The organism is Microbacterium sp. P2_F9, assembly GCF_056403635.1.
In genome coordinates, this window is sequence record NZ_JBFUFC010000011.1 from 1 (window position 1) to 40,976 (window position 40,976).

The following is a 40,976-nucleotide window of genomic DNA, read 5'->3' on the forward strand; positions in this document are numbered from 1 at the left end:
GGGGGGGAAGCACCACCCGCGACGTGAGGTACACCCTCGACGCGTCCCACGACGACGCCATCGACGCCGCCTACTTCGCGAAGTACGGCAGCGGATCCCCCAGCAGATCCATCACCAGCGCGCTCGCGAAGCAGACGACTTTGCGGGTCGACCCGCGCTGAGCGGCATCCGACACCACGGTAGCCTCGGGGGCGTCAGTCGACGGCGACTCGAGGAACGGACGGCACGCCATGGCACACGTGAAGTGGGGCATCCTCGCGACCGGAAATATCGCCCGCCGGTTCGCCGAGACCCTCACCCAGTCCGACACCGGAACGGCCGTCGCCGTCGCAAGCCGCGATCTCGCCAAAGCCGAGGCGTTCGCAGCCGAGTTCGGCATCCCCGTCGCGCACGGCTCGTACGACGACCTGCTCGCTGATCCGCAGGTTGAGGCCGTGTATGTGAGCACGCCGCACCCGCAGCACGCGGAATGGGTCATTCGGGCGGCTCGCGCGGGCAAGCACATCCTCTGCGAGAAGCCCGCCGCGTTGACCTTCGCGCAGGCAGAGGCCGCCATCGAGGCAGCGCGCGCGAACGACGTCTTCTTCATGGAGGCGTTCATGTACCGCTGTCACCCGCAGACAGCGAAGCTCCTCGACATCGTGCGATCCGGCGAGATCGGCGAGATCCGGCTCATCCGCGCCCAGTTCAGCTTCCAGGTCGACCCAGATCCGTCGAGTCGACTGTTCTCGAATGCGCTGGGCGGCGGCGGCATCCTGGACGTCGGGTCCTACTGCATGTCGATGGCCCGACTGATCGCCGGTGCGGCGCGGGGACTGCCGTTCGCCGAGCCGCTCTCGGTCAAGGCCGTCGCCAGGCTCGACCCCTCCCAGGGCACCGACCTCTATTCCGCGGCGACTCTGGAGTTCGAAGGCGGAGTGCTGGCCGAGCTCACCACCGGCGTGCTCTTGAACCAGCCGAACACCGTCACCGTGTTCGGCTCGCAAGGCTCCGTCACCGTCACCAGCCCCTGGTTCGCCGGCGGGCCGGGAGCTCGCATCCTCGTCACCCTCGACTCCGGCGATCAGCGCGAGATCGACACCGAGACCGCGATCGACGCGTACCACTTCGAAGTCGACACGGTGGCCCGCCACATCGCCGACCGCGCGGCGCCGTCACCCGCCATGAGCCCCCAGGACACCCTCGGCAACATGCGGGCCCTCGACGCGTGGCGCAAGGAAGCCGGGGTCGTGTACGAGGCGGAGCGGTTCGAGACCGTCGTTCACCCGCTGTGGGCGGAGACGCTGTCCCGCCGGGAGCCCGCACCGATGCGGTATGCGTCGTTTCCCGGGGTCGAACGCCCGCTCGCACGGCTCGTGATGGGCGGGATGTCTGCCCCTGCGGTCGGCGGCCAGATCGTGCTCGACGAGTATTACGAGCTGGGCGGCAACGTGCTCGACTCGGCGTTCATCTACGGCGGGGCGGATGAGGCGATCGGCCACTGGCTTCGCACTCGTGGAGTCCGCGATGACGTGGCACTCATCGTCAAGGGCGCCCACACGCCCCACTGCACGCCCGAAGCGCTCACCGAACAGCTCGGGATCAGCCTGGATCGCCTCGGCACCGACCACGGCGAGATCTACATCATGCATCGYGACAACCCCGCGGTCCCCGTCGGCGAATTCATCGACGTCCTCAACACCCACCGGCAAGCGGGCCGCATCGGCGCGTTCGGCGCCTCGAACTGGAGCATCGCGCGCCTGTCCGAAGCCAACGCGTATGCCGACGCGCACGGCCTCGAGGGATTCTCCGTGCTCAACAACCAACTCAGCCTCGCGGCTGTCGTCGAGCCGGTGTGGGAAGGATGCATCAGCGCCGGCGATGGGGCCTCGCGTCGCTGGCTGGCCGAGCATGAGTTCCCGCTGCTCGCGTGGTCGAGCCAGGCACGCGGGTTCTTCACACCGCGTGCCGCCCCGGATCGGCTCGAGGATGCCGAGCTCGTCCGCTGCTGGTACTCCGACGCGAACTTCGAGCGCAAGCGTCGCGCCGCCGAGCTTGCGAAGGCCAAGGGCTGCGAAGAGATCAACATCGCCCTCGCCTGGGTGCTGAACCAGCCATTCCCGGCGTGGACACTGATCGGCCCGGCCACCACCGGCGAACTGCACAGCAGCCTTCGCGCCCTCGACGTCTCGCTCACTCCGGACGAGATCGCGTGGCTCAACCTCGAGTCGGTCGCCGGTCAGGACTGACTGTTCCATTAGGCGGTCCGCGCATGGACTGACGCCGTCAGACTCTGGAGTGGATCAGGCAGGCCTCAGCTGATCGCCTCCACCGCCGCCTGGATCGCGGCGAGCGCCGCGTCCGGGCGCGAGACCATCGAGACGTGGGATGCCTCGACTTCGGTGGTCGTCGCGTTGGCACGCTCGGCCATGCGACGCTGCGTCGCGATCGGGATGACCCGGTCTTCGGTTCCGAGCACCGCCCAGCTGGGGATCGTTCTCCACGCGGGCGCCGCCGACGGTGTGACATTGGCGACGAACGACGCCGGTCGCTGGGTCGCGACGATCGTCCACCGATCCGCTTCCGGCAGGTCCTGCGCAAAGGAGGTGTGGACCGCGTCCGGCTTCAGGAACGCTTCGGCCGCTCCCTCCGGCGCACCCGGATAGCCGGCGACATCGAACACGGTCGTGGGATCGGCGACCGCAAGAGCCGAGCCCGAGCCCTCGAGGATGGCGACGACCGTCTCCCCCTCGTCCGGGATGAAGGCGTCGACGTAGACGAGCGCTTGGACGTCGCCCGCCTGGGCACCGGCGTTGGTGATCACCGCGCCGCCGTACGAGTGCCCGACGAGCACGACCGGACCGCTGGTGCGCTGCGCGAGGAACGACGCGAGGTACGCGGCATCCGTCGTCAGCCCGCGGAGCTCGTTCGGGGGCGCCAAGACCGTGAATCCCTGCGCCTGCAGCGGTACGCTCACGGCATTCCAGCTGGACGCATCCGCCCACGCACCGTGGACGAGGACAATGGTCGGCTTGCTTTCTGGCATTCGACTTCCCTTCAAATGGCATCGCCGAATGGCGACTCGATGTGGTGGGGTCGCGTCCTGTGGAGCGCCAGACGCTGACACACACGCTAGAGCGTGGACGGATGCCGCCACCGGGTGATGCGGGCACCTCTGGCCGCTGCGCTATGGAGGAGGTAGAACGGGTTCATGGCAACCCCGCTGGTGTTGGGGCCGATGCTGCGCTACGTCGATGAGACGACCGCCAGCATCTGGGTGGAGACGCGGGCAGACGGTGTGGTCAGCGTCCACGCTGAGGGACGATCGTGGCAGGCCCGCACCTTCACTGTGCACGGCCACCATTTCGCCCTCGTCGAAGTCGACCAACTGCAGCCCGGGAGCGTCTCGCCGTATTCGATCGAGATCGACGGGGTTTCCGTCTGGCCGGACCCGGACTCCGAGTTCCCAGCATCGGTGATCGCCACGCGCACGCCCGGACGGCGGCCGCGGATCGCCTACGGGTCGTGCCGCACCAGCGTCCCCCACGATCGGGAAGGCAATCGCACCCATGGCGTCGACTCGTTGCGTGCCTTTGCCCTCGCGGTGGCTGACGGCCGCCAGACCCGACCGGACCTGCTGCTCTTCCTCGGCGACCAGGTGTACGCCGACTCAACCTCGAAGGAGATGCAGGCATTCATCCGAAGTCGGCGCGACATCCACCAGGAACCGGGCAAGGAGCTCAAAGACTTCGAGGAATACGCCCACCTCTATCAACTGGCGTGGTCGGACGAAGCCAATCGGTGGCTGCTGTCGTGCGTGCCGACCGCGATGATCTTCGACGATCACGACATCCGCGATGACTGGAACGCCTCGCTCGACTGGAGAAGGAAGATGGAGGCCACCTCGTGGTGGCACGAGCGCATCGTCGCCGGCTTGGCGTCGTACTGGGTGTACCAGCACCTCGGCAACCTGTCTCCCCAGGAGCGGGCCGCAGACGAGTTGTGGCGGCAGGCGGCCGGGCGTGACGGGGCTGCTTCATGCGACCTCAGTGGCGCGCTCGACGAGTTCGCCGACCGCTGCAACAAAGACCCGAACAGCTACCGCTGGAGTTACTGCCGAGACTTCGATGGAACGCGTCTGATCGTCGTGGACTCCCGCGTGGCGAGAGATCTCACGCCGTCGGCTCGGGGGCTGCTGAACGCTCAGGAGCTCACTTGGTTCGACGAGCACATGCGGGGCGGATTCCGCCACGTTCTGATCGCGACCTCGCTCCCGCTCCTCCTGCCGCTGGGTCTGCACCACGTCGAGGCATGGGACGAGGCCATCTCGCAGGGCGCGTGGGGCCGACCGGCAGCGTGGGTCGGGGAACGGCTGCGGCAGGCCGTCGACCTGGAACACTGGGCGGCGTTCCAGAACAGCTTCCAGAGCGTTGCCGGGATCGCGACGGAGCTGGCCGACGGCGACCGCGGCCCGTCGCCGTTGACGGTGACCTTCCTGTCCGGTGACGTGCACTTCTCCTACCTTGCCGAGGTTGAGCGCCACGATGGCAGCCGCATCGTGCAGGCCGTCTGCTCACCCATGCGAAACCCCCTGCCTCGCTTCATGCGCTGGTTCTCGGTGGTGATGTCGTATGGCGCGGCAACGCCATTGGGGGCGGCCGCCGCGCAATCTGCAAAGGTTCCCGACCCACCGTTCCGCTGGAAGACAGTCAAGGGTCCCTGGTTCGACAACAATCTGGCGCTGCTGCAGGACGGGCCGGATGGACTCACCATGACGTGGCACACGGGTGTGGTCGAGCACGGAGACGAGCTGCACCCCCGTCTCGAGGAGGTGGCATCCATCACGGTGCCCGCGAAGAGAGACGCCAACCTGTCGTCCTGAGCGGCTGCTCGTAACCAACGCACGAGCGGGTCGCTTAGCGGGGCCACCCGACGTCGGACGGGTCGGGCATGGCCCCAAGACTCAGAAGGGTGCGACGGGTTCGGCGCCGGCGATCGGGTCGACGGTGAAGACGGGGACTTTCCGTTCCGGGTAGACGACGTATCGTCGCCCGGTCGGGGAGGTCCATTCGATGGCGCCGCCGCTGTCGGGGATCTGGCGGATCGCCCAGTTACCGTGGTGGCGGACGGTGTGGTGGCCCTGGCAGAGCGGGCAGTGGTTCTCGAGGCAGGTGTGGCCGCCGTCTTGCCAGGCGACATCGGGAGGCGGGCATCCCGCAGCCTGGTGCCATGCACCGGTCGGCCCGCCATTTCACGAGCCTGCGCAACGGGGCCGGGGGTGGGTATTGGTCGCGGCCGACGGAGAGCACCATCCCGGTCTCCGGGTGGGTGAGCACCCGCATCCAGGACGCGTCCCCACCGCACAACTCCCGGGCGACCGAGACCGGGATCGGCCCGATCCCCTCCACCACGGGCAGATCGGAGGCCAGTGCGGCCTCATCGCTGAGGAGGGCCAGCACCGGGGCGGTGACCACCGCCGTGGCCCGGATGCCGCGCGACTCGGGGGGCAGGGCATCGGTGAACCCGTCGATGAGGAGGTCGCAGATCACGTCGGTGCGGATCTGATCGAGGGTGCGGGTCTCGCCGTCGCGGCCAAAGATGGTTTTGGCGATCGCGGTGGCCCGCTCTTTGATCGCATGCAACTCCACGATGGGCGCATGCACCAGCAGATCGCCCATCCCATCGACGCAGGGTTCAAGCGCGACGTGTCGGCTCTCTGCGGCGGCGGCCCAGCGTTCCTCGATCGTCGGGGCTTGCGCCTTCTCGATCAGGGCGCGCAGTCCACGCCGGAACGTGCCGACCGGCTCCGCCTCGGCCAGCACCAGCGCCCTCGCTGCTACGGCGTCGCGGAGCTCGGGCATCAGTTCATCCACGGCGTCGGCCAGGATCTCGGCGTGCTTGAGCGTGATCCGCCCGCCCGCCAATGACTCCAGGACGGCCGGGTACCGGTGCACGAACGCGGCCGCGAGCGTGATCATCCGGCCGGCCGCGTACTCCGTCACCCGCAGCGCCGTCGCCAGCTCCAGCCGGATCCCGCGCTCGACGACCTCGCCGACACCCAACCCGGCACGCTCGGCCACGGCAAGGAGTTCCCGGCGCATCACGTCTACCCGCCGCAACTTCTGCGCGGCGAACACCGCCTCCATCGTCGCGATCTCGAGCACCCCGTCCAGCGCATCCGGGGCCGCTGCTCCATCGACGTCGCCCGGCCACGCATCCTGACCCTCAGGCTCGGGGTAAAGCTCCGGATCGAACATGAACTTAGAGTAGAACATACCTCCGACACTGGACCGGCCCGCCCGCGAGGGCTCGGAGCGTTTCGCGTGCTCCGCTCGCTCAACGATTGATCATCAGATGGCGGATGGAGACTCTGTCCCACCGGATCCGTCACGCAGCGCGCCGGCGCGTCGAGCGGAGTGGATGACGAGTGACAGCCCGCCGAAGACCGTCGCGCCGCCGAAGATCATCGCGCTCACGCCGACGCCCCAGGATGATTCGACCGTGGTCGCGAACGACAGGATCGCGGCTTGGGCGAGCACGAGAAGCACCAGGGCGCTGCCGACATTCACCACGCGGATGCTTCGCACGAGAGGCTGCTTCGAGCGCCGCATCCGAATCGCAGCTGTGATCGCGAACCCGAGCTCTACGAACGCGATCAGCGCGAGGATCTCCGCGACGAGGGGCTCGAACGCCACTGACACCGTGGTCCCCAGCAGAAGCGGCAGACAGAGTCCGACATAGAGTGCTGCCGATGCCGTGAGGACGATCCCGATCTTCGTGGCCGCCCGATACTGCTCGACCGCCGACGGGGCAGGCAGGTGCTCCGACGACCGCGCTCGCCGATAGCTGTGCACGGCGAGCGCCTTCGCGAGACCCACGCCCAGGGAGAAGAGGACGTTGGCGAGCAGGAAGAGATTCGGCTCGACCAGGAACAGCACGAGCTTGGCTGCCGCGAACAGCAGGTTGAACAAGGCGGAGATGCCGGCGTAGAAGAACGATCGCTCGTCCATCGTCGCCAGCCACCACGGCGTCCGCTTGCCGCTGCCTGCCGGCGTGATCGTGGGCCCGGTCATAGCCTCATCTTGGCCGGTCGAGCCCAGACGGCCAACAAACCCTGAGCGCTGCCGTGTCAGCTGTCGAGCGCAGCCAGGATCTCCGCCGTGGTCGCCACCTGCGCCATCATCGGGAAGATGCGCTGGATGCTGTTCTCGTGCGTCTCCGCGCGAAGGTCTGTCACGGCATCCGATGCGATCACAAGCTCGTATCCGAGGTCGTGCGCCTCGCGGGCCGTCGACTCGACGCCGATGCTCGTCGCGACGCCGGTCAGCACGAGACGCGTGATGCCACGGTCGCGCAGCAGCGTGTCGAGGCCGGTCCCGGAGAAGACGCTCCACGCGGGCCGGGTGACCCGGAGGTCGTCGGGCTGCACGGCGAGCACCTCGAGCGGCTCGCGGAAGCCGTCCGGCTCCGGCCGCGACGGCTGCCCGTCGGCACCAGGACGGCTCAGCGCGAACGTCGCGATCACGACGGGAAGCCCGTGACCGCGGAACGCCGCCGTCAGCTCGCTCGCACGCTCCGCGACGGCGTCGACGGGGCTGAAGAACGGGTTGCCCGCGGTCCCGTGCTGGAGGTCGACGACGACCAGCGCGGTATCGGTGAGCGGTGTGGTCAACGTCATGTTGTGCTCCTGGCTTGTGGGTGGTGGCACGATCAGCGACCGGGAAGGGGGACGCGTCCGGTCGCGACCGCGGCGACGCTGCCACCATCGACCAGCAGATCGGTGCCGGTGATGAAGCTCGCCTGCGGTCCGACGAGGAAGGTGACGGCATCCGCGATGTCGCTGGGGGTGCCGATGCGGCCGGTGCCGGAGTTGTCGACCATGGCGCGCATGAACGCACCCGACGGGCTGCCCAACTCCAGGCGTCCCATCGCGGTGGAGATCACACCGGGGCTGATGCTGTTGATCCGGGCTCCGCGAGCGCCCCAGGCGGCGGCGGCATCCTGCACCTGGATCCGATTCGCCTGCTTGGCGAGTCCGTAGGCGATGCCCGCGTGGCCGAGTGCCTCGGGAGCGAAGAACGGCAGGTCCAGCAGGCCCTCGGGCGTGGCGGTGCGGATGAGGTGCGCCTGCTCCGAGGTGAACGGCGGGGTGATGTGACCCGACGAACTCGAGATCACGACGCCGGCGGCACCGGGCGCGACGACAGCGGCGAACGCCTCCAGCACAAGGGCAACCCCGAGCAGGTCGACCTTGAGCACAGCCTCGATCGGGGCCTGCGTCGGCGACACGCCAGCGGTGTGCACGACCTGGGTGATCGAGCCCAGTGCATCGGCCTGCCGGGCCAGCGCCTCCACGGAAGCGCGGGATGAGACATCCACCTGCGCAGTGACCACGTCGAAGCCGTCCGTCGTCATGGACTCCGCAAGCCGATCCAGCAGGTCGGTGTTGAAGTCGGCCAGCAGCGTGGTCCGCCCGGGGGCGAGTCTGCGGGCGATGGTCTCGCCCATCCCACCCGCGCCGATGACAACCAGAACATCCGACATGATGCCTCCCTTGGCAAAATCTTGACAAGACCATTTCGAGACGAGATGGCTCGTATATCGATACTACGCTGGAGAGATGGATGCCAGCCCCCCGAGTCGCGGCCGTCCGCGCAGTGCGTCGGCGCGGGCGTCCATCATGGCCGCCACGCAGGATCTGCTTCGCGAGGTCGGGTACGACCAGGTGACCATCGTCGATATCGCCGCGCGTGCGAAGGTCGGAAAGCAGACGGTCTACCGCTGGTGGCCCTCGAAGGCCGCGATCGTCACGGAGTGCGTGCTGGAAGGGATGATCGACTTCACGCTGATCACCGCCCCGGCGTCGGKAGCCCCCGCGGCCGATCTCGCCGCCTGGCTGGAGGCCTCCCATTCCACCATCGCCTCACCGGGCACAGCGCCGCTGCTGCGCGCACTCACCGCCGCTGCCGCCACGGACGACGAAGCCGCGACACGCATGGCCGAGCGGTTCACGGGCCCCCTGCGCGATGCGATCCGGGACACGCTCGAGGAGGGGATCGCGGCCGGTCAGATCCGCCCGGATGCAGACACCGCTGCGATCGCAGACCTGCTGCTCGGCAGCCTGATGTACGCCATCCAGACGCGAGACGACACGGCGGCCACTCGCGCCCCAGCCGTCATCGACACCATCCTGCGCGGCATCGCCGCCCGGTCGGCGTGACGACGACTCGGAGCGATTCGCACCTACTGGTCGTCTGCGCCGGCGATTCCGTCAGCCGCCACGATCTGGACGGCGCAGTCCCGGACGCAGCCGGCAACGACGTTCAATCCGCTCGTCACGTGACCGACCAGGACAAGATCTCCCGCGGGAACCGCGGTCCCCTCAGAGAGGAAGACCACGATGCTCTGCTCTGACGCCAAGTATGCGACGTCGCCCGCGCGGTAGCCGCTCATCTGGTCGGCACTATCAATGTCGAGTGGCTCGGGAAGCGGGGCGAACTCGGCGGTGCCCATCCGATCGGAGAAGTTCAGTACGAGCGGCAGCTGCAATGCGAGCTCTGCCGCCACGGAGGATTCGTTGAGGGTGATCACGGCGACAGGAGGGTTGTCTGCGACGGCGGCCGGGCCACCTACGCCGTTGGAAGAGAGAACGGGGGCGGACGCCAGCAGCAGTATTGCGGCGACGGTGTTGAGAACCCGCTGCGGGGTGAGGCTGCTGCGAAGACGTGGGGGCATGACGTCAAGCAAAGGGTGTCGTACGCGCGGGCGGGAGTCCCTGACTTGACGTGCCCTGACGGGGCATCCCAGTCCCGCGAGCGGTCGTCCTACCCTGAGGGCATGGATAACCGTTCCGAGGTCCGCGACTTCTTGATGTCGCGTCGCGCGCGGGTCGAGCCCGAAGACGTCGGCTTGTCCCGTGGTACCGACCGTCGGGTACCGGGCCTGCGCCGAGGCGAGGCTGCCGCGCTCGCTGGAGTCAGCGTGGAGTATTACGCCCGGTTGGAGCGGGGCGCGATCGCCGGCGCGTCGGATGCGGTGCTGGACGGGCTCGCGAAGGCTCTGCAGATGGATGACGCGGAGCGCGAGTATCTCCACCGACTCGCCCATCAAGCCGGAGGAGTCAAATCCGGGAGCCGCAGCAACGGAAAGCCGACGCCCGTGTGGCGGCCATCCCCGAGCATCCAGTGGTTCCTCGACTCGATGGAGTCCACCGTCGCGATGATCGGCAACGGCCGGACCGACCTGCTGGCGTGGAACCCGCTCGGCGGGGCGCTGATGGACGAGATGATCACCACCGCGACGACGTCTCCTCCGAACTTCGCCCGGTTCCTCTTCCTGGAACCGGTGGCACGCCGGTTCTACCCGGACTGGGACGCGGTCGCGCGGATCAATGTTGCGCAGCTGCGCACCGAGGCCGGACGCGACCCCAACAGCAAGCAGCTGCACGACCTCGTCGGCGAGCTCTCCACCMGCAGCGACCACTTCCGGCAGCTGTGGGGACGCCACGATGTGTGGGAGCACCAGTCCGGCGTGAAGCGGTATCACCACCACGCGGTCGGCGACATCACCTTGCACTTCAACGGGCTGGATCTCGTCGGCCACGAGGCCGTGCAGCTCACCGTGCTCGGCGCCGAACCCGGCTCACCCGACCACCAAGCGCTCCAGCTGCTCGGCACCTGGGCTTCCTCTGCCCGACAATCCGAAGAATCTTCAAGCGAGCCTCGTGGTTCCGGATTACGCGTAGAGGTCCGAGCGGTCGGCGACCACACGAAGCCCCGCTGAAGGGTCCTCGACGACTTCGAACAGCTGAGCTCGAACATGGGGCGTCCCCATCCCGCGATGCAGCACGAGCATTAGCACTCCCTCAAAGGTGGTGAAGAGCATGCCGTGGCCGGCGTTGCCGTCCACCAGCACATCGAGCTGCTCCCATGGTCCCTCGATCGAACCGTTGCGCGAGATCGCCATCGTCTCGACGTACTCCGACGTGGCGCCATCGCGTCGGTAGGTCGCCCACAGCATCAGGAGTCCGCCATCGGCCAGCCGTCGCAGCTGGGGACCGTCGGTGACGTACGGCACCGGTGACAGCGCGCTCGGCGTGCGTTCGCGCAGGAGCTTCGCCTCCGAGCCACGGAAGAGGTGGATTGGGCCTCCGACAGAACGGCCGAGGTCGGCATCCAATCGGATCGCCTCGATCGTGCCGTCGAGAAGCTGCACCCATTCGTGCGCGTAGAGCATCCACGGCTGGCCCGCCTCGTCGATGTACAAGGTGCCGTCGAGGGTCATGAACTCACGCGGAGCAACCGGGCCATCGAGATCCAGCAGCTCGAACGGGCCGAGCGGCGAAGACGCGACACCGATCACCGTGCCCCGCGCGACAGGGGCGTACACCTGCCCGTCGCCCCGTCGCGCGGAGAACTGCGATGCGCCATCCGACGCCGCCGGCAGAGCGGAGCTGGAATCGTGCAGCGTCGTGAAGAGGTAGAAGCGCCCCTCGAACTCGTGCACCTCGGGAGCCCACGGCGATTCGGCGGGGTTCGCCCACGATCCGTCGGGAATTTCAAACACCGTGGTTGGGCCGACCCAGTTCCGGAGGTCGGCACTCCGGTACACCGTGACGACGGGAGCTGTCGGGGAGGACGTGTACAGGTAGTACGTCCGATCCGACTCGTTGGCGAGGATGAAGGGATCATGCGTCCAGAAGTCCGAGAGGACAGCGGTGTCAGCAGGGGTCACGGGGTACTCCGGGTCGGGGAACGGCGACGGTAGTTCAGGATCAGGATGAGGATGCTCACCCCGAACACCCACGCCGGGAAGATGAGGGCCACCCACATGCTCAGTGAGGTCACGAAGAGCAGGACGATCGCCACTGCGTAGGTCACGAACGCCAGCCACCGCGGCATCACGCCGGTGCGCAGCCACATCGTACCCAGCGAGATCAACATCACTCCCGCCATCCGCAGCGCATAGATGTTGCTGACCTGCAGCATGACGGCACGCCCGAAGGTCGTGACATCGGCACGGCTTGCGTCATCGGCGATGAGCGGTACAGACGCGACGATTCCGCCGGCGATCGCGGCGGATACGAACACCATGGCGAGGAAGAGCAGCCCGCTGYCGATGAAGACCGACGAGAAGAGCTGGTCTTCCGAGTCCTTGAAGCGATCGCGCACGACGCCCATGAACCACAGGAAGGCGATGCCCGCGAAGGGAACGAGCGACAACCCGATCGTCAGACGCGTCTTGGCTCCGTCGTCCAGCCACGCGGTGCCTGGCGAAAGCTGATCAGGCAGTGACGTACGCATCAGAATGAGCGCGGCGGTGAAGAGCACAGCGAACAGCACTCCGGCGAGCGCGGCCGCGCGGGGGCTGTCCAGCCGTCGGCCCAAATCGCGCCCGCTGGACGGTTCGGTCATGGGCGCTCGTCCCCGGTCGCCGCGGCGACGGCAGCTCGCACGGTCGCGAAGATATTCGTCTCGCCGATGACCTGCAGTGTCCCGGCGCGTCGCAGCAGGTCGAGTTCTGCCGCATCGGCATGCGCCAACAGGATGCGCACCCCCCTGTCGGCCAGTTGTCCGTGAACCTTCGTCAGGATGTCGGCGCCGTCGAGGTCGATCTCCGGCGTCGCCTCGAGATCGAGCACGACCGTGGTCGCATCGGTCGCCGACACAACGTCGAGAAGATCCGACCGGAAGGGCGCCGCATCGGCGAAGAACAGCGGCCCGTTGAGTTTGACGACCAGCACGCCGTCCGGGGCCGTCGCCTCCAGGTCGGGGTCGGCTTCGACGTAGACCTGGTGCAGGGCATCGAACGCCATCCGCCGCAGCGGCGACTTCGACGCACGCCAGACGAGGAGGGTCAGGGAAATCAGGATGCCGAGAACGATGCCGGTGACCACGCCGACGAAGAACAGCCCGATCGCGGTCCCCGCGAACGCGAAGAAGTCAGCCTTGTGGGTCTTGAAGATCCGCACCGCGACCTTCGGGTGGATCAGTCCGATGGCCGCGTCGATGACCACCGCCCCGAGGACAGCTTGCGGCAGGTTCGAGAACAGCCCGGCGAGGAACAGCAGCGTCAGGACGGTGAGCCCTGCAACCGTCAACCCGGCGAGCTGGGTCTTCTGACCGGAACCCTCGGCGACAGCCGTCTTGCTCAGGCTGCCGCCGCCGGCGAAGCCGCCCAGCAGGCCCGAACCGATCCACGCAGCGCCCTGCGCGATGAGCTCCTGGTCGGGGGCGAACTCCTGCCGGTGCCTCGCGGCGACATCGGTGGCGGTCGCGATCGACTCGCTGTAACTGACGAGGATGATCGCCAGCGCGCCGACCACCATCGACAGCCACTCGGCGACCGAGAAACCCGCCGGCAGCACCAGACTCGGAAGCCCGTCCGGCACCTCCCCGACCACGACCACACCATGCGCGGTCAGATCAAGCCACGAGACGGCCAGGATCCCCAAGATCACCACGATGAACGACCGAGGCAGCTTCGGGGCCAGGAAGCGCATCAGGAGCAGCACTCCGACCGCGGTGCCACCGACCGCCAGCGTGGCGAGGTTGGTCAGCGCGAGATCTTGCACCACGCCCACCAGCACGTTCCAATACGAGCCATCGGCCTTGGGTATCCCCAGGGTCTTCGGCAGCTGGTCGACGATCAGACCGAACCCGACCGCGAAGATGAAGCCCTCGAGGACCGACTTGGCGAGGAAGTTCGAAACCCAGCCCAGCCGGAGCACGCCCAGCAGGACATAGACGACCCCGACGCAGACAGTGAGCGCGATCACGGTGGCCAGATAGTTCGGTGAGGTCGAGGCGACATACAGCGCGGCAACCGGCGCGGTGACCGCCGCCACAGAGGCGGATGGTCCCGTCACGACCTGGCGCGTCGAGGCGAACACCGCATACAGCACCGAGGCGCCCAGGACCGTGTACAGGCCGTATTGCGGCGGCACCCCGACCACTTCCGCGTAGCCCAGCGCCTGCGGGATGACCAGCGCCCACACCGAAAGCCCCGCGAGGAGGTCGGGCCTGAGCCACGACCTCTTGTAGTGGGGCAGCCAATCGAAGATGGGCATGGTGCGGACGAGCGCGTTGCGCTTCTTTCCGGGCGTCATCGCCTCCGGACTCACGTCATCTCCTGCCGAAGCACCCCGGTCGAGCTCGAAGAGCCTGCTTCGTATCTCCGCGCTCGCGCGGTAGCCCCAGGTTAGGGGTCGAGGTGGCCACTCGCTACCGGCTCTCCTTCACCGCTGGCGGGACGGGGCCTTCCGGCGGGACGATCGCTTGACGCCCGTCGGCAGCCGGACCGGACCGGTGAACACCGTCTCGACGGTCATCGACCCGTCGGTAGGCCCGAGGACCGCGATCGGGGTCGTCGGAGTCACCGTGAGGGGCGCTATCGGCATCCTCCCCAGTCGCCGGTGTGCATGCACGTACGCCGGCACCAGCAGCACCACGGCGCCCGCCCACGCGAGCGGGTTCGACAACACCACGCCGACATACCCGAACGCCGCGCCGAGGACGATGGCGGCGCCGACCCGCATGATCAGTTCGACTACGCCGGTGAGCGTGGGGATGATCGCGTCGCCGAGGCCCTGCAGGGCACCGCGCATGACGAAGAGCACTCCGAGGATCCAGTACGTGACGCCGTTGATCGTGAGCATGAGCGCGGCCATCTCGACGACCTCCTCTGCTCCCGTGCCGACGAACAGCCGCACGAGCTGTGCACCGAACGCGACGAGCAGACCACCGAGGATGATCCCGGCGATGACGGCGATCCACGTCGCCTGCACGACTCCCCGGCGAATGCGGTCGGGCCGGCCGGCGCCGTAGTTCTGGGCGACGTACATCGAGGCGGCCAGGCCGATCGACTGCAGGAGGGCGACCGCCAGCCCGTCGACGCGCGACGCAGTCGTATAGGCGGCGACCGCGCCGGCGCCGAGCTCGTTGAGCGCGATCTGCACCGTGAGCGTGCCGATGGCGATGATGGATGCTTGGAAGCCCATGGGCAGACCCAGGCGCAGGTGGACGACGTAGTCGGTGCGCGTGGCTCTGAAGTCCACGCGCCGCAGGTGCAGCACGGGGATGCGACGATGCACGTACCCGAGGCAGAGGACGACCGACACCGCCTGCGATATGACGGTGGCGATCGCCGCGGCGCCCACTCCGCCCTCGAGCACCCCGACGAACAAGACGACGAGGGCGACGTTGAGGATGCAGGCGAGTGTGAGGAACACCAGCGGCGTGCGCGAGTCGCCGATCGCGCGGATGACGGCGGCGAGGTAGTTGAAGAACAGGATGGTGCCGGCACCGAGAAGACTGACCTGGGCGAACACCGTCGCGTCTGCCAGGAGCTCGGCGGGCGTGTTCATCAACGCGAGAACGGGTCCCGCGAGAAGAGGACCGCCGATCGTCAGGATCGCGCTCGCGATGGCGGTGAGGATCGTCCCTGTCGCCACCGACCGCCGCACGGCGACGAAGTCGCCGGCGCCGAACGCCTGCGCTGTCGGGATCGCGAAGCCGCTCGTCATGCCCCACACGAAACCCAGGAGAAGGAAGAGAAGACTGCCCGTCGCACCCACGGCGGCGAGCGCATTGACTCCGAGGTGACGACCGACGACGACGGCGTCGACGAATTGATAGAGCTGCTGCACCACATTGCCGATGAGCAGCGGGACCGAGAAGGCCACGATGACGCGCCACGGACTGCCGGTGATGAGGGAACGGGACATGCAGGTGCTCTCGGGACGAAGGGAGGTGACAGCTTCAGCCGAACCTCGAATCGATTCGAACCCAACTATTCTCCGTTACCGGGGACGCCAGATCAAAACCCGCGCTGCCCGCCGAGTTCCGTCATCCGCGAGTCTGACTCAACGTCCCTGCGCGTCGAGCCACTCCCGGGATTCCCGGAAGCCATCGGCGAGCGATGCGGCGCTCTCCTCGTCGATGCACAGCCAGCCGTCGTAGCCGGCCCGGTCCAGCGCGTCGAGCACTCCGACGAGATCGAGATGGCCTTGGCCCGCGATGCGCCACTCGCCGTCCGCGTAGTCCTTGAGGTGCAGGTTGTCGACGAACGGGCCGAAGGCGTCGATGAAACCGGGCAGGTCCTCGACTCCGGAGCGCGCAAGGTGCGCGGTGTCCACCGTGAGGCCCAGCACGCCCGGCTCCATCTCGTCGAAGAACTCGTGGAAGTCGCTGAGCACCATGACCGGCTGATCGGTGTGGTGATGCAAGGAGAACGCCACACCGCGATCACGCGCACTCACGGCCACCTCGGTGAGAATCCGCGCGAAGGACCGACGCAGTTCGCGGTCGACTCCTTCATGCGGGTGTCCATGGCAGAAGACGATCCGCTCCGCCCCGACCGCTGCGGCGAAGTCGATGGTCCTGTCGATGCGGGCCAGCCCGTCCGCGTCGAGCGAGTCCCCGGCGATGAGTCCGGAGTAGAGCCGGCATCCGTTCCCAGTTCGTCCAGCGCTCGCTGCGGCGCGTCGAGGAATTTGGCGTACTGCGCACCCTTCAACTGCAGGCCCTGGTAGCCCGCCGCCCGGAAGTCCGAGACGTATAAACCGAACTCGGCCTCGGAGACCGGCTTGGAGAACGCCCTGCGCAGCCGGCTCACTCGCCGATCACCTGCCTGCGGGCGGTGTCGAAGATGATCAGGAGCTCGCACTCTTCGTCGCCGACGTTGACGGCGTTGTGCGTCGCTCCCATGGGGATCGAGATGGTGTCGCCCGCGCGCATCTCGACGTACTCGTCATTCACCCGGTGGCGGATCGTGCCGCGCACCACCATGAGCACCTCGTCGCAGTTGGGGTGGTGGTGGACAGGGTTGTTCCGGCCGGGCTGGATGAAGCACTTGCCGACCGTGAGGACGTCGGAGTTGCCCTGCGAATCGGCGACCATCCATTCCAGCCGCCCCCACTCCTGCGGTTCGACGAGTGCGGAGCCGGCGGGAACGAGCCCCCCGCGGCGGGTGTGTTCGGTGGTCATGCTCTCTCCCTCGGTGGATGGGTCGTCGTCGTCACGGCAGCAGGCCATCGACGAAGGTCACGGGCTGGCCCGTGGCCGCGGATCGGTAAGCGCCGTCGATGAGCGCGATCGTCTTGAGATTGTCACGACCGGAGTTGGATGCCTCGATCCCGCTGTCGATCGCATCCAGCAGCTTCTCCAGCGCGCGGTATGCCGACAGGGGCTTGTTGCCGTCGAGTGCGTATTCATTGACGAACTCGTCGGTGCCCGCCGCTGTGGCGACGACGACCTTGCCGTCGGTGATCCGCAGCGTCCCCTCGTCTCCCAGCACGATGGTGTCCCAGTCGGTGATCCAGCTCGCGAAGCTGTCGGTATACGTGACCGTCACGTCGCCGAAGTGGATCTGGACGCTCGCATCGGTCTCGCCGATCGCGGTGACCGACGGCGCCGAGAACGTGCGGGCGACGAGCCAGGTGGCGTCATCCGGAACCAGCATCCGGAAGCCGTCGAGCCAGTGGACTCCCATCACCATCAGCGCGTGGTGCGGCTGCTCGTTGCGCCACCCCTCATCCTGTCGGTGCATCAGCTCGCGGTGGTTGACGGCCCGGACGCGCCCGATGCGGCCGGCTGCGATCAGCTCGCGGGCGAGCTCGAACCCGTAGTACTCACGGAAGTTCTGGTCGACCGCGAGCTGGACCCCGCCCTCGTCGGCGACGCGCACCAGCTCGAGCGCCTCGTCCAGGCCGGCGGCCATCGGCTTCTCCACCAGGATGTGCTTGCCCGCGGCGGCCAGCTCCCGCACCGTCTCGACCCGCACATGGCTCGGCGTGCACACCACGGCGACGTCGAAGTCGACCGCGGCGAGCGCCTCACTCAACGAGGAGAACGTCTCGGGGATGCCGTACGTGCTCGAGGCCCATTCCCTCCGCTCAGCGGAGGGATCGACCACCGCGACGACATCGATGCGGTCCGGCCGCATCTTGAAGCCGTCGAAGTGCATCGAGCTCACGCCCCCCGCCCCGATCACCGCGATGCGAGCACGTTTTCCGCTCGTCGTGTCGACTGCCGCCATCAGTTCCTCCTGAGGTCCACTGAGGTCGTCATCGACCTCTTCGTATAGGTTTACCCGGTCGAGAGTCACGTCCAAGGAGAGCCCCCATGACCGAAGTCGTCGTCACAGCCGTGTTCCAGCCCGCACCAGGTGCGAAGGAGCCACTGATCGCCGCGCTGCGCGAGGGCATTCCCGCCGTTCACGCCGAGAGCGGATGCCTCCTCTATGCCATCCACGACGCCGAAGACGGCACGATCGTCATGCTGGAGAAATGGACGTCGAAGGAAGACCTCGATGCCCATGCGTCAGGTCAGGCCGTCGTGCAGCTCAACGCGCTCATCACGCCCTACCTCGGGCGCCCCGTGACGGTCACGACGATGACGGCGATCCCCGCGGGCACCGAGCGGCAGGGTCTGCTCTGACCGACCCGTCACCCCGCCCGGAGTGGCTCAAGGCGGTGTGACGGCACCGAAAGGCGGGGTGGTCAGCGGCGGAACGGGTGGGCGTCGATGGCCGCGAGCTCGGCGTCTGTCAGATCCGCTCCCTCAAGTGCGGCCAGATTCTGGTCGAGCTGGGCGACGCTGGAAGCGCCGATCAGGGCGCTGGTGATCTCGGGACGCCGGAGCACCCAGCGGAGCGCGAGCTGCGAGAGATTCTGACCCCGCGCAGCAGCCACTGCCTTGAGCGCGCGTGCCGTGGCGAGGTACTCCTCGCCGATGTCCGACGAACTCATCCAGCGCCCCTCTGCGGCGCGGGAGTCTGCGGGAACGCCATCCAGGTAGCGCTCCGTGAGCAATCCGCCGGCGAGCGGCGAGAAGACGATGCACCCGGCGCCGAGTTCGTCGAGCGCGCCCAGCAGCCCATCCTCTTCGGGCTTGCGGTCGAAGATGTTGTAGCGAGGCTGGTGGATCGTCAGCGGGATGTCCTCGGCACGAAGCGCGGCGGCGGCAGCCCGGGTCTGCTCGGCGTTGTAGTTGGAGATGCCCACGTACAGCGCCTTGCCCTGCCGGACGGCGGTGGCCAGCGCGCCCATCGTCTCTTCGATCGGCGTCTCGGGGTCGGGCCGATGCGAGTAGAAGATGTCGACGTAGTCGAGCCCGGTTCGCTTCAGGGACTGGTCGAGCGAGGCGAGCATCGACTTGCGCGAGCCCCAGTCCCCGTAGGGCCCGTCCCACATGGCGTAGCCGGACTTGGTGGAGACGATGATCTCGTCGCGGTAGGCCGCGAGGTCGCCGTTGATGATCTGGCCGAAAGCCGTCTCGGCGGCCCCCGGCGGCGGACCGTAGTTGTTCGCCAAATCGAAGTGGGTGATGCCACGGTCGAAGGCGTGTGTCACCAGCGCTCGCTGAGACTCCCACCCCTTCGTCGTTCCGAAGTTGTTCCAGAGACCGAGCGAGATGCGCGGGAGCAGAAGTCCGCTGCGGCCGGTGCGGACATAGGGCATCGACTCATAGCGGTCGGCAGCTGCGATATGTGGCATCCCTCCAGTCTGTCGGAACCGCGCGCCTTCGCCCTACGCCTTCGCTTCGAGCAGCCATTCGGCCGCGTTCCGCACGAGGTCGCGGTGCTGCGCAGAGTCGTACGAACTGCCGTCGTGGCCGAGTCCGTCGTAGACGACGCGCGAAGTCGACCGCTGGTGGGCCCAGACGACCGGATGCTCCAACTCATCGTGCACGTGGGTTGCGAGCACTTCGACATCGGGTGAGACGCGGAGGTAGCTGTACCGCTCGTCCACCAGCACGAAGTCGTCGAGGCCGTCGGTGACGGGGTGGCCGGTGGGGAGGATATGGATCTCGGCATTCCCCTGCGGCGGGTGCATCGTGGTGCCGCGCACCCAGCGCCCGCCGAGGATCTCCTCCCATCGAGGATCAGCAGGAAAAGCGGTCGCCACGACGTGACTGGCGAGCAGCGCGCCCCCGGCCGAGACGTAGCGGAGGATTCCGTCCACGCACGCGGTGTCGGTGGGCAGCTCCCGCGCGTTGCTCCCGAAGTTCAGCGCGACGAGGTCCCAGTCGTCCGCCGTCAGGTCAGCGAGCACGGTGGCGACGTCGGTGGTCAGCGTGACGTCGTACCGCGACCCGAGGACGTCGACGAGGCGCTCGGAGGTCTCGGCGAACGGATGCCACGGATCGCTGTACTCACCGGCGCCCGAGACGATCAGAACCTTGCTCACTCGTGTCACGCTACCCAAACGATGAGGGTGGCGCCGATCGATCGACCGGCGCCACCCCGTTTTCGCTCTGTCAGCGCGGGGTCTCGGTCCAGCGCGCTGAAACGACGCGGGTGATGCTCGTCACGGCGCAGAGGCGACCCTCCGCCTCGACGCGCGCACGAGCCGCTTCGTCGAGGTCGATCAGGCTCTCCGTCGTGATCGGGACGATGTGCAGGGTGAGCTCCACCTCGGGTGACAGGTCGGTGATGTCCGCTCGCCAGGACAATCCGTCCCAGAAGCGGTCGCGGATGACGATGCCGTCCGCACGCAGCTGCGCGACATCCCCCTCCCAGTCGAGGACGAGCTCCACGCGGTCCCCCGGGGTGAGCGCATCCACGTCGGGAAGCGCGACCTTCCAGACCGCGGCGACCGCGTCGATCTGCGCGTCGGTGGGCGCTGAGGACCGACCCATGAACTCGCCATAGCGAATCGGCGGGTCGCCGGCCGCGCGAAGGGTGATGAGATCGACCCTCCGAGTCCCGGGTGCGGATCCGGTTTCCGCCTCGAGCCGGACGAACTCCGAACCCGTCCACCGGGTCGCGGTGGGCGCGTGCTCGGCGCGGAGCACGAGCCCGTGGGGTTCGCGCCAGACGGCATCCGGAGAGTCGATGAGATCGTCGCCGAGGTACCAGAGTCGCTCGGCCTGCCGCTCGTCGACGACGAGGACACGGAGGGCGTCGTCCACCAGGAGCGAGTCCCCCGGCGCGACATCGAACGGGTCATCGGCGACGATCTCTTCGTCCGCTGTGAGGATGCGCGCTCCCGGAGCGAAGCTGATGCGTGCGGGGATCCCGTCGTGTGCGCGCAGCACGATCGTGGGAATCTCCCCCTCGACGACGCCCGAAACGGATGCCGTCGCCCACTCGATGCGGACGCCGGCGAGCTCGAGGCGCAGCGGCCAGCGGGCGATGAGCCCGCTCGGGATGTCGATCGGTCGATCGGGCACGACGACATCCCCGCCGCCCAGACCGATCCGGAACTGGACATCGGCACCGCCCGCGAGCGGCTCGTGGGGCTGATGCGCGTTGATGAACAGGAATCCGCTGTCGCCGTCGGTGCGGACTGCCCAGCGCAGTGACCCGAGGTCGTGGATGTCGATCGGCGCGTCATCGGGAAGCGAGCTGTACATGTCGGCGAGACGAGCGCCGAAGGCGGAGAGGAAGGCGTTGTGGTCGCGGAGGAGGCCGAGACTCGCACCCGGTCGCCCGGTCGCGCCGATCGCGGCCTGGAAGTCGTAGTCGAACCGCGGGAGATCGTTGGGGTACTCCGTGGCGTGGGTCTCCTGCAGGTGATCGGCGGGGTTGGTGCCGCCGGCGAACATGTAGAAGCCCTGCCAGGCCGAGCCGTTTCCGATCTTGACGTTCGCGAGCGCCGCGATGTCGCGGCCGCGTGCGATCGGACGCCGATGGTAGGCCGTCGCCATTCCGCCGCCGAGTTCGCAGGTGGCAGGAGGGAACTCGGGGTCCACGTCCCGCACCACGATCTCGACGCCTGCCTCACGGAAGTCGCTCCCGACGCCCGGGTCATCCCAGGAGTGCGTGAACCGGAAGTGGTCGCGGAAGCTGTCATCCCACGGTGCACCTTGATCCGCCCAGAACCCGTCAGAGTAGCCGCCGTACAGCGGGAACACTTCATGCGCGGGAAGCACCGCGCCACCCCATCCCGTGGCGGTCCACAGGGGGGCGGCCAGGCCCGCTTCGCGCGCGAGCGCCTTGAGGGTGGCGATGTGCTCGGGCTGGTCGTAGAGCTCGTTCTCGAGCTGGATGCCGATCACCCGGCTCTCCGGACCGCAGAAGCGGGCGACCTGGCCCGCCACCTGCTCGTACCAGCCTCGCGCCAGCTCCAGGTAGACGGGATCGTTCGTCCGCGCGCCGGGCGCTGCCTCCACCACCCAGTCCGGATGGCCGCCGTTGCGCACCTCGCCGTGGCACCACGGCCCGATCCGGAGGATGACATCGACCCCGACCCGCTGCGCGGTCTCGATGAACGCGGCAATGTCGAGGTCTCCCTCGAAGCTGATATCCCCGCGGACCGGTTCATGGTGGATCCAGAACAGGTAGGTCGACACGGAGGTGAGTCCCGAGGCGACCATCAGTCGCAGGGTCTCTTCCCAGCGCGAGCGCGGGATGCGGCTGAAGTGGAGCTCGCCGGTCACGGGAAGCGACGGCCTTCCGTCGACCTCGATCCAGCGGCTGTTCAGACGCACCCGCGTGTGGCGATCTATCTCATTGCTCATCGCGGGCTCGATGAGCGGCGGCCTCGAGTCCTTCAGGAGGATGGTGCGCACGCCGGATGTGGTTGTTGACATGAGATTCCTAGTGAGGGGGTTGGACTTCGGATCAGCCCTTGACGGACGATCCCAAGCCGGAACCCATGAAGTACTTCGGTATGAAGAGGAAGACGATGAAGACAGGAACTGCGGGGCCCGGCCCCCGCATCGACGATCTATGCACGGAGCATCACCCACTGCTGCGGACCCAGTTCCGCCATGTGATGAGGCCGATCCTGCAGCAGATCGTGCCCTGACAACGAGGTGCGCACCACGGCGTCGCCGTGATTGATCGCAATCGTCACATCGCCGCGATGAATCACCTCGACCGTCGGAGGCAGGTCCTGGTGGGGAAGCGACAACGCGGCCTGGGCGATCAGCCACCTGGCGACTGCCGCTGCTCCAGAGTCGGTCGGCATCGTCGCCAAATAGTATCCAGTGCCGGCTCCAAGGGAGTGCGATGTGAGCGCAGGCCGACCATCACGTCGCCCCGAGGTGAAATGTGCGCGTGCAGCTGCGCCGCGCAGGTCTATCTCCTCAGCCAAGTACTGACCAGTGAACTCACCGAACTCCCCGGCAGCCGTCGCCAGCCTCTCCCCCGGGCCGTCCGAACCGGGTCTCCCCGCGGGAGGAAGCAGAGCGCCGAACTCGAGCGTGGACACGCCGAGCGCCTCACCGAGCAGCGTCTGAAACCCGCCCGACCGGAACTCGTTGGACTCGCCCACGATGTCCGAGTAGGCGGTCACCAAAAGGTGCCCTCCGCCATCGACGAAAGCAGCGAGATTGCGGGCGGCCGCTTCGGTCAAGAGGTAGAGGGCTGGTGCGACCACGAGACGGTACCGGGTCRGGTCCGCGTCTGGTCGAACAAAATCCAACGACATGTGCAACGAGTGGAAGGCGTCGTACCAGGTTCGGCTGAGCTCCTGGTAGTCGACCTTGATCGGCAGGTAGGCGCTTTCGAGCGCCCACCAGGACTCCCAATCAAAAACGATCGCTACGTCGGCGCCGAGATCCGTGGAGCCCAGCGGAGGCAGCTCCCCGACGGCGTGGCCGAGGGCGACCACCTCTTTCCACGTTCTGGTGCCGGTTCCCGCGTGCGGGAGCATGGCCGTCAAGTACTGCTCCGCTCCGCGCGGCGACTGTCGCCACTGGAAGAAAAGAACGCCATCCGACCCGCGCCCGATCGCCTGCGCGCTCAGCGCTGACATCTGACCTGGTTTTTTGGGCGCGTTGCTGGGCATCCAGGTCACGGCTTCCGCCGCCTGCTCCATGAGAAGCCAGGGCTGGTCGGGCTTCAAAGATCGCATCAGATCGTGCACGAACGCCGACGAGCGGAAACTTGTCGGGTCGTTGGGATCCGGATATACGTCGTTCGAGACGAAGTCCAGTTCCRCAGCCCACGCCCAATAGTCGGCGCCCTCAAAAGCGCCCATGAAGTTGGTGGTGATGGGTTGGGTGACCCCGTGGTGGCGAAGTATGTCCCGTTCCATGACGAAGAGACTCAGCAGCGCATCGCTGCTGAACCGCTTGAAGTCGAGAACCGTGGCGGGGTTGCGAAATGTCGGCGCCTGCAACGGCGGCTGGATCTGACTGAAGTCCGTGACCATCTGCGACCAGAAGGCCGTGCCCCACGCCTCGTTCAGCGCGTGGACGTCGCCATATTTGGYGGTCAACCACGTGCGAAACGCGATTCGGGCGTTCTCGGAGTAGTCGCGAGCAACGTGACATCCATACTCATTGTTCACGTGCCACATGACGATCGCAGGGTGATCCGCGTAGCGAGTGACCATCGCCTCGACCAGTTCCGCAGCGAGTCGCCGATACACCGGTGAGGTGGGCGCGAAGTGCTGCCTGCTGTTGGGCCAGAGGACGGCGCCTCGTTCGTCGACGGGGAGAATTTCGGGGTACGAACTGACGGCCCACGGTGGCGGAGACGCTGTCGCCGTTGCCAGGTCCACCGCGATCCCAGCATCGTGCAGCATTCCGAGAATGGTGTCGAGCCACTCCCAGTCGAACACTCCTTCGGCGGGCTGAATCCTCGACCATGCGAAGACCCCGACTGTGACGATGTTGACGCCGGCATCCTTCATGAGCCGGATGTCTTCACGCCAAACCTCGCGTGGATACTGTTCCGGGTTGTAGTCGCCGCCGAAGAGGATGCCGGAGGACTGATTCCATTCGCGAGTCATCTGCCACCCCGCTGCGGGACGCGGGAGCGCGACGACGTCATCCCTTGACGCCCGATCCGAGTGCTGAGCCGATGAAGTAGCGCTGTGCGAACAGGAAGATGAACAGTACGGGCAGGATGTACAAGATGGCGCCGGCGGCTTGAATGGTCAGGATGCCGTTCCCACGGGGGTCGAGGTAGCCGACCGCCGTCGCCACGGCGAGTGTCGTGTTGTTGATGTTCAGCAGCAGGGCGGGAGCGAGGAAGTCTCCCCACGCCCAGGTGAACGACAGCAGCAGCGACGTCAGGATCACGGGGCGAGCGAGCGGCAGGAAGATCCTCGAGAAGATCCGCCACCATCCGCAGCCGTCGATGATCGCCGCGTCCTCGAGTTCGATGGGGATGGCGGTGAAGAACTGGCGGAACAGGAAGATCAGGTACGGCGTGCCGGCCAATCCCCAGAGAACCCATGGCCAGTACGTACCCACGATGCCGATGCGGGAGAACAGGATGTAAGTCGGAATCAAGGTGGCGATCGACGGGATCATCATGGTCGCGATGACGATGGTGAACAGTGTCTTGCCGCCACGTCCGCGGAGGCGGGCGAAGCCGAATCCCACGAGCGCGCTTGTCGCGGTCGTCAACACCGCGGTCAGCGTTGAAAGGAACAGCGAGTTCAACGCGTACTTGCCGAAGTCGATCCGTGTCACCGCCTCCACGAAGTTCGACCACTGGGCGTCGACGTCGACGATCGCAGCAGCGCCCTGGGAGAGTTGACCGGGGGAAGCGATCGAGATCAGGAACAGCCAGACGAACGGCACGACGAAGATCGCAACGGCGACAACGACCCCGATGTAGGTGTACGCGGATGCGCGCTGGCTGTCTCCGCCGATGCGGCGGCGACGCCGCCGTGGCTTGATCTCGTCCGGCGCCCTGTCGATGGGTGCCGAGATGTTCTCGATGAATGTAGTCATGTTGTTTCTCTGTTTCGTTCTAGTCGCTGGCTTCGGTGCCGACTTGGTAGAACACGAACCGCTTGCTCAGCCGCTGCAGCAGCAGGGTGAACAGGAGGACGAACACGAAGAAGACCCACAGCATCGCTGTCCCATAGCCGAATCGCTGATTCGTGAAGAACTCGTTGTAGACCTCGACCATGAACAGCCGGGTGCTCTGGGGGACGGTGGCTGACGCGGCCAGCCGGTTCGATTCGGCGAGCAGCAACGGCTGCACGAGGATTTGCAGTGTGCCGATCACGCCTGTGACCACCTGGAAGTACAGCACCGGCGAAATGAGCGGGATCGTCACGCTCCGGATGATCCGCCACGTGCTTGCACCATCGATGCGGGCGGCCTCTTCCAGCTCCACTGGCACGTCCTGGAGTGCGGCGAGCGAGATGATCATGCCGCCGCCGATGCCCCACAGCATCATGACGATCAGCGCGTAGAACGCCCACGGGTCGGCGAGCCAGGTCACCGCAGGGATGTTGAAGATCGCCAGGATGCCGTTCGCGAGACCGGCGTCGCGATTGAAGATCAGACGGAACGTGATCGCAACGGCCACCACGGGAACGACGGACGGCACGAAGAAGATCGCTCGCACGAGACCACGCGCCCGGATCCGCTGATTCACCAGCACGGCGAGGAAGAGTCCCCCGGCCACGCTCAATGGCACGACGACAATCGTGAAGACGAACGTGCGCAGCAAGCTCCCCCACGCGCCTGGGTCATCGGTGAACAGTTCGATGTAGTTGCGGAAACCGATGAATCTCCAGATCGGCGAGTACCCGTCGAAATTCGTGAAGCTGACCACCAACGCGAAGATGAGCGGCGCGAGGGTGAGGAAGAGGAATCCGAGAACCCACGGCGAGACGAACAGGTAGAACGTACTGGTGCGGTAGCGCCGCCAGCCGCGGCCGCGAGTGGGAGCACTCGCGACCGCGGCCGGTGCCACCGAAGTGGCGGTCGTCATCCCAGCTGGTCCTTGCCCTGGGCGAGCAGCTTGTTGATCTCGTCCTCGACGGTCTGGGTGGCCTCAGCAGTGGTCTTCTCACCCTTGATGACCGCCTGCAGCTGGGCGTCGATGGTGTCGATCCACGCCTGCGCCTGGATGTACGGAGAGTCGGGAAGCAGCGTGTTGAATTCGAACTCACCCTTGGCCGTCTCCAGGGACTGCGTCTGATACGGGAAGTCGCTCGGGACGTAGTCGAGAAGGGACTTCAGGCTCGGCACACCCCAGCCGCTCTTGGCACGGTCGATCGCAGGCTGACCGGCCATGAAGTACTCCATGAACTTCCATGCCGCGTCCTTGTGCTTCGATGCGGACGGGATCCACGCCCCGATTCCGCCGTTGAAGCTCGGGCTGACCCGCTCGTCGAAAGTCGGAGCGGGAGCCATCGAGATCGTGTCCCGGAGACCGGCGAACTCGTCACCCGTGAAGCCACCACCGAACCAGAACCCGTCCATCGTCGTCGCCATCTCGCCGGTGCCGAACACGTTCATGTCCGAGCCGTCCGGAAGCGGGTTCAGCGAGGTCGGGCCAACGTCAGCCTTGGCGTAGTCGACGAACCACTGGAATGCGCGCTGAGCCTCCGGCGACGTGAAGTCCGCCTCCGTGAGGTCCGCGTTGTAGATGGTGCCGCCCTGCTGCAGGATCATCGTGAACATCGGTGCCGCCAGGCCCCACGCCCATTCGACGCCAAGGCCGTGCTTCGCGCCCCCGGCCTTGAGTTCCTTCGCGACATCCAGCAGCTCGTCCCAGCTGACCGGCTCGGTCGTGCTCAGCGGTTCGACTCCGGCCTGCTCGAACAGAGCGGTGTTCTGCCAGATGGTGGCATCCGGACTCCAGTCCTTCACGATGCCGTAGAGCGAGCCGACACCCGACTTCTTGCCATCCCATCGCCAGTTGTTGTTGATGGGAAGGAGTTCATCCTCGGTGATGACCTTGCTCTCGGCGACGTAGTCGTCGAGCGCGGTTGCGAGACCCTTGGCGAAGGTGTTGGCGGACGGAGCTCCGCGCACGAAGTCGGGCGGGTCGCCCGCCGCGAGCATCGTGTTCAGGCGCGTCTGGTCGAACTCGATGAACTCCACCTTGATGTTGGGGTTCTCGTCTTCGAACGCCGCGATCTGCTCGGGGCTGAGCTCATTGCTCGCGTACATGACGGAGATCGTCTGGTCTTCGTCGGCGCTGACTGATTCGCCACCGCTGGCGCTGCAACCTGCGAGGGCGAGTGCGCCGACGGTGAGCAGGGCCGCTGCTGCGGCCATCCTCCGCCTCGGTCGTGCTGTGGGATTCGTGGACATCGCTGTCCCCTTTCTCAGTGGTGTGGTGCTAGGTGGATATGTTCCTGGTGTCCAGGTCAGGGCGCCGACTCGCGCACGATCAGTTCGGTGGGAACCGTGAGTGCGAGGGGCGAAGGGGGCGGATCCAGCACAAGCCGGACAATCTCTGCGCCGATCGTCGCGAAGGGCTGGCGAAGTGTGGTCAGTGGTGGATCGCAGGTGAAGGCGATGCCCGCGTCGTCGAATCCAACGACGGCGACGTCATCCGGCACCGAGCGGCCCGACGCGTGCATCGCGGCCACCACGCCGACCGCCATCGCGTCGTTCGAGGCGAACACCGCGTCGATGGATGGGCCCTCCGCGAGCCGAGCTCCGGCGATTCTGCCGCTGGCGTGGCTCCAGTCGCCGACGATGACGAGTTCGGGATCGAACGGAAGGCCAGCCGCTTCCAAGGCCTCGGCGTAGCCGGCAAGCCGGTCCTGCCCGCCGGCGACGTCCGTGGGACCCGTGACCGTCGCGATCCGTCGGCGTCCGCTCGCAATGAGATGCTCGACGCCCCGTCGCGCACCCGCACGGTCATCGGCTGCGACGCTGCTGATGATGTCGCCGCCGATCCGTCCGCACGAAATGGCGGGGATGCCGCACTCCGCCAGGGCGGCGTTGATGGGATCATCGGCCGCTGCCGAGAGCAGCACAACGCCGTCGACGTGGCCGGCGGTTGCGAAGTCGAGTGCCCTCGCTCGTTCACCCTCCGTTGAGGCGGTCATGACGATGAGGTGCCGGTCCTGTCTGTCCAGCGCCGACGTGATGGCGCCGAGGAGGACGGCGTAGTTCGGATCGCCGAAGAGTCGATCTTGAGGCTGAGTCAGCAGGACGCCGATCGCCGACGCCCGACCCGTCGCGAGAGAACGCGCCACGCGATTCGCGCGAAAGCCGGTTTCGCGGATGGCAATGCTGATCGCGTCCGATGACTCGGCTCCGACCCATTTCCCGCCGTTCAGATAGCGCGACACCGTGCCGTGGGAGACCCCGGCCATGCGCGCGACATCCCTGATGGTCGGACGCCGCGTGCCAGAGGGTGGGGACGGGATGTCGCGACCCGCGCTCGATGTGGACTGCATGGCGCTCCCCCCGTCCTGAATCCTCGTTGACTGTGACCGGTCACAACGGACTGACTGTAACCGGTCACAACCCTGGCGGTCAAGCGCTGCCGAGGCCAGCCGTGCATCATCGCTGTCGAGCGGGACTACACCGCCGCGAGCGACTCGAAGTCGGCCTGCCGGCGGAAGTGCGTCGGGCTCACGCCGTTGACGGCTCGGAACTGCCGCGAGAAGTACAGGGCGTCCTCGTAGCCGACAGCGCTGGCGATCTGCGTAACCGGCAGCTCGGTGGTGAGGAGGAGCTCTCGGGCGCGAGCGCTGCGCAGCCTCTTCAGGTACTCCTTCACCGACGTCCCGGCCGAGGAGCGGAAGAGTGCAGAGAAGTGGGACGTACTCAGTCCCGCCATCGCTGCGAGCTCTGGGACGGAGAACGTCGTGTCGAGGTTGTTGCGCAGATAGTCCTGCACGTGACGAATTCGATCATTGGCGGGCCCCGCCCCTTGCATGCGACTTGCAGTGATCTGGGCGAGCACGCGCCACATCGCGCCGGCGGCTATCAGCAGCATCGGCATGGTCTCGTCCTCCTCGAGCGCGCCGACGGCCTCTTCGAGTGACTGCACCGCCGAGTAGACGTCTCGAAGTCGCACGACCGGGTGCGCGCCGTCCTTCAAGATGGCCGCGACGAAGTCATCTGCATCCTCGCCCGTGACGTGCGCCCACCAGATCGTCCAGGGGTCCCGCCGATCGGCCTGATAGCGATGGCGCAGGCCGCGAGCGAGCACGACCGCGTCGCCGCGTTCCACCCTCTCCGGATTCTGCCCATCGACTTCGACCCATCCGGCTCCGTCCGTGCAGACCATGACAACGGTCTCGCGAGCCCCGTATGGCCGGGCGCGGCCGTGCTGTGCCGCGTGGGGAAAGTAGCCGGCATCCGTCACGAGGAAGCGCCGCACGATCGGATGACTCCGAGCTGCCTCGACGACCGGACCCGGGAGAACCCGCAAGCGCTGACCGGGGAACCCTTCAGGTAAGTACACGACGACAGGATAGCGCGGGTGGAGACCAGCGATTCATCCATCTGTTTCGCTCCGAATGTCCTAGTCCAGTGGTCAGATCTCGACGTATCTTCATTCATATGTGCTCATCGCGCGATACCACCGCCCTGCCGGCAGCAGCGACGACCCTCCCGTTCGTACTGCCCGAGGCGCCCGCCGAGCTGCGCGCTTCACTCGAGGGGGGGAACGCCATCGCCTGGTACGAACCCGTGGAGATCCCCACCTACGAGCCGCACGATCCCTCGGCCTTTCCGCTGTACCTCGATCGGCGGGTGTACCAAGGCTCGAGCGGGCGCGTGTACCCGCTGCCCTTCACCGAGCGCATCGACTCGGTCCCCACGATGCGGCGGTGGAACGCGGTCCACATCGAGAACCAGTACCTCCGCGTCATGATCCTCCCCGAGCTGGGTGGCCGGATCCACGTCGCGTACGACAAGACGACGGACTACGACTTCTTCTATCGCAACAACGTCATCAAGCCCGCGCTCGTCGGATTGGCCGGCCCGTGGATGAGCGGCGGCGTGGAGTTCAACTGGCCGCAGCACCACCGTCCCGCCACCTTCCTGCCCGTCGAGTCCACGATCGAGAACCACGACGACGGCAGCGTGACGGTGTGGTGCAGCGATCACGACCCGTTCGCTCGCATGCGAGGCACCCACGGCATCCACCTGCGGCCGGAGAGCTCGACCATCCGACTGGACGTGCGCCTGCACAACCGCACGAGCCTCCCGCAGACCTTCCTCTGGTGGGCGAATGTCGCCGTGCGGGTGCACGACGACTACCAGTCCTTCTTCCCCGAAGACGTCAGGTTCGTCGCCGACCACGCCCGCCGTGCGATCACCGCCTTCCCCCAGGCCGATCGCCCGTATTACGGCGTGGACTACCAGGAGCGCGCCAGCGAAACGCCCGGTGCCGATCGACTGGACTACTACCGCAACATCCCCGTGCCGACGTCCTACATGGTGGTCGACACCGATCACGAGTTCTTCGGCGGTTTCGATCACGCCGTCGGGGCCGGCTTCGTGCACTGGGCCGACCGGCGGGTGGCGCCCGGAAAGAAGCAGTGGACCTGGGGCAACGCGCCCTTCGGCCGGGCGTGGGATCGCCTGCTGACCGATTCCGACGGCCCCTACGTCGAGCTGATGGCGGGCGTCTACACCGACAACCAGCCGGACTTCTCGTGGATCGCACCCGGGGAGTCCAAGCGATTCAGCCAGTACTGGTACCCGATTCCCGCGATCGGCGTCGCGCACGAGGCGACACCGGATGCCGCGATCCACGTCGAGCGGGGCTCGGAGTTCTCCGCGGCCGTCGCGGTCACGTCGCCGCAGCCGGCAGCGCGACTGCGCGTGCTGAGCCCGACCGGCGCTCAGCTCGTCGAGCGGTCAGCCGACCTGGTTCCCGGAGCACCCTGGCACGTCGAGTTTCCCGTTCCGTACGAGGCCGGGATGACCGTGCTGCTGGTGGACGCGAGCGGGGCTGCCCTCGTCGAGTGGCAGGCGCCCGTCGGGGTCGACGAGCCATCGGAGCCGTGGACCGCGACGGCGCCGCCCGCGCCGGCTGAGGTGGCGAGCGTCGATGAGCTCTTCTACATCGGCCAGCACCTCGTGCAGTACCGCCACCCGAGCCGCTCGCCGCTGGAGTACTGGACCGAGGCGATCCGTCGCGATCCCTCCGATTCCCGGGTGCTGACCGCTCTCGCTGAGCTGGCGTTCCGGGCCGGCGAGTACGACACCGCGCGCGGATASGCGGTGCGGGCGCTCGCGCGGGTCACCGCCCGCAACGGCAACCCGCGGCACGCCGAGACGCTGTACCTCCTCGGGCTGATCGAGTCCAGGCGCGGCGATCCGCGCTCTTCGCGAGCCGCGTTCGCGAAGGCAGCGTGGGACGCCGCCTTCGTCGCGGCCGCGGGGCTCGAGATGGCGCGCCAGTACGCCCGCGAGGGCCGTCTCGAGAATGCGCTGCACGATCTCGACGAGCTCGACGCCGTCGCAGCCGACGACCGTCGCCGAGGACCCCTTCGAGTGGTGCTGCTGCGACGGCTGGGGCGCCTGGCGGAGGCAGACGCGACCTTGTCGCGTCTGCTGGCACAGGAGCACCTCAACCCCACGCTCCGCTTCCTCGAGTCCGGAGCACTGCCCGCCGACGGCCACCTGGCGCTGGACGTTGCCCTCGAACTCGCGCAGTCCGGCGAGGACGACGTGGCCCTCGAGGCGCTCGCCGCCGTCGCGGCGATCGGGGCGAGCGGAGCGGGGAACGTCGCGCCTGTCGCGCATTACCATCGGGCCGCCATCCTCGACCGATCCGGTCGGACAGAGGATGCCGCGGCTGCGCGCGCCGCTGCCCGAGCGGTCGACCGCAAGTGGTGCTTCCCCGCGGGACTCGACGACCACGATGCGCTGCTCGCCGCCGTGCACGCCGAAGACGATCCGGTCGCCGCCTCGCTCCTCGGGATGCTGCTGTTCGATGTCGGTCGACGCGCCGATGCCCTCGCCCTGTGGGAGACCGCAATCCGTGCCGGTGGCGACGACCCGCTCCTGCTTCGCAACGCCGGTCTCGCCAGCTACAACGTCGCTCACGATGACGCGCTGGCCGTCGAGTACTACGAGCGGGCGCTCCAGCTCGATCCCGCGGACGCGCGCCTGCTCTTCGAACGCGATCAGCTCGCGGCACGGCTGGGCGAGACCGATGCGCAGCGCCTCGAGCGGCTCGCGCAGCGGTTCGAGGTGGTCGCCGAACGAGACGACCTGGTGGTGGAGTACGCCGAACTGCTGGTGAGAACCGGGCAGCCGGAGGCCGCGCTCGCCCTCATCGAAGGTCGGAGCTTCCAGCCCTGGGAAGGCGGCGAGGGCCGAGTCCTGGGGGCATGGGATCGCGCGCGGGCCGCGCTCGGACTGCCGATCGCCGAGCCTCCGCTGAGCCTCGGCGAGGGTCGCCCACTGTACGAGGCGCCGATCGCACGCCGAGCAGACGGGGAGGTCGACTACTTCGCGACCAGCCTTCCTGACCTGCTTCTCTTCTCGAGGTCCTGACGCGGTCTTCCTGCGCCCTCACGCCTCGGCGTGATTTCAGTTTTGGGGCGAGTACGAACGGGCGAGCGCAATGCCCGCCTCACGCAGCCAGCGCGCGGGGTCGGCCATCGCGGCCGTGCCGCTGCCGGCGAGGTCGGTGAGCGAGACGGATGCCGCGAACCCCGATCTGTCCGCTTCCGGTGCGATGCGTCCCGCGACGAGCGCGACCGGCACGCCGGCCCGCGCGGCGAGCGCGGCGACGTGTGTCGGCGCCTTGCCCGCGGACGACTGACCGTCGAACGAACCCTCGCCGGTGACGACGACGGATGCCGCGGCCAGCGCCGCTCGCAGCCCGATGAGTTCGGCGACCTCGGCGGCGCCAGGGACGAGCCGGGCACCCCAGGCGAGCAGCCCGAAGCCCACACCACCTGCGGCACCCGCTCCAGGAGTCGTCGGGTCGGCGGGGAGGAGGGCGGCGAGCCTCGCGAGGCCGGCGTCCGCGCGTTCGACGGCGGAAGGATCGAGTCCCTTCTGCGGGCCGAACACGGTCGCCGATCCGGCTGCGCCCAGGAGTGGATTCGTCACGTCGGTGAGCACGACCACGCCGCCCACCGGATGAGCGCGGAGGCCGCTGAGGTCGGCACTCTGCACCGAGTCGAGGCCGCGCGCACCCGGCGGAATCGGCGTGCCCCCGGCATCCGTGAATCTCGCGCCGAGAGCGGTGAGCAGCCCGGTGCCGCCGTCCGTGGACGAGCTGCTGCCGATGCCGAGCACCAGCCGGGAGACGCCAGAGTCCAACGCCGCGGCGATCGCCTCGCCGAACCCGCCGGAGTGCGCATCGAGCGGCAGCAGCGCATCACCGAGCAGCTCGATCCCGGAGGTGGAGGCCAGCTCGACCACCCCGGTGCCGTTCGGTGCGTCGGCTGTCGGCGGAAGGAGGAGCCAGGATGCCGCGACCGGTCGCCCGTGCGGACCCGTCACGGTGACCGGCATCCGGATGCTGCCCGGGACGGCGGCGGCGAACGCAGCGAGCGTGCCCTCTCCCCCGTCGGCCATCGGTCGCGCGAGGATCTCGGCGTCGGGCAGCACCGTGCGCCATCCCGCCGCCAACGCGGCAGCGGCGTCGGCCGCGGAGATCGATCCCTTGAAGCTGTCCAGGGCGAGGACGACCTGCATCGCTGTGGCCATGCTCGTGCCCGCCTAGGGGGAGGGTGTGAGCGGGGTGCTGTCGCGCAGCACGACCTCGAGCGGGAGCGGGCGGGCTTCGGCATCCCACTCCTCGTCTACGGCGGCGCGCAGCGCGCGATAGCCGACGTCCTCGAGGGGGACCCTGACGGTGGTGAGGCCGGGCGTCACGTCCTGCCCCGCGGGGATGTCGTCGAACCCGGCGAGCGCGATGTCCAGGCCGACCACCCGGCCGGCTTCACGGACTGCCGACATCGCGCCGATCGCGACGACGTCGCTGATCGCGAACACGAGGGTGCCCGGCTGGACGCCGTTGAGGATCGCCTGGCGCATGAGCTGCGACCCCGACTCGCGGGTGAAGCCGCCGCGGTACACCCGCAGCACATCGCCGCCACCAGCGGCGAACCCTTCGGTGAATCCGGCGGTGCGATCGTCCGAGGTGACCACGCCTTCGCCGGCCGCGAGCACGATCGCCTCGCGGTAGCCGCGGGCTCCGAGCGCGAGGCCCGGAGCGCGCGCGCCGCTGGCGTTGTCGAACGTGACGGAACGCGCTCCCCCACCGCCCGGTCCGAGGACGACGACGCGGCCGCCGCCGGACGCGAGGGCATCGAGTTCGGCCTGCACCGTCGGGTCCGACGACTCGGTCGTGCGCGACGCGGCGAGGATGAGGCCCCGCGGGCGCTGCCCGCGCAGCGCCCGCACGAGGCGCGCCTCGCGCGCGGGGTCGCGCTCGGTGATCGAGATCGTCACGACGAGTCCGGCTTCGTCGGCGCCGCGGGCGACCCCCGCCGCGATCTGGCCGAAGTACGGGTCCGCGATGTCGGCGACCAGGAGTGCGATGATCGCCGAGGTGCCCCGGGCGGTGGCCTGCGCCGAGACGTTCGCGGTGTAGCCGAGCTCCAATGCCGCCGCTTCGACCCGCTCGCGGTAAGCCTCCGCGACCGTGCGCGTCGAGCCGTTCAGCACCCGGGACGCGGTCGCGAGCGACACGCCGGACGCACGGGCCACATCGTGCAGCGTCGGCGCAGAGGTTCGTGCCCGCGCCGTCGGGGAATCGCTCACGAGCGGGAGTCTACGGGTGCGCCCAGGAGCGGCGAGATCGCCGTGCCGAAGGTCTCGGCGGTGCGACGCACGACATTCTCCGGGGCATCCGCCCAGATCTGCTCGTTGAAGATCTCCACCTCGATGTCGCCGCGATACCCGGCGTCGAGCACGGCTCGGGTGAGCGAAGCGAAGTCTATGATCCCGTCGCCCGGGTAGTGCCGGCCGAGCAGCACGTCAGCGGGCAGTGGGGTCTTCCAGTCGCACACCTGATAGGTCGCGATGCGTCCCTCACGGCCGGCGCGGGCGATCTGGTTCAGCACATCGGGGTCCCACCAGATGTGGAACGTGTCGACGGTCGCACCGACCACGGCCGGGTCGAAGTCCGCCGCGATGTCGAGCGCCTGACCGAGCGTCGAGACCACCGCGCGGTCGGAGGCGTACATCGGATGCAGCGGCTCGATCGCCAGCGTCACACCCGCGGCCGCGGCATCCGGAGCCAGTTCGMCGATCGCGTCACGCACGCGCTCGCGGGCGCCGATCAGGTCGCGAGATCCTTCGGGCAGACCCCCTGCGACCAGCACGAGGATCGCCGTAGACCCTGGTGCTCCTGCGGCGGCGAGGATTGCGGCCTCTTCAATCGCCACGCGGTTGTCGTCGATCGCGGCACGCCGCCGCGACCCCTCCGGCAGGGTGAAGAACCCGCCACGGCAGTGCGTGGTGAAGCGCAGGCCGGAATCGGTGAGCCGCTTCGCGGCGGTCGCGAGGCCGACCTCCTGCACCGGCTCCCGCCACAGGCCGATCGCCTGCACGCCCGCGTCCGCGGTGACCCGCAGGGCGGTCGCGAGATCCGCGTACTTGATGGTCGCCTGGTTGATCGAGAGCCGGGGATCGGGGGCGGTCATGCGTCCACTCCATTCAGGCGCAGCATCCCGTGCCACCGCTGCGCGGCGAGCTCCGGCTGCTCGAGGGCGTTCGCGACGTTCGCGAGCTCGACGATCCGCGAGAGATGCGGAAGGCTCCGCGCCGAGTGCAGCCCGCCGACCATCTGGAACGCCGACTGGTGTCCGTTGAGCCAGGCCAGGAACGCGACGCCGGTCTTGTAGTAGAACGTGGGGGCGGCGAAGACCTGACGGCTGAGCTCCTCGGTGGGGCCGAGGAGAGCGAGATACCGGTCCGGGTCCCCGGCGTCGAGCGCCTGGATCGCGGCGGAGGCGACCGGGGTGATCGCGGCGAAAGCGCCGAGCAGGGCGTCCGAGTGGCCGCCCGCACTCGGCGGCTGCTGCGCGCCGGGCACGTCCGAGCCGCCGATGAGGCCGACGTAGTTGAAGTCGTCGCCGGTGAACATGCGCACCCCCTCGGGGAGCCGTTCGCGCACCGAGACCTCGGCCGCGGCGTCCAACAGGCTCATCTTGACGCCGGCGATCTTGTCGGAATGCTCGCCGATGATGTCGAGGAGGACATCGGATGCCGCAGCCCAGTCGGTCGAGCCGAAATAGCCCGCGAGCAGCGGGTCGAACGCGGTGCCGAGCCAGTGCAGCACGACCGGGGTCGTCGCCGACGCCAGGACCTCGCGGTAGACGCGGCGGTAGTCGTCGGCCGAATCGGTGGCGCGGGCAAGATGGCGCGAGGCCATCAGCACAGGACCGGCGCCCTGCTCTTCGGTGAAGTGCAGCTGCTCCTTGTAGGCGTCGATGATCGCGTCGAGCTCGATCCACCCCTCGGCGACGTGGTCGGTGTTCACGCCGACGACGACCGAGCCGCCCTCTTCGCGCGCCACTTCGGCACTGCGGGCGATCAGCTCACGGGTGGCGACGGCATCCAGTCCCATGTTGCGCTGCGCGGTGTCCATGGCGTCGGCGACGCCGAGACCCCACGAGTACACCGAGCGGCGGAACGCGAGGGTGGCGTCCCAGTCGATCTCGGCGGGCTGCCCTGGGGTGTTGTCGGCCCAGGTCTTCGGCACGACGTGCGCGGCGGCGTAGGCGACGCGGCTGCGCAGCGGGGCAGTCGGCTTGGTGAACGAGGGCGCCTCGGCCAGCTCGGCCGTCGACGTCGCACCCTGAGCGTCGAGGAGGGTCAATCCCCCGGTTGCTGAGCTCTGTCGAAGCACCGTCTCACTCCAGGGTCAGCGTGCGGATCTCGACCTTGCGGCCTTCGCGGCTGGACTCGAGGCCGGCCTCGGCCAGCAGCACACCGCGGGCACCCGAGAGCAGGTCGAACTCGTAAGGCGTGCCCTCGACGTAGGAGACCAGGAACTCCTCCCACTGCTGGCGGAACCCGTTCTGGAACACGTCGTTCGTGGGAATCTCGGCCCAGTCGGCGTCGTAGTCGTGGTCGTCGGCGAGGTCGGGATTCCAGACCGGCTTGGGCGTCGCGTTGCGGTGCTGGATCTTCGCACCGAACAGCCCGACGACCGCGGAGCCGTGCGTGCCGTCGACGTGGAACTCGACGAGCTCATCGCGGTTGACGCGCACCGTCCAGKACGAGTTGATCTGGGCGATCACGCCGCCCTCGAGCTCGAAGATGCCGTAGGCGGCGTCTTCGGCGGTCGCCGCGTAGGGCTCGCCGTTCTCGTCCCAGCGGGTCGGGATGTGGGTGGACGCCTGCGCGTACACCGTCTCGACCTTGCCGAAGAGGTTCTCGAGCACGTAGTTCCAGTGCGGGAACATGTCGACGATGATGCCGCCGCCGTCTTCGACCCGGTAGTTCCAGCTCGGGCGCTGGGCGGGCTGCCAGTCGCCCTCGAAGACCCAGTAGCCGAACTCGCCGCGGACGCTCAGGATGCGGCCGAAGAACCCGGAGTCGATGAGCCGCTTGAGCTTCTGCAGGCCGGGGAGGTAGAGCTTGTCGTGCACGACGCCGGTCTTCACTCCGGCGGCAGCGGCGAGGTTCGCCAGCTCGAGCGCCTCTTCCACGGACTCGGCGGTGGGCTTCTCGGTGTAGATCGTCTTGCCGGCCGCGATGGCCTTGCGCAGGGCCGTGGAGCGCGCCTTGGTGACGAGGAAGTCGGCGTAGATCTCCCAGCGCGGGTCGGCGAGGGCTGCATCCAGGTCGGTCGTGTAGTCCTCGATGCCGTGCTTGGCAGCCAGCTCGGCGAGCTTGCCGGCGCTGCGACCGACGAGGATCGGCTTGACCGTCACGCGCGAGCCGTCGGGCAGTTCGATGCCGCCCTGATCGCGGATCGCGAGGATCGAGCGGACGAGGTGCTGGCGATACCCCATGCGGCCCGAGACGCCGTTCATGATGACGCCGATCTCACGCACCTGGGGACGGTTATCGGATGCCGGGGCAGGAGCCGGGGCGAGAGTCGTGTCAGTCACGGGGTTCTGCTTTCTTGAGTGAGTCGGTCGACATTGACATCTGGGTAAACGCTTTCCCGCTATTGTTGCACGGTCTTCAGAGCACAGGCAAGCCCGGGGTCAGCGGCGCCTTCGACGTTCGGGGATCGCGACGACAGCGAGGGCGGCGCAGCCGAGGGCGGGGATGACGAGGGGTACGAGCGCCCACGTCGCGACTCCCACGAACACGGCAGTGGCGACCAGGAAGAGCGCCCCGGTGACGTCGGCCGCCAGTCCAGCAGGAACGCCGCTGACCGCGGTGCGCCAGCCGGCCTCCGGAGTCCACGCCCCCGCGGCCGCGAGGAGCGCGACCGCGACGGCAGTGAGGAGGGCCCAGCCGACGACGGCCATCGCGATGCCGCCAGGCAGCGCGCCGGAGTCGGCCAGAGCGATGTCGAACATGAGGAGCAGCACGAGCAGGAGCCCGATCACGCCGACGACGAGTCCACCCGGGAGTGCCTTGAGATAGTCGCGCCAGAACTGGCGCTGGTGGGATGCTTCGGCGTTCAGGTAGCGGCGCAGGTGATGGATGCCGGCGGCCAGGGCCGCGGGCAGTGTGACCAGCAGGATCCCGCCCGCGGTGACGAGCAGGCCGACCAGCAGCACCTCTCCGAAGAGCGCGAACGCGCCGGTCACGCCGGGGAAGCGCATCGGGGTGCGCTCCTCCAGAACGGGTCCGGCCCCGGACAGATCCGCCCGACGGGCAGCTCGCTCTTCGCGTCTTGTGGCCATGACGSTCAGCCCTTGAGTCCCTGGGTGGCGACGCCGTCGACGAGGAAGCGYTGGAAGACGAGGAAGAAGCCGAGGATGGGGAGGAGGGCGATGAAGGAGGCCGCGGCSGTGGCGCCGTAGTCGCTGSTGGAGGTCTGGTCGACGTAGAGGCGCAGCGCGATCGGGAGCGGGTAGTTCTCCGGGCTGGTGAGGTAGAGSAGCGGTCCGAGGAAGTCGTTCCAGGCCCAGATGAACGCGAAGATCGAGCAGGTGATCAGGGCGGGTTTGATCAGCGGCAGGATGATCGACCAGAAGATCCGGATGTGCCCGGCCCCGTCGATGCGGGCSGCTTCGTCCATGTCGCGCGGCATCTGCCGGATGAACTGGACGAGCAGGAACACGAAGAACGCTTCGGTGGCGAGGAATTTCGGCAGGATCAGCGGGATGAACGTGTCGACCAGGCCGAGGGTGTTGAACAGGATGTACTGCGGGATGATCACSACGTGGAACGGCAGCAGCAGGGTGCCGATCATCGCGGCGAAGAAGATGCCGAGRCCGTTGAAYTGGATGCGGGCGAACGCATACGCGGCCAGSGCGGACGAGAACACCGTGCCGATCACGGAYCCGACCGCGATGATGAAGGAGTTCAGGAAGAACTTCCACATCGGCACGCCGGCGATGCCTTCGGAGACTTTGATGTAGTTGTCGATGGTCGGGTTGTCCGGCAGGAGTCCCATGTTCTGCCCGAACTCCGCGTTCGGCTTGAACGTGGCGAACAGCAGCCAGACCAGCGGGTAGAGCACGACCGCGGTGATCGCGAGGAGCACGACGAACCAGATGATGGTCTGCCAGGTCTTGCGCTTCACCTTGCGGCGGCGGGGGGCCTCGGTGGGGGTGGTGCCGGTGTCGGTGGGCTGGAGGCCGTCGAGCTGGTTTTCGACCATCGTGAACGACGGCTCGCCGAAGCTTGCAGTGGTCATCGGCTGTCTCCTGAGTAGTGGACCCATGATCTCTGGGTGCGGAAGAGGATGAACGCGATCACCGCGACGACGATCAGCAGCACCCAGGCGATCGCGGACGCGTAGCCCATCTGCCCGTCGGAGAAGCCTCGCTTGTACAGGTAGAGGGTGATGAAGTTCGTCATCCCGGCGGGACCGCCGGAGCCGTTGCTGATGATGTACGCGGAGGTGAACACCTGGAACGCGGCGATCAGACCGAGCAGCAGGTTGAAGAAGATCACCGGGGACAGCATCGGGACCGTGACCGCCCGGAATCGATGCCAGGGACCGGCGCCGTCCATCTCGGCCGCCTCGTACAGTTCCCGGGGGATCTGCTTCAGGCCGGCGAGGAAGATCACCATGGTCGCACCGAACTGCCACACGGCGAGCAGGATCATCGCGGGGAGCACCAGGTCGGGGTTGCCCATCCAGCCGCCCAGGTTGATCCCGAAGAACGACAGCGAGTTGTCGACCGGGCCGTCCTCGGCGAACATCGCCCGCCACACGATCGCCACACTCACGGACCCGCCGATCAGCGACGGGGCGTAGAACGAGGACCGGAAGAACCCGGCGCCCTTGTCCCGGAAGTTCAGCAGCATCGCCACCCCGAGGGC

At 67.8% G+C, this 40,976-nt stretch carries 36 protein-coding genes; 6 read left to right on the top strand and 30 right to left on the bottom strand.

The genetic code is table 11. From position 1 onward, the window contains the following. Positions 1-230: 230 nt before the first annotated feature. On the top strand, positions 231-2,228 hold the full coding sequence (locus tag AC1DVT_RS02175) for an aldo/keto reductase (RefSeq protein WP_477386132.1): 1,998 nt from the start codon (positions 231-233) through the stop codon (positions 2,226-2,228). A gap of 65 nt (positions 2,229-2,293) precedes the next feature. Here the strand turns inward: AC1DVT_RS02175 and AC1DVT_RS02180 are convergent, their stop codons facing one another. Then, complete coding sequence (locus AC1DVT_RS02180; RefSeq protein ID WP_477386134.1) at positions 2,294-3,025, bottom strand: alpha/beta fold hydrolase; 732 nt, start codon at positions 3,023-3,025, stop codon at positions 2,294-2,296. Positions 3,026-3,190: 165 nt separating this feature from the next. On the opposite strand from AC1DVT_RS02180, the gene AC1DVT_RS02185 reads away from it, so the two are divergent. Next, the gene (locus AC1DVT_RS02185; RefSeq protein WP_477386136.1) at positions 3,191-4,861 is read left to right on the top strand and encodes an alkaline phosphatase D family protein; all 1,671 of its coding nucleotides are present in this window, start codon (positions 3,191-3,193) and stop codon (positions 4,859-4,861) included. A gap of 229 nt (positions 4,862-5,090) precedes the next feature. On the opposite strand, the gene AC1DVT_RS02190 is transcribed toward AC1DVT_RS02185, so the two are convergent. The 4 genes from AC1DVT_RS02190 to AC1DVT_RS02205 all read right to left on the bottom strand — a co-directional run bounded on the left by AC1DVT_RS02190 (position 5,091) and on the right by AC1DVT_RS02205 (position 8,523). After that, the gene (locus tag AC1DVT_RS02190) at positions 5,091-6,143 is read right to left on the bottom strand and encodes a DUF222 domain-containing protein (protein ID WP_477386138.1); all 1,053 of its coding nucleotides are present in this window, start codon (positions 6,141-6,143) and stop codon (positions 5,091-5,093) included. 186 nt (positions 6,144-6,329) lie between these two features. Next, the gene (locus AC1DVT_RS02195) at positions 6,330-7,052 is read right to left on the bottom strand and encodes a hypothetical protein (RefSeq protein ID WP_477386140.1); all 723 of its coding nucleotides are present in this window, start codon (positions 7,050-7,052) and stop codon (positions 6,330-6,332) included. A 56-nt stretch (positions 7,053-7,108) separates the two neighbouring features. Next, positions 7,109-7,657, bottom strand: a complete 549-nt coding sequence (locus AC1DVT_RS02200; protein ID WP_477386142.1) for an isochorismatase family protein — start codon at positions 7,655-7,657, stop codon at positions 7,109-7,111. A 32-nt stretch (positions 7,658-7,689) separates the two neighbouring features. Continuing rightward, complete coding sequence (locus AC1DVT_RS02205) at positions 7,690-8,523, bottom strand: SDR family oxidoreductase (protein ID WP_477386144.1); 834 nt, start codon at positions 8,521-8,523, stop codon at positions 7,690-7,692. Between the two features lie 76 nt (positions 8,524-8,599). On the opposite strand from AC1DVT_RS02205, the gene AC1DVT_RS02210 reads away from it, so the two are divergent. Further along, complete coding sequence (locus tag AC1DVT_RS02210) at positions 8,600-9,199, top strand: TetR/AcrR family transcriptional regulator (RefSeq protein ID WP_477386146.1); 600 nt, start codon at positions 8,600-8,602, stop codon at positions 9,197-9,199. A gap of 23 nt (positions 9,200-9,222) precedes the next feature. On the opposite strand, the gene AC1DVT_RS02215 is transcribed toward AC1DVT_RS02210, so the two are convergent. Continuing rightward, on the bottom strand, positions 9,223-9,714 hold the full coding sequence (locus tag AC1DVT_RS02215; protein WP_477386148.1) for a cyclophilin-like fold protein: 492 nt from the start codon (positions 9,712-9,714) through the stop codon (positions 9,223-9,225). Between the two features lie 102 nt (positions 9,715-9,816). On the opposite strand from AC1DVT_RS02215, the gene AC1DVT_RS02220 reads away from it, so the two are divergent. Further along, positions 9,817-10,761: a helix-turn-helix transcriptional regulator gene (locus AC1DVT_RS02220; protein ID WP_477386150.1), complete on the top strand. Its 945-nt coding sequence runs from the start codon at positions 9,817-9,819 to the stop codon at positions 10,759-10,761. On the opposite strand, the gene AC1DVT_RS02225 is transcribed toward AC1DVT_RS02220, so the two are convergent. The 7 genes from AC1DVT_RS02225 to AC1DVT_RS02255 all read right to left on the bottom strand — a co-directional run bounded on the left by AC1DVT_RS02225 (position 10,714) and on the right by AC1DVT_RS02255 (position 18,015). Beyond that, positions 10,714-11,712, bottom strand: a complete 999-nt coding sequence (locus tag AC1DVT_RS02225; protein ID WP_477386152.1) for a glycoside hydrolase family 43 protein — start codon at positions 11,710-11,712, stop codon at positions 10,714-10,716. The two genes, AC1DVT_RS02220 and AC1DVT_RS02225, sit on opposite strands and share 48 nt — an antisense overlap. After that, positions 11,709-12,392 (bottom strand): hypothetical protein, encoded by a 684-nt coding sequence (locus AC1DVT_RS02230; protein ID WP_477386154.1) that lies wholly within the window; start codon positions 12,390-12,392, stop codon positions 11,709-11,711. Before AC1DVT_RS02230 ends, AC1DVT_RS02225 begins: the two co-directional genes overlap by 4 nt. Then, complete coding sequence (locus tag AC1DVT_RS02235) at positions 12,389-14,101, bottom strand: SulP family inorganic anion transporter (protein ID WP_477386156.1); 1,713 nt, start codon at positions 14,099-14,101, stop codon at positions 12,389-12,391. Before AC1DVT_RS02235 ends, AC1DVT_RS02230 begins: the two co-directional genes overlap by 4 nt. 114 nt (positions 14,102-14,215) lie before the next feature. Next, positions 14,216-15,703: an MATE family efflux transporter gene (locus tag AC1DVT_RS02240; protein ID WP_477386158.1), complete on the bottom strand. Its 1,488-nt coding sequence runs from the start codon at positions 15,701-15,703 to the stop codon at positions 14,216-14,218. Positions 15,704-15,841: 138 nt separating this feature from the next. Then, positions 15,842-16,537, bottom strand: a complete 696-nt coding sequence (locus AC1DVT_RS02245; RefSeq protein ID WP_477386196.1) for a sugar phosphate isomerase/epimerase family protein — start codon at positions 16,535-16,537, stop codon at positions 15,842-15,844. 52 nt (positions 16,538-16,589) lie between these two features. After that, positions 16,590-16,964, bottom strand: a complete 375-nt coding sequence (locus tag AC1DVT_RS02250) for a cupin domain-containing protein (protein WP_477386160.1) — start codon at positions 16,962-16,964, stop codon at positions 16,590-16,592. A gap of 31 nt (positions 16,965-16,995) precedes the next feature. Then, positions 16,996-18,015: a Gfo/Idh/MocA family protein gene (locus AC1DVT_RS02255; protein WP_477386162.1), complete on the bottom strand. Its 1,020-nt coding sequence runs from the start codon at positions 18,013-18,015 to the stop codon at positions 16,996-16,998. Positions 18,016-18,101: 86 nt separating this feature from the next. On the opposite strand from AC1DVT_RS02255, the gene AC1DVT_RS02260 reads away from it, so the two are divergent. Further along, entirely contained in the window at positions 18,102-18,416 is a 315-nt protein-coding gene (locus tag AC1DVT_RS02260; protein ID WP_477386164.1) for a putative quinol monooxygenase, read from the top strand. 62 nt (positions 18,417-18,478) lie between these two features. Here AC1DVT_RS02260 and AC1DVT_RS02265 read toward each other — a convergent pair whose 3' ends face one another. The 9 genes from AC1DVT_RS02265 to AC1DVT_RS02305 form a co-directional block, all read right to left on the bottom strand. Next, positions 18,479-19,474: an aldo/keto reductase gene (locus AC1DVT_RS02265; protein WP_477386166.1), complete on the bottom strand. Its 996-nt coding sequence runs from the start codon at positions 19,472-19,474 to the stop codon at positions 18,479-18,481. Between the two features lie 33 nt (positions 19,475-19,507). After that, a complete protein-coding gene (locus AC1DVT_RS02270) occupies positions 19,508-20,167 on the bottom strand; it encodes a ThuA domain-containing protein (protein WP_477386168.1) in 660 nt (219 codons plus the stop codon). Positions 20,168-20,237: 70 nt separating this feature from the next. Further along, positions 20,238-22,514: a beta-galactosidase gene (locus tag AC1DVT_RS02275; RefSeq protein ID WP_477386170.1), complete on the bottom strand. Its 2,277-nt coding sequence runs from the start codon at positions 22,512-22,514 to the stop codon at positions 20,238-20,240. 137 nt (positions 22,515-22,651) lie between these two features. Continuing rightward, on the bottom strand, positions 22,652-24,664 hold the full coding sequence (locus AC1DVT_RS02280) for a beta-galactosidase (RefSeq protein WP_477386172.1): 2,013 nt from the start codon (positions 24,662-24,664) through the stop codon (positions 22,652-22,654). Positions 24,665-24,701: 37 nt separating this feature from the next. Beyond that, positions 24,702-25,616 (bottom strand): carbohydrate ABC transporter permease, encoded by a 915-nt coding sequence (locus AC1DVT_RS02285; RefSeq protein WP_457101683.1) that lies wholly within the window; start codon positions 25,614-25,616, stop codon positions 24,702-24,704. A 19-nt stretch (positions 25,617-25,635) separates the two neighbouring features. Further along, positions 25,636-26,610 carry a carbohydrate ABC transporter permease gene (locus AC1DVT_RS02290; RefSeq protein ID WP_457101682.1) on the bottom strand — a complete coding sequence of 325 codons (975 nt, stop codon included), beginning with the start codon at positions 26,608-26,610 and terminating at the stop codon, positions 25,636-25,638. Then, on the bottom strand, positions 26,607-27,905 hold the full coding sequence (locus tag AC1DVT_RS02295) for an ABC transporter substrate-binding protein (protein WP_477386174.1): 1,299 nt from the start codon (positions 27,903-27,905) through the stop codon (positions 26,607-26,609). Before AC1DVT_RS02295 ends, AC1DVT_RS02290 begins: the two co-directional genes overlap by 4 nt. A 92-nt stretch (positions 27,906-27,997) precedes the next feature. Next, complete coding sequence (locus AC1DVT_RS02300; RefSeq protein ID WP_477386176.1) at positions 27,998-29,041, bottom strand: LacI family DNA-binding transcriptional regulator; 1,044 nt, start codon at positions 29,039-29,041, stop codon at positions 27,998-28,000. Between the two features lie 125 nt (positions 29,042-29,166). After that, positions 29,167-30,057 (bottom strand): AraC family transcriptional regulator, encoded by an 891-nt coding sequence (locus tag AC1DVT_RS02305; protein WP_477386178.1) that lies wholly within the window; start codon positions 30,055-30,057, stop codon positions 29,167-29,169. Positions 30,058-30,155: 98 nt separating this feature from the next. Between AC1DVT_RS02305 and AC1DVT_RS02310 the strand changes: the two genes are divergently transcribed. Further along, positions 30,156-33,107 carry a DUF5107 domain-containing protein gene (locus tag AC1DVT_RS02310; RefSeq protein ID WP_477386180.1) on the top strand — a complete coding sequence of 984 codons (2,952 nt, stop codon included), beginning with the start codon at positions 30,156-30,158 and terminating at the stop codon, positions 33,105-33,107. Positions 33,108-33,143: 36 nt separating this feature from the next. Here AC1DVT_RS02310 and AC1DVT_RS02315 read toward each other — a convergent pair whose 3' ends face one another. The 8 genes from AC1DVT_RS02315 to AC1DVT_RS02350 all read right to left on the bottom strand — a co-directional run. Next, a complete protein-coding gene (locus AC1DVT_RS02315; RefSeq protein ID WP_477386182.1) occupies positions 33,144-34,274 on the bottom strand; it encodes a glycerate kinase in 1,131 nt (376 codons plus the stop codon). Between the two features lie 12 nt (positions 34,275-34,286). Then, positions 34,287-35,333: a LacI family DNA-binding transcriptional regulator gene (locus AC1DVT_RS02320; RefSeq protein ID WP_477386184.1), complete on the bottom strand. Its 1,047-nt coding sequence runs from the start codon at positions 35,331-35,333 to the stop codon at positions 34,287-34,289. After that, the gene (locus tag AC1DVT_RS02325) at positions 35,330-36,217 is read right to left on the bottom strand and encodes a sugar phosphate isomerase/epimerase family protein (protein ID WP_477386186.1); all 888 of its coding nucleotides are present in this window, start codon (positions 36,215-36,217) and stop codon (positions 35,330-35,332) included. Before AC1DVT_RS02325 ends, AC1DVT_RS02320 begins: the two co-directional genes overlap by 4 nt. Further along, on the bottom strand, positions 36,214-37,395 hold the full coding sequence (locus AC1DVT_RS02330; protein ID WP_477386188.1) for a dihydrodipicolinate synthase family protein: 1,182 nt from the start codon (positions 37,393-37,395) through the stop codon (positions 36,214-36,216). The genes AC1DVT_RS02325 and AC1DVT_RS02330 overlap by 4 nt, the downstream gene beginning before the upstream one ends. Positions 37,396-37,429: 34 nt before the next feature. Beyond that, a complete protein-coding gene (locus AC1DVT_RS02335; protein WP_477386190.1) occupies positions 37,430-38,635 on the bottom strand; it encodes a Gfo/Idh/MocA family protein in 1,206 nt (401 codons plus the stop codon). 99 nt (positions 38,636-38,734) lie between these two features. Beyond that, positions 38,735-39,385: a hypothetical protein gene (locus tag AC1DVT_RS02340; protein ID WP_477386192.1), complete on the bottom strand. Its 651-nt coding sequence runs from the start codon at positions 39,383-39,385 to the stop codon at positions 38,735-38,737. Between the two features lie 5 nt (positions 39,386-39,390). Beyond that, positions 39,391-40,308 (bottom strand): carbohydrate ABC transporter permease, encoded by a 918-nt coding sequence (locus tag AC1DVT_RS02345; protein WP_477386198.1) that lies wholly within the window; start codon positions 40,306-40,308, stop codon positions 39,391-39,393. 32 nt (positions 40,309-40,340) lie between these two features. Then, positions 40,341-40,976: carbohydrate ABC transporter permease (locus tag AC1DVT_RS02350; protein WP_477386194.1), on the bottom strand; the 636-nt coding region annotated here is incomplete at its 5' end.

Excerpts from the sequence above, each read along its gene's own strand:
- AC1DVT_RS02180 (WP_477386134.1), bottom strand. The coding sequence starts at position 3,025 with ATGCCAGAAAGCAAGCCGACCATTGTCCTCGTCCACGGTGCGTGGGCG.
- AC1DVT_RS02185 (WP_477386136.1), top strand. The coding sequence starts at position 3,191 with ATGGCAACCCCGCTGGTGTTGGGGCCGATGCTGCGCTACGTCGATGAG.
- AC1DVT_RS02195 (WP_477386140.1), bottom strand. The coding sequence starts at position 7,052 with ATGACCGGGCCCACGATCACGCCGGCAGGCAGCGGCAAGCGGACGCCG.
- AC1DVT_RS02200 (WP_477386142.1), bottom strand. The coding sequence starts at position 7,657 with ATGACGTTGACCACACCGCTCACCGATACCGCGCTGGTCGTCGTCGAC.
- AC1DVT_RS02205 (WP_477386144.1), bottom strand. The coding sequence starts at position 8,523 with ATGTCGGATGTTCTGGTTGTCATCGGCGCGGGTGGGATGGGCGAGACC.
- AC1DVT_RS02215 (WP_477386148.1), bottom strand. The coding sequence starts at position 9,714 with ATGCCCCCACGTCTTCGCAGCAGCCTCACCCCGCAGCGGGTTCTCAAC.
- AC1DVT_RS02240 (WP_477386158.1), bottom strand. The coding sequence starts at position 15,703 with ATGTCCCGTTCCCTCATCACCGGCAGTCCGTGGCGCGTCATCGTGGCC.
- AC1DVT_RS02250 (WP_477386160.1), bottom strand. The coding sequence starts at position 16,964 with ATGACCACCGAACACACCCGCCGCGGGGGGCTCGTTCCCGCCGGCTCC.
- AC1DVT_RS02255 (WP_477386162.1), bottom strand. The coding sequence starts at position 18,015 with ATGGCGGCAGTCGACACGACGAGCGGAAAACGTGCTCGCATCGCGGTG.
- AC1DVT_RS02260 (WP_477386164.1), top strand. The coding sequence starts at position 18,102 with ATGACCGAAGTCGTCGTCACAGCCGTGTTCCAGCCCGCACCAGGTGCG.
- AC1DVT_RS02265 (WP_477386166.1), bottom strand. The coding sequence starts at position 19,474 with ATGCCACATATCGCAGCTGCCGACCGCTATGAGTCGATGCCCTATGTC.
- AC1DVT_RS02275 (WP_477386170.1), bottom strand. The coding sequence starts at position 22,514 with ATGTCAACAACCACATCCGGCGTGCGCACCATCCTCCTGAAGGACTCG.
- AC1DVT_RS02285 (WP_457101683.1), bottom strand. The coding sequence starts at position 25,616 with ATGACTACATTCATCGAGAACATCTCGGCACCCATCGACAGGGCGCCG.
- AC1DVT_RS02290 (WP_457101682.1), bottom strand. The coding sequence starts at position 26,610 with ATGACGACCGCCACTTCGGTGGCACCGGCCGCGGTCGCGAGTGCTCCC.
- AC1DVT_RS02295 (WP_477386174.1), bottom strand. The coding sequence starts at position 27,905 with ATGGCCGCAGCAGCGGCCCTGCTCACCGTCGGCGCACTCGCCCTCGCA.
- AC1DVT_RS02300 (WP_477386176.1), bottom strand. The coding sequence starts at position 29,041 with ATGCAGTCCACATCGAGCGCGGGTCGCGACATCCCGTCCCCACCCTCT.
- AC1DVT_RS02315 (WP_477386182.1), bottom strand. The coding sequence starts at position 34,274 with ATGGCCACAGCGATGCAGGTCGTCCTCGCCCTGGACAGCTTCAAGGGA.
- AC1DVT_RS02340 (WP_477386192.1), bottom strand. The coding sequence starts at position 39,385 with ATGGCCACAAGACGCGAAGAGCGAGCTGCCCGTCGGGCGGATCTGTCC.